The 52,290-nt window shown below is 43.7% G+C and carries 47 protein-coding genes (1 of these 47 running past the window's edge); 11 read left to right on the top strand and 36 right to left on the bottom strand.

The genetic code is table 11. The annotated features are described in order from the left end of the window. From BQ9856_RS06430 to BQ9856_RS06405, 6 genes are all read left to right on the top strand, one after another. Nucleotides 1-1,156 (top strand): TolC family protein (locus tag BQ9856_RS06430; RefSeq protein ID WP_235839164.1); only part of this gene is annotated, 1,156 nt, incomplete at its 5' end. Nucleotides 1,157-1,160: 4 nt separating this feature from the next. Next, nucleotides 1,161-2,366: a hypothetical protein gene (locus BQ9856_RS06425; RefSeq protein WP_077610299.1), complete on the top strand. Its 1,206-nt coding sequence runs from the start codon at nt 1,161-1,163 to the stop codon at nt 2,364-2,366. Between the two features lie 454 nt (nt 2,367-2,820). Then, the gene (locus BQ9856_RS06420; protein WP_077610298.1) at nt 2,821-3,492 is read left to right on the top strand and encodes a response regulator transcription factor; all 672 of its coding nucleotides are present in this window, start codon (nt 2,821-2,823) and stop codon (nt 3,490-3,492) included. After that, on the top strand, nt 3,489-4,583 hold the full coding sequence (locus tag BQ9856_RS06415) for a HAMP domain-containing sensor histidine kinase (protein ID WP_077610297.1): 1,095 nt from the start codon (nt 3,489-3,491) through the stop codon (nt 4,581-4,583). Before BQ9856_RS06420 ends, BQ9856_RS06415 begins: the two co-directional genes overlap by 4 nt. Nucleotides 4,584-4,632: 49 nt before the next feature. Continuing rightward, complete coding sequence (locus tag BQ9856_RS06410) at nt 4,633-5,172, top strand: hypothetical protein (protein WP_077610296.1); 540 nt, start codon at nt 4,633-4,635, stop codon at nt 5,170-5,172. 108 nt (nt 5,173-5,280) lie between these two features. Next, nucleotides 5,281-6,996, top strand: coding sequence for an ATP-dependent metallopeptidase FtsH/Yme1/Tma family protein (locus BQ9856_RS06405; RefSeq protein WP_077610295.1), 1,716 nt, complete (start codon nt 5,281-5,283; stop codon nt 6,994-6,996). 149 nt (nt 6,997-7,145) lie between these two features. On the opposite strand, the gene BQ9856_RS06400 is transcribed toward BQ9856_RS06405, so the two are convergent. Both BQ9856_RS06400 and BQ9856_RS06395 read right to left on the bottom strand, forming a co-directional pair. Next, a complete protein-coding gene (locus BQ9856_RS06400; protein WP_235839163.1) occupies nt 7,146-7,928 on the bottom strand; it encodes an IclR family transcriptional regulator in 783 nt (260 codons plus the stop codon). 140 nt (nt 7,929-8,068) lie between these two features. Next, nucleotides 8,069-9,370 (bottom strand): ABC transporter substrate-binding protein, encoded by a 1,302-nt coding sequence (locus tag BQ9856_RS06395; protein ID WP_077610293.1) that lies wholly within the window; start codon nt 9,368-9,370, stop codon nt 8,069-8,071. Between the two features lie 166 nt (nt 9,371-9,536). On the opposite strand from BQ9856_RS06395, the gene BQ9856_RS06390 reads away from it, so the two are divergent. Next, complete coding sequence (locus BQ9856_RS06390) at nt 9,537-9,722, top strand: hypothetical protein (protein ID WP_077610294.1); 186 nt, start codon at nt 9,537-9,539, stop codon at nt 9,720-9,722. A 149-nt stretch (nt 9,723-9,871) separates the two neighbouring features. On the opposite strand, the gene BQ9856_RS06385 is transcribed toward BQ9856_RS06390, so the two are convergent. The 6 genes from BQ9856_RS06385 to BQ9856_RS06360 form a co-directional block, all read right to left on the bottom strand. Continuing rightward, nucleotides 9,872-10,654 carry an IclR family transcriptional regulator gene (locus tag BQ9856_RS06385; RefSeq protein ID WP_235839163.1) on the bottom strand — a complete coding sequence of 261 codons (783 nt, stop codon included), beginning with the start codon at nt 10,652-10,654 and terminating at the stop codon, nt 9,872-9,874. Between the two features lie 140 nt (nt 10,655-10,794). Continuing rightward, nucleotides 10,795-12,096: an ABC transporter substrate-binding protein gene (locus BQ9856_RS06380; RefSeq protein WP_077610293.1), complete on the bottom strand. Its 1,302-nt coding sequence runs from the start codon at nt 12,094-12,096 to the stop codon at nt 10,795-10,797. Nucleotides 12,097-12,138: 42 nt separating this feature from the next. Next, entirely contained in the window at nt 12,139-13,245 is a 1,107-nt protein-coding gene (locus BQ9856_RS06375) for a glycoside hydrolase family 172 protein (RefSeq protein ID WP_077610292.1), read from the bottom strand. A 28-nt stretch (nt 13,246-13,273) separates the two neighbouring features. Continuing rightward, the gene (locus BQ9856_RS06370) at nt 13,274-14,134 is read right to left on the bottom strand and encodes a carbohydrate ABC transporter permease (protein WP_442855495.1); all 861 of its coding nucleotides are present in this window, start codon (nt 14,132-14,134) and stop codon (nt 13,274-13,276) included. Between the two features lie 12 nt (nt 14,135-14,146). Further along, nucleotides 14,147-15,022 carry a carbohydrate ABC transporter permease gene (locus tag BQ9856_RS06365; RefSeq protein ID WP_077610291.1) on the bottom strand — a complete coding sequence of 292 codons (876 nt, stop codon included), beginning with the start codon at nt 15,020-15,022 and terminating at the stop codon, nt 14,147-14,149. A gap of 59 nt (nt 15,023-15,081) precedes the next feature. After that, on the bottom strand, nt 15,082-16,392 hold the full coding sequence (locus BQ9856_RS06360) for an extracellular solute-binding protein (protein WP_077610290.1): 1,311 nt from the start codon (nt 16,390-16,392) through the stop codon (nt 15,082-15,084). A gap of 191 nt (nt 16,393-16,583) precedes the next feature. Here BQ9856_RS06360 and BQ9856_RS06355 point away from each other — a divergent pair, with 191 nt between their 5' ends. Beyond that, nucleotides 16,584-18,395 carry a sensor histidine kinase gene (locus BQ9856_RS06355; RefSeq protein ID WP_235839162.1) on the top strand — a complete coding sequence of 604 codons (1,812 nt, stop codon included), beginning with the start codon at nt 16,584-16,586 and terminating at the stop codon, nt 18,393-18,395. Further along, nucleotides 18,392-19,990: a response regulator transcription factor gene (locus BQ9856_RS06350; protein WP_077610289.1), complete on the top strand. Its 1,599-nt coding sequence runs from the start codon at nt 18,392-18,394 to the stop codon at nt 19,988-19,990. The genes BQ9856_RS06355 and BQ9856_RS06350 overlap by 4 nt, the downstream gene beginning before the upstream one ends. A gap of 93 nt (nt 19,991-20,083) precedes the next feature. Here the strand turns inward: BQ9856_RS06350 and BQ9856_RS06345 are convergent, their stop codons facing one another. The 6 genes from BQ9856_RS06345 to BQ9856_RS06320 form a co-directional block, all read right to left on the bottom strand. Next, nucleotides 20,084-21,439 (bottom strand): NosD domain-containing protein, encoded by a 1,356-nt coding sequence (locus tag BQ9856_RS06345; RefSeq protein WP_077610288.1) that lies wholly within the window; start codon nt 21,437-21,439, stop codon nt 20,084-20,086. Nucleotides 21,440-21,483: 44 nt separating this feature from the next. Next, nucleotides 21,484-22,458 (bottom strand): carbohydrate kinase family protein, encoded by a 975-nt coding sequence (locus BQ9856_RS06340; RefSeq protein ID WP_077610287.1) that lies wholly within the window; start codon nt 22,456-22,458, stop codon nt 21,484-21,486. 26 nt (nt 22,459-22,484) lie between these two features. Further along, nucleotides 22,485-23,960, bottom strand: coding sequence for a glycoside hydrolase family 32 protein (locus tag BQ9856_RS06335; RefSeq protein WP_077610286.1), 1,476 nt, complete (start codon nt 23,958-23,960; stop codon nt 22,485-22,487). 18 nt (nt 23,961-23,978) lie between these two features. Beyond that, nucleotides 23,979-24,809: a carbohydrate ABC transporter permease gene (locus tag BQ9856_RS06330; RefSeq protein ID WP_077610285.1), complete on the bottom strand. Its 831-nt coding sequence runs from the start codon at nt 24,807-24,809 to the stop codon at nt 23,979-23,981. A 32-nt stretch (nt 24,810-24,841) separates the two neighbouring features. Further along, nucleotides 24,842-25,723: a carbohydrate ABC transporter permease gene (locus tag BQ9856_RS06325; RefSeq protein ID WP_077613269.1), complete on the bottom strand. Its 882-nt coding sequence runs from the start codon at nt 25,721-25,723 to the stop codon at nt 24,842-24,844. Between the two features lie 108 nt (nt 25,724-25,831). Beyond that, nucleotides 25,832-27,115 (bottom strand): ABC transporter substrate-binding protein, encoded by a 1,284-nt coding sequence (locus BQ9856_RS06320; protein WP_235839161.1) that lies wholly within the window; start codon nt 27,113-27,115, stop codon nt 25,832-25,834. Between the two features lie 347 nt (nt 27,116-27,462). Between BQ9856_RS06320 and BQ9856_RS06315 the strand changes: the two genes are divergently transcribed. Continuing rightward, the gene (locus tag BQ9856_RS06315) at nt 27,463-28,446 is read left to right on the top strand and encodes a LacI family DNA-binding transcriptional regulator (RefSeq protein ID WP_077610283.1); all 984 of its coding nucleotides are present in this window, start codon (nt 27,463-27,465) and stop codon (nt 28,444-28,446) included. A 99-nt stretch (nt 28,447-28,545) separates the two neighbouring features. On the opposite strand, the gene BQ9856_RS06310 is transcribed toward BQ9856_RS06315, so the two are convergent. The 7 genes from BQ9856_RS06310 to BQ9856_RS06280 all read right to left on the bottom strand — a co-directional run bounded on the left by BQ9856_RS06310 (nt 28,546) and on the right by BQ9856_RS06280 (nt 37,371). Next, a complete protein-coding gene (locus BQ9856_RS06310) occupies nt 28,546-29,520 on the bottom strand; it encodes a carbohydrate kinase family protein (protein WP_077610282.1) in 975 nt (324 codons plus the stop codon). Between the two features lie 31 nt (nt 29,521-29,551). After that, nucleotides 29,552-31,036, bottom strand: coding sequence for a glycoside hydrolase family 32 protein (locus tag BQ9856_RS06305; RefSeq protein ID WP_077610281.1), 1,485 nt, complete (start codon nt 31,034-31,036; stop codon nt 29,552-29,554). Between the two features lie 16 nt (nt 31,037-31,052). Then, a complete protein-coding gene (locus tag BQ9856_RS06300; RefSeq protein WP_077610280.1) occupies nt 31,053-32,399 on the bottom strand; it encodes a DUF2961 domain-containing protein in 1,347 nt (448 codons plus the stop codon). Nucleotides 32,400-32,511: 112 nt separating this feature from the next. After that, nucleotides 32,512-33,708 carry a group II intron reverse transcriptase/maturase gene (ltrA, locus tag BQ9856_RS06295; protein WP_077610279.1) on the bottom strand — a complete coding sequence of 399 codons (1,197 nt, stop codon included), beginning with the start codon at nt 33,706-33,708 and terminating at the stop codon, nt 32,512-32,514. A gap of 58 nt (nt 33,709-33,766) precedes the next feature. After that, a complete protein-coding gene (gene ltrA, locus BQ9856_RS06290) occupies nt 33,767-35,065 on the bottom strand; it encodes a group II intron reverse transcriptase/maturase (RefSeq protein ID WP_077609315.1) in 1,299 nt (432 codons plus the stop codon). 499 nt (nt 35,066-35,564) lie between these two features. Beyond that, the gene (locus tag BQ9856_RS06285) at nt 35,565-36,497 is read right to left on the bottom strand and encodes a carbohydrate ABC transporter permease (protein ID WP_442855494.1); all 933 of its coding nucleotides are present in this window, start codon (nt 36,495-36,497) and stop codon (nt 35,565-35,567) included. Further along, entirely contained in the window at nt 36,478-37,371 is an 894-nt protein-coding gene (locus tag BQ9856_RS06280; RefSeq protein WP_442855493.1) for an ABC transporter permease, read from the bottom strand. The genes BQ9856_RS06285 and BQ9856_RS06280 overlap by 20 nt, the downstream gene beginning before the upstream one ends. A 306-nt stretch (nt 37,372-37,677) precedes the next feature. Between BQ9856_RS06280 and BQ9856_RS06275 the strand changes: the two genes are divergently transcribed. Continuing rightward, nucleotides 37,678-38,709, top strand: a complete 1,032-nt coding sequence (locus tag BQ9856_RS06275; protein ID WP_077610277.1) for a substrate-binding domain-containing protein — start codon at nt 37,678-37,680, stop codon at nt 38,707-38,709. 67 nt (nt 38,710-38,776) lie between these two features. Here the strand turns inward: BQ9856_RS06275 and BQ9856_RS06270 are convergent, their stop codons facing one another. From BQ9856_RS06270 to BQ9856_RS06210, 15 genes are all read right to left on the bottom strand, one after another. Next, a complete protein-coding gene (locus tag BQ9856_RS06270) occupies nt 38,777-39,760 on the bottom strand; it encodes a glycoside hydrolase family 172 protein (protein WP_077610276.1) in 984 nt (327 codons plus the stop codon). A gap of 59 nt (nt 39,761-39,819) precedes the next feature. After that, nucleotides 39,820-40,872, bottom strand: coding sequence for a HAMP domain-containing sensor histidine kinase (locus BQ9856_RS06265; RefSeq protein ID WP_077610275.1), 1,053 nt, complete (start codon nt 40,870-40,872; stop codon nt 39,820-39,822). Beyond that, nucleotides 40,869-41,540 carry a response regulator transcription factor gene (locus tag BQ9856_RS06260; RefSeq protein WP_077610274.1) on the bottom strand — a complete coding sequence of 224 codons (672 nt, stop codon included), beginning with the start codon at nt 41,538-41,540 and terminating at the stop codon, nt 40,869-40,871. Before BQ9856_RS06260 ends, BQ9856_RS06265 begins: the two co-directional genes overlap by 4 nt. 53 nt (nt 41,541-41,593) lie before the next feature. Beyond that, the gene (locus BQ9856_RS06255; protein ID WP_077610273.1) at nt 41,594-42,421 is read right to left on the bottom strand and encodes an SDR family NAD(P)-dependent oxidoreductase; all 828 of its coding nucleotides are present in this window, start codon (nt 42,419-42,421) and stop codon (nt 41,594-41,596) included. A gap of 59 nt (nt 42,422-42,480) precedes the next feature. After that, nucleotides 42,481-43,278, bottom strand: a complete 798-nt coding sequence (locus tag BQ9856_RS06250; RefSeq protein ID WP_077610272.1) for an SDR family NAD(P)-dependent oxidoreductase — start codon at nt 43,276-43,278, stop codon at nt 42,481-42,483. A 155-nt stretch (nt 43,279-43,433) separates the two neighbouring features. Further along, a complete protein-coding gene (locus tag BQ9856_RS25425; RefSeq protein ID WP_268875585.1) occupies nt 43,434-43,565 on the bottom strand; it encodes a hypothetical protein in 132 nt (43 codons plus the stop codon). A gap of 349 nt (nt 43,566-43,914) precedes the next feature. Further along, entirely contained in the window at nt 43,915-44,964 is a 1,050-nt protein-coding gene (locus BQ9856_RS06245) for a LacI family DNA-binding transcriptional regulator (protein ID WP_139348667.1), read from the bottom strand. A gap of 99 nt (nt 44,965-45,063) precedes the next feature. Next, nucleotides 45,064-45,636 carry a glycerate kinase gene (locus BQ9856_RS06240; protein WP_442855492.1) on the bottom strand — a complete coding sequence of 191 codons (573 nt, stop codon included), beginning with the start codon at nt 45,634-45,636 and terminating at the stop codon, nt 45,064-45,066. Further along, nucleotides 45,624-45,893 (bottom strand): glycerate kinase, encoded by a 270-nt coding sequence (locus BQ9856_RS25670; RefSeq protein ID WP_442855491.1) that lies wholly within the window; start codon nt 45,891-45,893, stop codon nt 45,624-45,626. Before BQ9856_RS25670 ends, BQ9856_RS06240 begins: the two co-directional genes overlap by 13 nt. Before the next feature lie 113 nt (nt 45,894-46,006). Then, nucleotides 46,007-48,016, bottom strand: coding sequence for an alpha-amylase family protein (locus tag BQ9856_RS06235; protein ID WP_077610270.1), 2,010 nt, complete (start codon nt 48,014-48,016; stop codon nt 46,007-46,009). A 22-nt stretch (nt 48,017-48,038) separates the two neighbouring features. Continuing rightward, on the bottom strand, nt 48,039-48,992 hold the full coding sequence (locus BQ9856_RS06230; protein WP_077610269.1) for an ABC transporter ATP-binding protein: 954 nt from the start codon (nt 48,990-48,992) through the stop codon (nt 48,039-48,041). Nucleotides 48,993-48,995: 3 nt separating this feature from the next. Beyond that, complete coding sequence (locus BQ9856_RS06225; protein WP_077610268.1) at nt 48,996-49,973, bottom strand: ABC transporter ATP-binding protein; 978 nt, start codon at nt 49,971-49,973, stop codon at nt 48,996-48,998. A gap of 16 nt (nt 49,974-49,989) precedes the next feature. Then, nucleotides 49,990-50,862 (bottom strand): ABC transporter permease, encoded by an 873-nt coding sequence (locus BQ9856_RS06220; RefSeq protein WP_139348666.1) that lies wholly within the window; start codon nt 50,860-50,862, stop codon nt 49,990-49,992. 17 nt (nt 50,863-50,879) lie between these two features. Then, nucleotides 50,880-51,803, bottom strand: coding sequence for an ABC transporter permease (locus BQ9856_RS06215; RefSeq protein ID WP_077610267.1), 924 nt, complete (start codon nt 51,801-51,803; stop codon nt 50,880-50,882). An 86-nt stretch (nt 51,804-51,889) separates the two neighbouring features. After that, a protein-coding gene (locus BQ9856_RS06210; protein ID WP_077610266.1) for an ABC transporter substrate-binding protein crosses the window boundary here: on the bottom strand, nt 51,890-52,290 show its end. Its footprint extends 1,231 nt past the window's final position; 401 of the gene's 1,632 nt are visible here — the last part of the coding sequence; its start codon lies beyond the right edge, outside the window; it ends in the stop codon at nt 51,890-51,892.

Here is a 52,290-nt window from a genome sequence, read left to right as displayed (position 1 = left end):
ATTCAGGATGAGAAAATGGAAACAGATCAGCGCATGCTGTCTTGCGGCAGTGCTCACTGTTTCCGGACCGGCGGCCACAGCCTGGGCCGGCAGTCCGGAATTTGCCAGGACCCCGGAGGAATGGGCGAAGCTTAAAGATAATGTGATGGAGTATGATGAACTGTCAGGTCTGATTCATGAATACAATGTGACGGTCCAGAAAAACCAGCTTGATATCAATGACAAGAAAAAGGATGACCGGATCACCAGCGACGATTATGCCCAAAAGTACCGGGATGCGGCCAGCGATTACCGGAGTTCTATAAGTGGAGATGATCCGGCTTCAGACGCCCAGAATGCGGTCAATGCCGCAACGGCTGATGAGCAGGCAGACAAAAACGTAGAGGATCTTACTGTATACCAGCTCACTTATGATCAGGAAGAAGCAAATCTGGTGGCAACAGCCCAGTCTTCCATGATTTCCTATTTTCAGCAGACATATGAGCTGGAAAGCGCAGAGGACAGTTTAGTGCTTCAGCAGGCGGTATACCAGTCCACACTGGCAAAGCAGAGCGCAGGTATGGCAACCCAGACCGACGTGCTGACAGCCCAGGAGAGCATACAAAATACCCAGACCTCCATTGAAAAACTTCGTGGATCAATCGAAGAGACAAGGCAGAAGCTCTGTATTATGCTGGGCTGGAAGTATAACGATGCTCCCGAAATAAAGGATATTCCGGCCGTGGATATGGAACGCATTGCGTCCATGAACCCGGAAACGGATAAGGAAACCGCCCTTCAGAATAATTACACCTTGAAAATCAATAAACGGAAATTGGAAAATGCAATGGCGGACATCACCAAGAATACATTGAAACGAACGATTTCCAGTAACGAACAGAACATAAACACGGAACTTGTTAAGAGCTATCAGGCAGTTCTGCAGGCCAAGGCATCCTATGAACAGGCGGCTGCGGAATACGATCTGGAAAGCAAAAACATGGATACGGCCGAGCGGAAACATCAGGTCGGCATGATGAGCCAGCTGGATTACCAAAAGCAGAAAAATGCGTATAACACAAAGAGCATTGCCGTAAAGACGGCTGAGCTTACTTTGTTCCAGGCAGTTCAGACTTATGATAACGCAGTAAATGGGCTGGCTTCGGCGGGAGGCTGATGAGATGAGAAGAAGATGTTTTCAATCGTTCTGCCTGGCAGCTTTGCTCACTGCAGCTGCGGTCATGCCATCTTACGGGGCAGTCGGTCCCGGTCAGGCAGAAGAACCCATTCCTGATGGGGTAACAGAGGAGCAATGGAGCAAACTGAACGATCAGGCCATTGAATTTGATGAGTTGCCGGATCTGGTCCGGTATTTTAATCCCAGTATGTTAAATACTGTAGATACCATCAATAATTCCATAGGCAATTTACAGTACATCCACGATGAGATGAGAAGCTACATCTCTGACCTTAAAGATGATGCAGATCAATTAAAGGATTCAGGTGCCACAAGCACCCCGGAAGGAATGGAGCAATACATGACCCTGGAAGGGATGGTAAAGGGAATGAAAACCTCGGCGGAAGGCATGGGAAGGTCCTTAGAGTATATGAGCCGTCCCAATTCCTCGGTAAATTCCAATATCAACCAAGTCGCGAAAAACTATACTTATTATGCCAATCAGGTAATGATCGGCTATAACAGCGCCGTAGCCAACCGGTCTATGCTACAGAAAGTGGCGGAGATCAGTTCCGCGGCTTTGGAAGCCAAGAAGTTAAGCCATCAGCTTGGAATGGCGACGGAAGCAGATTTGCTGTCCGCCAATAAGGAAGTGCTGTCCGCCCAGTCCTCTCTTCTGAACATAAGCAATACCATTGACAGTTTGCGGCGGTCCCTGTGTTTTATGACCGGTTATTCTACGGATGCAGCGCTAACGATCGGCGGGATTCCGGAACTGGATATGGGAGCCATATCTGCCATTGATTTAGAGGCTGACACGGCAAAAGCCATAGGAAATAACTATAACCTCATCTCCGAACGTCATGGGAAATCCAATCAGACCACGACCGGGATGAAGAACAAAGAGGCCAGGGTTTCCGATGGAGAGCAGAATGTTGCCGTAACCATGCAGTCCCTTTATCAGGCGGTGATACAGGCAAAATCCGCATATGATGCTTCCTGCACCTCTTACGAAAAAGCGGTATTGGAAAAGGGAAAGGCGGACCGGTCCTTCCAGCTTGGCATGTTAAGCAAGATCAGTAATCTGCAGGCCCAGATGGCATTTTTACAGGCGGAAAGCGCAAAGCAGAGCGCCTATAACACCCTGTATCAGGCTTATGATACCTATCAGTGGGCGGTTGACGGAATTATTATGACTTCGGCACAGTAGGCCTGGGACAATGCTTCGTTTCTTAAAGCGCAGGTATGGACCCGCTTGTTTCCGTAGGAGTAAAAGCTCCTGCGGAAATACCACGAATTGGTAATAAGGTTATGCCCGGTGAAGCGGGCACACTGTGAGCAAGCAGCGAAGCGAATTGCGAATATCCGCTTTGACTGCACTCAAATCGATAATTCTTCCTCCATTGCTTAACACCGGACCTAAGCTTCTATTTCCGCTAAATAGAAGCCGGCACCGGTCTTATCTATTTTCTCATTAACAATTCTTAAACAATTCAGCAACAAAAACGAAATATAAAAAAAGTAATATGCAATTAAAAAAGGATCCTATTTTACTATTGCATTCAATCTGGTATGATATTAATATCATTAAGTCTCATTCAATAAGATGCTGCAAATAAAATAACTGAATGCTTCCATAGTAAAACGATCCAGGAGGAAACAGCATGATACATATTCTAGTAGTCGAGGACGATGCAAAGCTGAATCAAATTGTATGTGCATATTTAAATGACAGCGGGTACAAGGCCAAAGGATGCTCAAATCCCCACGAGGCGTATAATTTAATGTATAACAATCTATACGATCTCATCGTTTCAGATATCATGATGCCGGAAATCGACGGGTTTGAATTCGCCAAAACAGTGCGCCAGCTAAACAGGACCATCCCAATTTTATTTATGTCAGCTAAGGATGACATCATCTCGAAGCAAAGGGGCTTTCAGATCGGCATTGATGATTATATGGTCAAGCCCATCAATATGGATGAGCTTGTCATGCGGGTAGGCGCCCTGCTGCGGCGCACCAATATTATGGAAGAACGGAAAATGACGGTAGGGAACCTCTTCATGGATGCAGATGCAATGACCGTGGCAATTAACGATGAGGAGGTCCTCCTTACCCTTCGGGAATTTAATATTCTGTATAAGCTCCTCTCCTATCCGAAAAAAACATTTACCCGTGCCCAGCTCATGGACGAATTCTGGGGAGTCGACAGCGAAACCAGCCTTCGGGCTGTAGATGTCTATGTAACGAAGCTGAGGGATAAGCTTTCCACATGTGACGGTTTTCAAATTGTGACCGTCCGGGGGCTTGGATACAAGGCGGTGCTGCTATGACCAAAAAACAGAAATCCTCTGATCCAAGAGTAAAGGCGAAAGTGTTTCCTCTGTCCAGCTTTATAATCTCTTTCATCGCGCTTTGGGGGCTGACTACCAGCCAAATGCTGATTCTTCGGAATTATCTGGATTATGATAAGCTTCTTACGGGGTATATAGTAGTAGCATTCCATGTCTACTGGATATTCATTGCTTCCGCATTCACCCTGTTCACCCGGTTTCAGTTCAACCGCCACTATCAGAAACCAATGGAAGAGTTTGCCAAAGCCACACGAAAGGTGGCGGAAGGCGATTTTTCCGTCTATGTACCGCCGAGGCACCTGCCGGACAAGATGGACTATCTGGATGCTATTTTTATGGATTTTAATACCATGGTCGAAGAACTGGGAAGCATAGAGACTTTAAAAACTGATTTCTTTTCCAATGTATCCCACGAGATCAAAACGCCATTGGCCATCATCCAGAATTATGCACAGGCACTTAAAAATGAAAAACTGACCTCCTCCCAAAGAGAGCATTATATTAATACGATACTGGAATCCTCCTTACGCCTGACGGATCTGATCACCAACCTCTTAAAGCTCAACAAGCTGGAAAAACAAAATCTGCAGCCGGTATCCGAGCCATATGATCTATGCTCCCAACTGTGCGAATGCGCCCTGCGTTTTGAGGATTTATGGACGAAAAAAGAAATCAATTTTGTGGCGGATATTGAGGAACGTGCCATCATTCAGGCTGACTTTAGCCTATTGGATATGGTGTGGAACAACTTAATCTCCAATGCAATCAAATTTACCAAGCCAGGCGGAACCGTCACTTTACGGCAGCGCTCCATACAGGATGAGGTGATTATCTCTGTATCCGATACCGGATGCGGAATGAGTGAAGAATCCATGAAGCACATTTTTGAAAAGTTTTATCAGGGAGATACTTCCCATTCCACCGAAGGGAATGGGCTGGGACTTGCACTTGTATTGCGGATCCTGCAGCTAATAAACGGCACCATTACAGTCACCAGCGAATTGGGGGAAGGAACTGTATTTACGGTCCGCATCCCCGTCATATCCAAAGCCATACATACGAATGAATGATTTACAGACATTTCACAAATAAACAGGAAAAACACAAGGAGGGGGTTAAATGAGCGAGATCACAAGGGGAGGCAGTAATTTTATCGGATATGAATATAAGGAGGTAATCTCCAGCAATGAACGGGCATCCATGTATCTGGATGGCTACATGAATTTTGGCTGGCTTCCGGACGAAAACATACAGCCATCCAATGCCATGGGGAAAGTAACATTTAAGTTAAAGCGGGATCGCAAAATACTTAACAAAACGGAGCTGACACGTCTTCAGCGCCATTTTGAAGCCTGTATGAACGAAATCGATGCAATGGAAAAATCAATCACTTCGAATGCAGCCATGCTGGCTATAAACACCGGCATACTTGGAACAGCATTTATAGCAGGCTCTGTCTTTGCAGTTACCAACGACCCTCCCCTTATACCATTATGTATCCTGCTGGCAATCCCAGGATTTACCGGCTGGGTGCTCCCCTACTTCGTCTATCACGCTATCGTGAGGAAAAGAACGGATAAGCTTAAGCCGTTAATCGAGCAAAAATACGATGAGATTTATGAAATCTGTGAAAAAGGAAATAAGCTGCTGATAAACTGATTTTCTGCATATTCCATTCCTGCCAGAAATTGTACATGGAAAGACATACAATAAAAGAGGTACAATGAATACAGCAATTTTGAATTTAAATGATATGGGAGGTATTTTATGAAACGAATCTATTTGATTATTCTGTCGTTTCTGATCCTGCTTAGTATCGGGCTAACCGGATTTTATGTTACAAAAAAACCCGTTCCCGGGATGTCCTACCCTTCTTTTCTGGATGCAGTGGAAAAAAATCAGGTTAATACGGTAATATTCTCCGAAAACAGCAACGCTTTTCAAGCAGAAATCAAATCCGATCCAGACAATTACTATAAAGTTCCAAATCCAAAAACGGAAGATTTTATCGAATTTTTATTAATTCATGATATTAAAGTGGTTTATGGCCAGAATGACGCGGTATCAAACGGGCTTCGCATTTTATTGATAGCAGGAATTGCAGTTGGAATCATATGGTTCGTTCGACGCGGAGGCAATTACACCATGATTTCCGATGCCAGTAAAAAACAAAACCAGGACTCTTTCATTACTCTTGATCAGGTGGCCGGCAATACGGAAGCCAAATCCATGGTTAAGGAGATGATCGATTTTATGAAAGAACCGGAGAAATACTCTGAAATAGGCGCAAGAATGCCTAAGGGCCTGCTTTTATATGGCCCGCCCGGTACGGGTAAAACGCTTATGGCCAGAGCCATTGCCGGAGAAGCGAATGTACCTTTTTTCGCCATGAGCGGTTCTGATTTTGAACAGATGTACGTCGGTGTGGGGGCAAGCCGGATCCGGAATTTATTCAATAAAGCAAAGAAAAGTAAAAAGGCCGTCATTTTTATTGATGAAATTGATGCCATAGGCAAGAAAAGAGCAAGAAATGCTTCTGCCAGCAATGACGAACGCGATCAGACTTTAAACGCTCTTCTTACCGAAATGTCCGGATTTCATGAGAATACAGGGATTGTGGTAATCGGCGCTACCAACAGACTGGATACGCTGGATGAAGCACTTTTACGTCCGGGCCGGTTCGACAGACAGATTGAGATAGGTCTTCCTGATGTTAATTCCAGAAAAAAAATCTTAACTTTACATGGAAAGAACAAACCTTTATCCGAGGAGGTGGATCTGGAAGCACTTTCGAAATCCACCGTATATTTCAGCGGCGCCATGCTTGAAAATCTTTTAAATGAAGCTGCGATTTCTGCTGCAAATGAAAACAGTCAATTAATCCGCCAGATACATATCGATCAGGCATTTTATACTGTGATTGCAGGCGCACCAAAAACAGACCGCAGCTATATAACCCCTCAGGAAAGAAAAATAACCGCATACCACGAAGCCGGCCACGCCCTTGTAACTTCCTTGCTGCTGCCGGAACATTACATTTCCAAAGTGACGATCATACCAAGTGTACGGGGGGCCGGAGGTTTTAATTTAAGCATTCCAAAGGATACCATGTTCCAGACCCAGAGACAGATATCCGCCAATATTCAGGTTCTGCTGGCCGGCAGAGCGGCAGAGGAACTGATCTTTGGCGAAAATGAAATCACTACCGGAGCAGGCAATGATATCCAGAAAGCTTCTTCCTTAATCGTGGATTATATCAATAAATTTGGTATGGATCCGGAGATGGGAATGTTCAGCATGGATGTCCTGGAATCCCGCCATGACGAAGAGTTAATAAACAAATGCCGCAATCTGATGAATCAATTATACGATAATACCAGGGATCTGTTGAAAACCAACCTCGACAAGCTTGGCCGAATCGCAGAAGAACTGCTGGAAAGAGAATCCCTTAACGGGAAAGATATTGAGCGTATCTGTGCCTGAGATTTCTTTAAAAGTCAATTTTATTATGAATCGGGGATATATTCGTTCCTTACTTCACAAAGTTTAAGCCGGATACATACAAGCTATCCGGCCTGGACTCTGAAGTCTACGGAATACCTGCAGCAATGCCCGGGACTTAGCTCATCACTCTAAATAATTCCTGTTAAAGTATTGTTAATCTCTTTTATAATATCCTGAATACGTTCAATATTGGAACGAATATTTTCTACACAAAGAGGGTTGACTGGTCCGCTCACACTAATCCCGGCTATCATTTTGCCTGCCGAATTATATAACGGAAATGCCACACAGCTATTTCCCACTTCACATTCTTCGTCATCAAAAGCATACCCTCTTTTTCTGATCGTATTTAATTCTTTCAATAATTTTGTTTTGGTAGTCAGAGTTTTTTCTGTATACTTTGTAAGCCCTTTCTCCCGGATCAGACTATCCAATTTTTCTTCGCTATAATCCAAAAGGAACAGTTTGCCGATGCCTGTACAATGCATCGGTGCAATTTTACCAATGCGTTTCATGGTATGAAGCATATTTCTTCTGCCTTCGATGGTTTCAATGTATACAATCTGGCCATCCTGCTCAACTGCCAGACATACCAGTTCCCCGCATAAGGCGGCGATCTCTTTCATATACGGATGTACAAAATTCCGCAGATCAAAACGCGAACACACCTGATGTCCTAATACGCATATTTTATAAGTCAGATAATAACGTGATGTTTCTTCTTCCTGTTTTGCATATCCTTTTTCAACCAAAGCCGTAAGGAAACGCAGCAATGTACTTACATTAATGTTTAAAGCCTTAGATATATCCAGTAATCTGACAGGTTCGGACTGCTCAGCCATATATTCTAATATTGTAAGCATTTTCCCTGCTGAGTGATTCGATTTTACTCCTACTCTTGTCTGTTCCAAACGACAATCCTCCTAAACATTTTCAAATCAAATTCTATATGATTCCATAAAAATAGTCAAGGATTCTTTTATTTGACTTGAAAATCATTGTTCCTCACTTCCGCCATGGCAACAGCGAAAGCAAGGCATCTGATTCCCAATTAATTCATATTCTCATCCACCAGCTCCTGCATCATTTTACAGAACTCATCCAGATCCATTTCCCCGGCTGCATATCTCTGAAACAGGATTCCTACATCCGTGATATACTCCATCGAATTTTCCGGCATTGGCCTGGCCTGAAGGCTGGTTGTTTTCAGATAATTCCGCATCTCCTCATAGCCTGTAATATCGAAATCCTCATCCCAGATGACATCCTCCCTTGCAGGCAGCCGGTTCATCTTATTTGCATAGCTTTTACTGCCCTCCCGGCCCGCTGCATACGCCATGAATTTCCGAGCCCCTTCCTTATGCAGGGAAGCCTTATTCAGTACATATTGCCACGTCGCAATATACGTGGTATGGCCGCCGAAATCAGGCAATTGGGATAAGTGGATCTCTTTTCCATAAACACCTGCATCTACAAAGGTATTCATGGCTCCGCCATATAGAAATACAAGTCCATATTTCCCATCAATAAATTTCTGTTCCAGCTGCTCATACTGATCTAAAAGCTGATCCATTGGCGAATAGCCCTGTTCCACACAGCCCTTTAAAAATTTCATGGCTTCCCTGGTTTTCGGGCTGCTCCAGTCATAATAATCCCCACCGAACAGATTGATGAATTCCCCGATTTCATTATAAACATACGTCTTTTCCCATGCTCCGCCATAGGCATAACGTCCTTCTCCATAATCCCAGGCCAAAAACCGTTTAAAGCGTTCCGGTGTACTCACATCCGGAATTCCTGCTTCCTTCAGATAAGCATCATTGATCCACAACATCAAAATATCCATCATATAGGGGACCGAATATATCTGATCACCCTCCATTGCCATCTCCTTTAAATAATCCTGCGGAAAATGAGAGGCGGTTTCTTCATTCATCACATCGTCCTGAAGCGGTTCCAGATAACCGGCATGCTTGAACTCGCTGATCATCTCGTCATTTACGCTGATTACATCCACCGATGTATCCCCCGATGCCAGCAGGGAAGAAATCCTGGCATGCCTGGAATCTGCATTTATAGGGCATTCCACCACATGGATCCGCATATTTAACGTCTTTTCTGCCTCTGAAATGAACGCTTCAAACTCCTTTTTTCCAGCATCCACATGCATGATGGTAATTTCATCTGCATAATCATCCGTTCCCGCCCCGCCGTTTGCAGACTGTATCTCCCCTGGATTCTTTTCCGGTTTTACCCACCCACAGGCTGCGCAGAAACAGGCTGCCAGAATGGCAGCCATAAAAAGCATAATAAAGTGGTACTGATGCTGTTTTCCACAATTCTGAGATTTCATAACCTCTCCCCGCCTTCATTTCTGTAAAACCACAAATCCTGATTATCTGGGCCACCGGTCTTCTTTCTTCATCAGCGCCGGAAACGGCTGGTGAGGTAAGGTCTGATACCAGTAAGCAACGCTTGCCACGTCATCCTGCCGCTCAAAATTTCCCTTANTGTTCAGCATGGATGTCCTGGAATCCCGCCATGACGAAGAGTTAATAAACAAATGCCGCAATCTGATGAATCAATTATACGATAATACCAGGGATCTGTTGAAAACCAACCTCGACAAGCTTGGCCGAATCGCAGAAGAACTGCTGGAAAGAGAATCCCTTAACGGGAAAGATATTGAGCGTATCTGTGCCTGAGATTTCTTTAAAAGTCAATTTTATTATGAATCGGGGATATATTCGTTCCTTACTTCACAAAGTTTAAGCCGGATACATACAAGCTATCCGGCCTGGACTCTGAAGTCTACGGAATACCTGCAGCAATGCCCGGGACTTAGCTCATCACTCTAAATAATTCCTGTTAAAGTATTGTTAATCTCTTTTATAATATCCTGAATACGTTCAATATTGGAACGAATATTTTCTACACAAAGAGGGTTGACTGGTCCGCTCACACTAATCCCGGCTATCATTTTGCCTGCCGAATTATATAACGGAAATGCCACACAGCTATTTCCCACTTCACATTCTTCGTCATCAAAAGCATACCCTCTTTTTCTGATCGTATTTAATTCTTTCAATAATTTTGTTTTGGTAGTCAGAGTTTTTTCTGTATACTTTGTAAGCCCTTTCTCCCGGATCAGACTATCCAATTTTTCTTCGCTATAATCCAAAAGGAACAGTTTGCCGATGCCTGTACAATGCATCGGTGCAATTTTACCAATGCGTTTCATGGTATGAAGCATATTTCTTCTGCCTTCGATGGTTTCAATGTATACAATCTGGCCATCCTGCTCAACTGCCAGACATACCAGTTCCCCGCATAAGGCGGCGATCTCTTTCATATACGGATGTACAAAATTCCGCAGATCAAAACGCGAACACACCTGATGTCCTAATACGCATATTTTATAAGTCAGATAATAACGTGATGTTTCTTCTTCCTGTTTTGCATATCCTTTTTCAACCAAAGCCGTAAGGAAACGCAGCAATGTACTTACATTAATGTTTAAAGCCTTAGATATATCCAGTAATCTGACAGGTTCGGACTGCTCAGCCATATATTCTAATATTGTAAGCATTTTCCCTGCTGAGTGATTCGATTTTACTCCTACTCTTGTCTGTTCCAAACGACAATCCTCCTAAACATTTTCAAATCAAATTCTATATGATTCCATAAAAATAGTCAAGGATTCTTTTATTTGACTTGAAAATCATTGTTCCTCACTTCCGCCATGGCAACAGCGAAAGCAAGGCATCTGATTCCCAATTAATTCATATTCTCATCCACCAGCTCCTGCATCATTTTACAGAACTCATCCAGATCCATTTCCCCGGCTGCATATCTCTGAAACAGGATTCCTACATCCGTGATATACTCCATCGAATTTTCCGGCATTGGCCTGGCCTGAAGGCTGGTTGTTTTCAGATAATTCCGCATCTCCTCATAGCCTGTAATATCGAAATCCTCATCCCAGATGACATCCTCCCTTGCAGGCAGCCGGTTCATCTTATTTGCATAGCTTTTACTGCCCTCCCGGCCCGCTGCATACGCCATGAATTTCCGAGCCCCTTCCTTATGCAGGGAAGCCTTATTCAGTACATATTGCCACGTCGCAATATACGTGGTATGGCCGCCGAAATCAGGCAATTGGGATAAGTGGATCTCTTTTCCATAAACACCTGCATCTACAAAGGTATTCATGGCTCCGCCATATAGAAATACAAGTCCATATTTCCCATCAATAAATTTCTGTTCCAGCTGCTCATACTGATCTAAAAGCTGATCCATTGGCGAATAGCCCTGTTCCACACAGCCCTTTAAAAATTTCATGGCTTCCCTGGTTTTCGGGCTGCTCCAGTCATAATAATCCCCACCGAACAGATTGATGAATTCCCCGATTTCATTATAAACATACGTCTTTTCCCATGCTCCGCCATAGGCATAACGTCCTTCTCCATAATCCCAGGCCAAAAACCGTTTAAAGCGTTCCGGTGTACTCACATCCGGAATTCCTGCTTCCTTCAGATAAGCATCATTGATCCACAACATCAAAATATCCATCATATAGGGGACCGAATATATCTGATCACCCTCCATTGCCATCTCCTTTAAATAATCCTGCGGAAAATGAGAGGCGGTTTCTTCATTCATCACATCGTCCTGAAGCGGTTCCAGATAACCGGCATGCTTGAACTCGCTGATCATCTCGTCATTTACGCTGATTACATCCACCGATGTATCCCCCGATGCCAGCAGGGAAGAAATCCTGGCATGCCTGGAATCTGCATTTATAGGGCATTCCACCACATGGATCCGCATATTTAACGTCTTTTCTGCCTCTGAAATGAACGCTTCAAACTCCTTTTTTCCAGCATCCACATGCATGATGGTAATTTCATCTGCATAATCATCCGTTCCCGCCCCGCCGTTTGCAGACTGTATCTCCCCTGGATTCTTTTCCGGTTTTACCCACCCACAGGCTGCGCAGAAACAGGCTGCCAGAATGGCAGCCATAAAAAGCATAATAAAGTGGTACTGATGCTGTTTTCCACAATTCTGAGATTTCATAACCTCTCCCCGCCTTCATTTCTGTAAAACCACAAATCCTGATTATCTGGGCCACCGGTCTTCTTTCTTCATCAGCGCCGGAAACGGCTGGTGAGGTAAGGTCTGATACCAGTAAGCAACGCTTGCCACGTCATCCTGCCGCTCAAAATTTCCCTTATGACAGGTTCCGATCTGCTGAACGGTTACCCGAAGATCTTCTTCAAACAATACCGGGTCCATGATGTGCCACCGGTAAAATCCCCTCTGCGGCATCGTATCATCATTATGATAATGATTGTGTACATCCCTGTCATGGCTGGAATAATAAGGATACCCCATAAATGGTGTACAATACGTATTTTCTACCGTTTTTCCATCTGCCTGGGACGCATAGCTCCACGCTCCGCCAAAATAATCTTCGGTCCCGGTTCCGCAGATGGTAGGGTATTCCTCATCTCCATCCAGGTAAAACTTCACTTCTCCCTCGCCCCACCAGTAACGCTCCAATGCCGTCAATGCCATATACGTACCTACATAATGCCCTTTTCCCTTTACGTTGTCAAGAATGGTATAATCCTTCTGCTTCCGGGTCAGGCGTTCCCTTCTCCATTGAGCGTGGAAGTACAGGGCATCCTCCGGCAGCTCATCCACCAGGCAATAATCCACCTGATAAAAGAAGGCCGGTACCTCTGCCCCATGCTGATTTTCGATGGTGATCGCCGCCTTTTTACGAAAGGGCATGGGAAAATAGCAGTTCATGCCTCTGGTAGGATTGACTATGACCGGCAGGGAATTGACCGGACAGCCTCTGGCAAACCCGCAGCAAAAGAAGTCTCCCAAAGGGGTTTCGACCGAGGGAGTTTTCTCTCCATCCCAGTACATGCGAAGTACCAGGTCCCGCAGCACATAATAATCCAGTTCTGTCCGGTCTGTAACCGTAATCCAGATATGCTGGATTATACCGGGCCCTTCCATCTCGGCCAGGGTCGTCACACTTCCCGGTGCAAGCCCCCGGATGCAGGGAGACCCTTTCCTGGAAGGTCCTAAGGGGCTGGCAGTCATACCGCCCCTTCCTTTTTCTCCATAAGGATTTTCCGCATTGATTGCGCGGCTCCTCCCATACTTAGCTAACGGAAGCATACCAAAGCCCCCGAAAAATGATTGTATCATGGTATTCTCCTTTCTGACCCGGCTGGTCTCACGCCTTTACGCCGCCTGCCATAATTCCATCCATAATCTGTTTTTCAAAGACAGCTACGAAAAGAATGATTGGAAGCAGGATGATCCACCCCATAGCGCTGACCAGATCCCACGGCACTCCATACATGTTATCCCGCAGCGGAAGCTGTACGATCGCAACGCTCAGCACCTGAATCCCGTTGGAATAATACAGCGGTGTAAAGAAATTGTTTAAGCAGGTAATAAAATTAATGATACATACCGTTACTATGGCAGGCTTCATCAGCGGGAGCACTACGTAAAACAGTCTCTGCAGGAAGCTTGCGCCGTCTATGGAAGCAGCCTCTTCTAAGGATACGGGTATCTCTCCCACAAAATTCTTAAGTATCAGGACCGTGAATGGGATGATGGAGCTTACATACAGCAGGATCAATCCCTGATACGTATCAAATAAGCGTACCTTCTGCATGAACTCATACAGAGGCCTGGCTGTAACCACCTCCGGAATCAGCATGGTAGCAACGATAAATGCGAAAGCCAGGCTGATTCCTCTGGAATGGAACCGGGCAAAAGCATAAGCGCCCATCGCACAGAACAGCGTCCCGATCACCAGAGTAGCTCCAACGATTATGACCGTATTGCCAATCTTGGAGAGAAGCCCTACATTATCAATCAGAAACCGATAGCTGTCCAGGGTCGGATGATCCGGCAGATAATCAATGGGCGTCTTGAACAGTTCTCCCGGCGGAGTTATGGAGGAGATGAAGATCCAGTATACCGGGAACAGGATCAAAAATGCCACGATTGCGAACAGACCCCATCTGCCTGCAGCCACTCCCCCCCTGTATACCTTATATTTTGTATCAGAATCCATTTTCATATCCTTCCCCTCCTAGTCCTCATACCGTTTCATAAACTTTAAGTTCATAAAGCTGAATGCCGCCATAACGAGGAAAAGCAGGACGGCCAGCGCTGACGCGTATCCGACGTTTAAGTTGGTAAATGCTTCCATGGTAATCCGGTATGCGATCAGAGACGTATCTTCTCCCGGTCCGCCTGAAGTCATGGAATAGACCAGATCAAAGGTCGTCAGCCTCCATAGGGTAAAGGGAATGCAAAGCGTCAGCACATTCTTCATAATAAGAGGAAGCGTGATGTATAAAAAGGACTGGACCCCGCTTGCACCGTCCACCCTGGACGCTTCATAGATATCGCCGGAGATGAATTGCAGCCCCGATAAGACCAGAATCCCAAAGAACGGCAGATCCTTCCATAAGTCCATGGCAATGACCGCGGCCCTGGCTGTCTCCGTATTGATGAGCCAGTTCATCCGGAAGCCCGGCACAAACCAGCGGATAAAATCGTTGACCAGGCCGTAATCGTTGTTAAAGGCCCATTTGGCAGCCATGCCAATTACAACGGCAGGCATCGCCCAGGGTATCAGGACGATGGTCCGCAAAAAACGGCGGCCCTTAAAATTCATATTCAGAATCATGGCCAGCGCCACGCCGAGTATGACGTGAAGGACCATGGAGATGAGGACGAACATCACCGTAAATTGCAGGGTCGTAATGACTTTTTCATCTTTGAATATATTAAAATAATTTCTAAATCCTGTAAATTCATTGACTCCTCTCAACACACGGATATCAAAAAAACTGTTGACAAATGTTCTTATAATCGGGTAGATGGTAGTGAATCCGCGGATAGCGAGTACCGGAAGTATCAGCACCCAGGCGATACACTGATGAGATTTCCTGGAAGTCATGAAGACTGCCTCCTTTCACTGTTTCTAAAACATGCCGCGCAAAAAACACGCTGTACCGCTTACTTATTGTACGTTTCAACATATTCCTGAGCTTTTTTGCAGAATTCATCCACTGTGATCTCATCCTTCATGCAGGACTGAAAGATGGTTCCCATAGCCGAGATGAATTCCATGGTCTGCGGAAGCATGGGACGCCCTTTTACCTCACATTCTCCGGCGTATCTGGAATACATCTCTTTCGCCGCATCCGTATCCGGAACAACCTTTTCTGCCACATCTTTTCTTGCCGGATACCGGTCAAAAGCTTCATAGGATGCCTTCATCCCTTCTTCACCGGCCATATACTGAAGGAATTTGACGGCTGCGTCCTTATTCTTTGAAGACTTATTTAGCACATAGCTCCAGGAGTCGGTAAAAATATATCGCTGATCGGAAAACTTCGGCACCATAGCCATGTGGAGCTTATCCGGGCCCAGCATGCCGGCCTTTTCATAATCGGTTCCAAGGCCCCACATAAACAGGCAGCCATATTTGCCATCGTTGAATTTCGGATTCATCTGCTCGTATTTATCCGCAATCTGGTCGACCGGAGTATATCCATCCTTTACCATATCCTTCATGAACTGGATGGCCTCCTTATTGGCCGGATTGGTCCAGTCCAGGTAATCTCCGCCGAACATGTTGACGAACTGGGCGATCTCGTTAAAAACATACGTCTTCTCCCAGGAACCGCCGTAGCCGTATGTGCCGTTACCGGACGCCGCCTTCATGTAGGCCATGAAATCCTCTTTCGTATCCAGAGCGGTGATTCCAGCCTTATCCATGATCTCCTGATTCACCCAGAAGGCCAGATAACCGGAATAACCGGGTACGCCGATGATCTGTCCGTTCTTATCGGTGATCATGTCTTCTACATACCCCTGTGGGAACTCATCCCGGATGTCTTCGGTCATAACCGTATCATTTAACCCCTCAAGCCACCCGGAATTCTTAAAAGATGCACTCATCTCATCGTTTATTTCCAGGATATCCACGCTGGCATCGCCGGTGGAAAGGATGGTCGTAATCTTCTGCTGCCTCGTATCCGAATCTGTGGGAGCAGCGATAGCGTTGATCTTAAGCCCTGTGGCTGCTTCCACATTGGCCAGCCAGTTTGGAAAATCCGCGTCTGTCGTGTTGATGGTGTAGAGAGTCAGATCGTATTCCCCAGACTTCTTATCCCCGGCCGCATTGCCTGCTGCCTCTGTTTTTCCGCCCTTGGGACTGCCGGAAGCTTCCGTTCCTCCACTGAAACCGCCTCCGCAGCCGGACAGGAGCCCCCATACCATGGATACCGTGAGTACCAGGCTTACTAACTGTTTCTTCCTCATAATAAAATCCTCCTTCTTTTTTGTAACTTACCCTCATCGACAGCTTTAGGATACCAGATACTGCCTTACACAAAAATACAATTTATTTTGATTCGTTTATATAATTTTTTGTTCTATTGAATTGTTCTTGTGATTTCTTTATAATGAAGATCAGTCCAGGTTTCCGGAATTTGATATGAGGAGAAATATCTATGAAAAAAGTTATGAAACAGATGCGGATTGTATTATCCCATTTTCAGGCCAAGCTGCTCCTTGCCTTCCTGCTATGTACCTTCATCCCTTTAAGCGTTATCAGTTGTGTCTCCTACATTGTCTCTTATTCGATTGCACGGGATAAGATTGTGGATTCTGCCATTCTGGCCGCCGACCAGCTCCATGTCCAGTTAAACAACCGCATCCGCCAGGCGGAAAATGTAGCTGATACCATCCAGTATAATATGTACACACTGGAAAAATCCTCCGGACAGGATCTCTCCGCCTATCTGGAAGAACTTACTGCTGTGCGCAATAATATCTCCCTTTATAAATCAACCTTCAACCTTTATCATATCTGCATTTTCTTAAAGGACGGACAGTTTGGAAGCAGGGAAGGGCTGTTCTTTTATCCGGTCAGTGATATTTTAGACTATGGCCTGTCCGCAAAGGAACTGGCCAGGCTTGGTTCCTCGTCCCTTTGGCTCTACCGTCCTAAAGTAGCTCTTCCCTTTGTCTTAGCCCCTGAAGAAACAGCTTCCGGCACGGTCATCTGCTGCCGGTCCATGAACAACCAGGGCTCCAATGAATTGGAATATGCTTATTTCGTCATGATGAGTACACAAGAATTTTCTGACATGCTTACCACTTCCTTTTCAAACACAGAAATCACCAGCTTCCTGCTCACCCCGGACGGGAAACTGGCGGCAGGCTCCCAAAAGGGGATGGAAGGGCAGCATTTTGATGCCGGCGAGGTTTTTACGCTCACTCATACCGGTAACTCTTATTTTGAAAAAAACGATTCTTACTATTATGTCCTGCCTTTAGAAAATGGCTGGCATCAGGTCACTGTGATCCCGCAATCCTATATCGCCGGCGGAATCGCGGGCCTTTTGCGCACGATCCTGATGACCTTACTGCTGTCCATGCCGCTAACCGTGCTGATCATCCTGTTTATCTCCAAAAACCTTTCAAAACGGATCAGCCTGCTGTCAAAGGCCATGGAGGGCTTCCGGCTCAGTGCGGATTTCCAGGCAGCAAAGCGCCCGGCCTTTCCCCGGCCTGAGGATCAGGACCTCTATGACGAGATCGACCACCTGGGCCTGACCTTTGAACAGATGCAGACCGCAATCCACCAGAATGTCCGTTCCATCTTAAATCTTTCCCTGACGGAAGAACGGTTGAAATACCAGCTGCTCCAGTCCCAGATCAACCCTCACTTTCTCTACAATATCCTGGGTTCTATAAAGACATGCCAGTCCTTGGGAAAGCTGGATACCGCCAGCCAGATGATCACGGATCTGACTCGCTTTTACCGTCTTACCTTAAGCAAATCCGGCGAACGGATCGCCATCCGGGATGAAATTGAGATAGCCACACTCTACTTAAATATGGAAAAACTCTGCCACAGCACCGGGCTTTACTGGGAAATCGACTTAGAGGAGGGGATCGAAAATTTTCTGATCTGCAAATTCACGCTCCAACCCTTCCTGGAAAACAGCATCCTCCATGGAATTTCCGATCAGACGCCCAATTTATTCATCCGCATCCAAGCCGTCTATGGAGACGATACGGTTATCATCCGGATCGAAGATAACGGTGCAGGGATACCAGGAGACAAGCTTCATGAGCTTAAGAAGGATTTAAAGAACAAAACCGTAAATTATAAAAAACATTTCGGCATTCTGAACGTCAATGCCCGCATTTCCAGTGAGCTGTATGGCTGCGGCCATATCGAAATTGACAGCCAGCCTTACCGGGGTACCCGTATCACGATCACATTTGCTCAAATAGAAGGAGAACTGGAATGAAGAAAATCATGATTGTGGATGACAACTGCTTATCCGCAGAAGGAATCGAAAAGAACATTGACTGGAAAGCTCTGGATGCCGAAGTGGTCCACATCAGATACAATGGAAAATCCGCTGTTGATGCCATGAAGGAAGAGCCTGTAGATGTGATCATCTCAGACATTGAAATGCCGGATTTAGACGGGATCTCCATGTGCAAGCTGGCTATCGGTTTCAATCCCCTCGTAAAGGTCATCTTAATCAGCGCTTATGACCGGTTTGACTATGCAAGGCGTGCCATCCGAATCGGTGTCTACGATTATATCGAAAAGCCCATCGACTATTCCTATCTGACGGAAAAAATCCAGGGCGCCTGCGCCCTCATCAGCCAGGAACAAAAGAATATGGAGCTTTTAAACCAGAGCCGGCCTCTTATGAAAGAAAAGTTCTTTCGTGACCTGATCCATTATTCCGGAACGGAGGCCGCTTACCACCTGGCTTCTTATATGGAATACTTAAATCTCGACCTGGACTATAAATTCTTTACCGTGGTTTTATTAGGCATTGAAAATGCCTCTGAGCTGAAAGCTGATATGGGCGTCGCCCAGTATGAAATCCTGCTTTATAATGTCCAGGACTCACTTAACCGGTATTGCCACATCTTCGATCTCCATTATCTGCTAAAAGACTTTAACGGCCTGACTCTGATTCTATGCCAGGACAGTTCAAATCCGGATCATTTTCTCCAGTCTGTTCACAAGATCGTATCCTTTGTCGCAGAAGAATACCAGAACACGGATATCCTGTTAAACATTGGTATCGGTAACGTGGTTTCTGATTTATGGAACATCCACTTCTCCCATGAGAGCGCCGTCCATGCCCTGGAATACCGTTTTTTCTTTCCTCAGAAAAATGTTTTTGACGCCAGGGAAGCCCTGGGCCGGAATTTGTCCCTGGAGCCGTTTTCCGATATCCGGGAAGATGAGTTGATCCGGCTCATCTGCCAAAAGGACTACCCGGCCCTTGAGCAGTGGATCAAGGAATTCTCTGCTGACCTGCTATTGAAATACCAGACAAAGAACCTGATCTTTATCCGCATCTATTCTCTGCTTGGAAGAATCTTAAAATTTCTTTACGAGCTGAATATCGATGCCGGCGACTTAGAAAGCAGCATCGTCAGAGCGTACAGCAGCCTGGATACTTTCACGACCAGCGGCCAGTTCTTCTCCTGGCTTTACAGGATCTGCACAATGGCCTGCCAAAAGCTGGACACTTCCTTAAAGGCATACCATGAGTCGCTGTGCAGCTCAGTCCTTTCCTATATCGGGGAAAACTATGAAGACAGTGACTTATGCCTTCACGACATCGCCAGATACGTCAACGTAAGCCCCGCTTACTTAAGCGCCCTGTTTAAGAAAAAGACCGGGGTGAATATAAGCGATTCCATCACCTCGGCCCGCATCGACGCTGCCTGCCAGTACCTTGAAAATTCCGGTCTCTCTTTAAAAGAGATCAGCGTAAAATGCGGGTATGCAAACCAGTATTATTTCAGCACAAGCTTTAAAAGGAAGCTTGGGATGTCACCTTCCGCTTATCGGGAAAACCTGACATCTTAACATATCGCCGGTTTAAAATCACCATATCCTTTTTCCCGTTCGACTTTAACTGTATGCCAAACTTCGCTGTATCCTCCGGATCAATTACTGCTTCTATATTCCTGGTGTTGGAGTAGCTCTGAATGCATTTACAGTCTTGTCCATAACAACCTGTACGTCACTTCCTGAGTCAAGAATCGTATTTTGAAGTGATTCTCTTTCTACCAGTACTGTTGTCACGGCAAGCGTCTCCAATTTATCGGTAGTCAGTAAAGCTCCCACTTGCGCAGAGAAACAAGAGCCAGTTTCCACGGCTTGCGCCTCCGATGCTTCGGTAGTTGCAACAATATGATTATCAGAAATATAATTTCCATTACCCGAAACAACATGTATTATTACAGGTGTTGCATCAGACGGCATGATATACTGAGTATCTATAGTTTCCGAAATGTGGTTAGCAATTACAGAATTATTATTACCGCTAATATACAGGAGGCCATACAAATCATCTAAACCATTGTCGTATGCCTGCATAGGAGGCCAGGGTTCATGGTCACGTAAAAAATGATTAGACGAAACTAAATTTTCCGAACAGTTTTCCTGGAATACCAGCATTCCCGGATAAAATGAATGGAACCTGTTACTTGTAATAGTGGAACGTACCACGCCGGCAAAATGGACACTGCTTGCACCTCGTGGAAAAATATTGTTTGCCGTAATCAAAAGTCCACCAAAGTTTTGAGCATAAATTGAATATCCTTTATAACCGGCTCCTATCAAGTTATCAGTTATTTTTGAAGCTTGTCCCGACCCCCGCAATTCTATACAGTTGCCGCATTCAGCTATGAAATTATCATGTATAGCCAGTGCATCTGCATTATAAATAGTAATTCCATGCTCTAAATACACGATCCCCATGCCTGTAATCCGGAATGAGTCTTGAGCACTTGCAATATAAATACCTGTTTTCCCGTTAGTATATGTATTTTCCGGATCTGTTTTTCCTGAACCATCGTCCAAAAAGTGTAAACCATCAATACAAAAATCTGCAAACTCCACCGAACTTATTCGTGGATCCCCACTCCTCTTAACATAAAACGCAGCTCCTGCATATTCTTTATCGTCAGCCTCCGGAGAAATATCTACAAGTATGCGGCTTCCTCCCGGCCAAACTTCGTGCCAATCTGCCCATTCGCTCTCCGGAGTATTAAAACGAATGCTTGAAGATGTAAAGCCATGTCCAGAACCGACAATTTTTAGATAGCTGATGTCTATAACTACTTGAGTGACAAGATGATAATCACCTGCTGGGATATAGATAACTGCGCCTGGTTTTCCTCCTTCATTCATATCAGAGTCCGTCTGCCTGCTTTTAATATCCGCAATGATACTATTGATTACCTCCCCAATATCCTCATAAGGATTACCAACATTCCATTCTGTTATATCATAGTAATTTTTATCTGACATTAATGAATCCTCCTATAAGATTGACACTATAAAAATTTATACTGTTATATCGTTAAATTTAATAATAATGATTCTATCTCTTCTTTTTCCGGCATTACTCTCAAAGCTCCCCGCTTCGTCGTGATTAGGGACGCCCCAGCGTTGGCGAATTGAAGCATCTGCCTGATATCTGCTTCAGTAAGCTGATCTAATCCCTTCTCCAGGACTGTATTCAGCATACACCCGGTAAATGTATCACCTGCTCCTGTTGTCTCTATAGTATTTTCCTGTATAAAAGATTTCGCTGTAACCACCATACCTTTATAATACGCTCTGCTTCCATTTTTTCCAAGAGTTACGCATACAAGCGGAATTTGATATTTCCCCTGAAGAAGAAGTGCCCCTTTATCATAATCTGTTTCTCCTGTCATAAAGGTCAGTTCATTATCTGCTATTTTCAGGATATCACAACATTCCATACCATACTCGATGGCTTTTCTCGCATTCTCCAAGTCCTCCCACAACGGTTCCCGCAGATTCGGATCAAAGGAAATCAGTATTCCCGCCTCTTTCGCACATTGAATGGCATATTCGGAAGCTTCTCTGACCCCCTCATGGGTAAAGGACAGAGTTCCAAAGTGAAATATTCTGGAAGCCCGAATCTTGTCAGAAAAAACTTCTTCCTTTCTCAGCATCATATCTGCTCCCGGATTACGGTAAAAAGAAAATGCTCTGTCACCATCCGGAGAAGTATGTACGAACGCAAGCGTTGTGTGTACCTCTTTATCTGTCACCAATCCCTCTGAATTGATTCCAACAGATATTATCGTTTTCCTCAGCATATCGCCAAACTGATCCTGCCCGACCTTTCCGATAAACGCTGTTTTTTTACCAAGTTTTCCAAGCATCGCCAATACATTACACGGGGCACCGCCCGGATTAGCTTCTAATAATACGTTGCCCTGACTGCTGATTCCATTTTCTGTAAAATCAATCAGAAGTTCTCCCAAAGCAGTTACGTCATACTCCTTATGTATCATATGACCCTCCTCCTGTCAATTCAATATCATTCTTTCAATCCATACATCTCAATATCCCTGATAATCACACTACCTCCACATGCACGAATCTTCAACTGATTCTGCGCAACTCCGGCAAATATGTTGTTGGAATGGTTATTCTGATATTGGTTCGTAAAGATTTCAACAGAACTCCGGTCAGATAAAATATGCACATCCAGTTCCATTTTTCCTTTTAGATACATCACACTTCTTGAAATACCCTTACTCCATCCGTCCGCTTCATTTCTATTTACACTCATTTCTGCCTTCTTGAAGTCAAACAAACATACTGTCTTCCTGCCCTCGCCACAGCGCAGATCTATTTCCAGCTTATCAGCATCTGTCTTTTCAAGATCTATCTTAAACTTCAGTTCAAAGCATACGCCGTCTCCGGCTGCCAGCTCTGTCTCCTTTTCCGTCACCACAAGCACATCTTTCTGTTTCGAATATTCCCGCATAGTTTCCACCTCTGCTATCGGAAGAAACTGCAATGTGCCGTCTTCCATCATACGCACTTCTCTCGGAATATTAAAAGAACCGCACCAGCCTTCCTTGTAAGTCGGTCCCCAGTCCTTCCATAACGGCATCCATTCCCATTCATTGGCCCAACCGACGATGATTCTCCTTCCGTCCGGTGCCAGGAAGGACTGCGGTGCATAATAATCAAAGCCCCAGTCAATCTCACCACTTATATAATAGTTAAACTTACCTGTCTCATAATCGAAATCACCAACCAGATACACAGAGGTATGTTCACCCGCACCCATCGGCGAAAACGTCAGGACATATTTATCACCCATGGGATAAAAGTCCGGACATTCCCACATATGGCCCCATTCTCCACGGCTCTCAGCCAGCACATTGAAAAATGTCCAATGGAACATATCCTTCGACCGGTAAAGCAACGCCTGCGCTCTATTATCACGGCTTGCACCACATACCATATAATAAGTATCCCCGTGCTTCCATACCTTCGGATCCCGGAACTGATCAGCCGGGATGCCTTCTGGTGCGGTCAGTACCGGATTTCCTTCGTATTTTTCAAAATGAATCCCATCTTCACTATATGCAATGCACTGTGTCTGCTCAAATCCTTTTCCTTCATTGGTTGTTCCCGTAAACATCAGAAACAGCTTGCCATCGTGTTCGACTGCACTTCCCGAAAAACATCCGCCGCGCTGATGATTATCATATGTTTCACTTGGAACCAACGCCAATGGCAGATACTCCCAGTGCAGCATGTCATCGCTGACCGCATGTCCCCAATGCATGCTGTCCCAGAACGCGCTATATGGATTGTGCTGGAAAAAAAAGTGATATTTTCCTCTGAAATAAATTAATCCATTGGGGTCATTCAGCCATCCGGTCTGCGGCATAAAATGATAATGCTGACGCATCCTTCCATTTTTTACAATGTTTTTTTTGCAATCTATCTCACACTGAGCCTTTTCAATATTCTGTTGCATTAATTCTTTAGACATAAGATTCCTCCATCGTTACTACCCCTTTACAGCCCCGGCAGTCATACCTTGTACAATATATCTCTGAGCTGCAAGTGATATAATCATTACTGGGAAGCTAAACAAAAATGCTCCTGCACACATAGGTCCCAGATCCAAATTGTATGCTGACAAAAATCCTGCCAATCCTACCGTAAATGTTTTCGCTCTTGTACTTGTAAGCAGCAGGGAAACAAGGAAATCATTCCAGGCTAAGAACAGGGTAAATATAAATGCCGTTGCAAGACCGGGCTTACATATCGGTAAGATTATTTTTTTAAATGTCTGAAAGCTTGTTGCCCCATCCACATATGCCGCTTCATCCAATGTAGTCGGTATCCCCTCATAGAAACTGAGCATCGTCCATATTACAAACGGCATGTTGATAGCCGCATAAACAATAATCAATGCAATCCTGGTATCGTATAATCCAATATTACAGATCAACTCATAAATCGGAACAACAATACTTGATGTCGGAATCATCTTCAAACAAAGGACTAAAATAACCAATAATACAGATAGCTTTGCTCCTGATCTCTGAATTGCATATGCCGCCAGAGAACCAAGCACCAATGCAATAATCGTACTGCCCAGCGCTGTAATCAAACTGTTCATCAGGTAACTTACTGTATCCATTCTCTCAAACAGCCCGACAAAATTCTCTACGGAAAACGTTTTCGGGAAAAAAGCAGGCGGAACTGCTATTACTTCTGCTCCCGGCTTAAATGCACAGCAAATAACATAGATGTACGGAAACAGCCAGCATATCGTAAGAACAATCGAAAAAATAATTCCTATCTTTTTTCCGGCTTTTTTATTTTTATTCACTTTTTTGCCTCCTTATCAGACCAGTTGCCAAGTCAGGCTTTTTTCTTCGGATTCCATAAGCTCTGCATAAACACCAAAGTAAAGATTACCAATACGGCAATAAATACGACAGCCATTGCACTCGCATATCCTGTATCGTTGTATCTTGTCAGCGTTTTGTAAATAATAATACTGATTGTTTCCGAAGAACTGTCCGGACCGCCCTCTGTCATCGCCCAGATTATATCAAATGTTCTGGCTGCATCTATAATTCTCACAGATAATGCAGTTAATAAGACTGGTTTAATAACCGGAAATTTTATATAACAAATCTCTTGTAACAAACTTGCTCCATCGATTCTTGCTGCTTCAATCATGCTGTTGTCTAAGCCTTGAAGCCCTGCCAGCATCATCAGCATCATAAATGGTGTTGTTAACCAGATATCTGCAATACAACATGCAAGCAATGACCATCTTGAATCTGCCAGCCACAAAATATCACTGCTGCTTGAAAGAATTCCCACTCTGGTAAGAAGTTCATTAACAATACCAAAGCTTGAGCTCATCATCAGTTTCCATGTAAGGCCTGCAACCAACGGTGCTATCATTAAAGGTGCCATCATCAATGAACGGATGATTTTACTCCCCTTATAATTCAATTCAAAAAACAGAGCGAATAATAAGCCAACTGCTGTTTCAACACCAACTGCCACTATAATATAAACAAGTGTGTTCTTTAACTGTTTTAAAAAACCACCGGCTGTAAAAGCCTTGATATAATTAGACAATCCGATAAATGTCCTGTCTCCTGAAAGACCAACTTTATTAAAGCTATCAAATACCATTGTGAAAATAGGATATATCAGAAAGGCACCCATAAATATTGCACCAGGCAGAAAGAATAATAATAATGTTTTTCTTGAAATTAACTTCAATCTGTTTACCACCTTTTTTTTAAATAGAAGGGGATTCCTCCTGTTTTTATAACCTTTCGGAACCCCCTCTGTTCAATCACATCATCTGTTTCAAAACAATCTGATTAACTATTTGCCAATGGATTCAATTTTAGTTTTTGCTGATTCCAAAGTCGATTTCACATCAGCTCCGCCTAAGGCAGATTCAACAACACCTGTAAGTACTTCTTCAACCTGTGACCATGTGCTCACCATTGGTCTGGGCTGTGACTGAGGAGCTGCTAATGTATCAAGAACTGCTGTTGTATGCTCATTTCCTTCCACTTTTCCAGCATCTTCATATACAGAAGTTCTTCCTGCAATCTTAAGAGTCAGATCCATGTAGTCAGCATTGTGATCATACATAAATTTTGTATATTTAAGTGCCATTTCTTTATTCTTAGAGTTTTTCATTACACATTCATACCATGGGCCTGTGGTTGCTCCAATACCGACGCTTCCTCCGATCATAGGTGCGCATCCTACTTTATCTGCTCCTAAAGCCGCAACTGCTGCAGGATACTGGTGACTCCAGTTAAGCTGCATTGCAACTTTTCCATTTGTAAATAATTCCTGAGATTCTGTAGATGCTGTTGATAATGAATCAGCCGGTGTATAGTCAGCATTTGCATTTTCAACCATAAAGTTCAATGCATCTATATAAGCCTGGTCTGTAATATTTACATTTCCGTCTTTGTCATAAACAAGACCATCTGCGCCTGCCTGACATGCAAAATCAAGGAAAGAGCAAACGGCATCAGAGCCACTTCCAAAGACGGTTGTTCCATACATATCATTTGTTGTCAATTCTTGTGCAAGAGCCTGGTATTCTTTCCAGGTAGTCGGCACTTTATCTTCAGGAATAAGGTCTTTTCTGTAAATCAGCACCTTTGCGTTTACCCACATTGGATATCCAAGCAGATTTCCATTAACTGTCCCGCTGTCCTGTAAAGTTGGAAGGAAATCACTTGTGTCTGCATCATTGATTGCTTCAATCGCATCTGCAAATGCCGTCAGCCATACCACATCCATAGTCGCCACATCATGGGAAGCCTGCTTCGCCTTAATCTCTGTAGATAACTTGTCATACATTCCGGTATAAGCAACCGCATCAATAATAACCTTGCATCCAGTCTCTTCTTCAAAGGATGCTGCCGTTTTTTTCGCCAGTGCCTCTGCAGGTGAACCGCTTTCTACCAGAACTGTAATACTGTTCTTATCACCTCCCGGCTCCTTTTTGCCTTCTTTTGAGCCACATCCGGCTACCATTGTTCCCATCATTGCTGCTACAAGCATAATACTAAGAATTTTCTTCTTCATTCTTATCCTCCTCAATAAATTATTTACCCATCTCCTAATCCAGGTTCCGGTCATCTCCCAAACAGTCTTGCCTCTACCGATGGTAATTCAGGCAATTTCAGGTCCCCAATACACACATAATTCCCCTCTCCTCACGTTTTTATTTTTATGTATTCATATTACTCTTTGAAATTATTAATGTCAATCGTTTTCATAACTTTTTTTCAAAAAATTCAGTGAGGTACACATGATTGCGTGTTTGTTTGTGTATGGTGAACCATTTTACAAGCGCGAATTGCTTTATATTTGGAGCTAAAAACATTTTTCGGTTTACCTTGTATTGAAATTATTTTCATTATCTATTGAAAATTCATCAATTTGTGCTATTATTAATATAAATAATAAATAATGGAGTTATATGTATGAACAAAACAAAAATAAAAGACATTGCAGATAAAAGCGGCGTATCCCTAACTACTGTTTCCCGCTATTTTAATAAACCTGAGTTACTATCCCTCAAAACAAAAAATAAGATTCAGACTGCCATAAAAGAACTGAATTACAGTCAGGACAGTGTAGCCCGCATATTAGTAACCGGGAAGTCCAATCTGGTAGGAGTAATTTTTCCTCATTTACATCTCAGTTTCTATACTGAATTACTGAATCAGCTTATAAACTTAGGAAAACAGAAGGATTATAGCTTTATCGTATATACCTCTCATGATTCCAAAGAAGAAGAACTTCAATTAATTGATAAGTTAAAATCATACAGGGTGAAAGGGATCATTTTGTTAAGCCATACACTCGATGGAGAAGAGATAGAACAATTGGGCATTCCTGTGGTTTCCATCGAACGTCCCGGAGGTAATTTCAGGCAGATTAATAATGATAACTTTATCGGCGGCAAGTTGGCAGGAGAACAGTTTATACGAGACGGCTGTGAAGTATTTATTCATATAAATAATGGCTATCACGAGGATTGGCCGTCATTTAAAAGGATTATCGGGTTTGAGTTAGCTGTTAAGAACAAACCAAAAGAAATTTATATTGATGAAGATCTGACTGATCCATATTCGGAAAAGGCATCGAAAGCCATGCTTAACTTATTAAACAGAATATTGGAAAAATATAGAGGAAAAAAAACAGGAGTATTTTGTTCAAACGATGACATTGCTAACCTTCTGGAGAGGGAGTGTATAAAGAAAGGGGTAAGCATACCTCATGAGATTGAAATTATCGGATACGATAATTCACCAGTATCTGATTATGCAGTCTATCCAATTACATCCATTGATCAGAATATTTCTTTGATGGCCCAGATAGCTATAGAGTCTTTAGGCTCCTATATGCCGAATGAAAGTGTTGTGCCTGCAACACTAATTAGAAAAAGCACCACCCTGACATAATAACGCCATGTAAATAATGGTATTTTGAAGAACCGAAAGAGCCCTGTTATGATATTCAAATCCTATCATAACAGGGCTCTGATGGATCCCAATGCAGTTTTAACTTATTATACGTTCTGAAATCAGTTTCTCAATTTCCGCCCGTTCCGGCATGACCTTTAAGGCGCCCTTTCTTGTCGTTACAATTGCTGCGGCCCCATTAGCGAAGTTTAGCATCTCCGCAATATTGGATTTCGTCAGACCGCCCAGACCGTGAAGCAGCACATAATGCAGAACGCACGCACAAAAGGTATCACCCGCTCCTGTCGTCTCTATGGTTTCCGGCATCAGATACGGCGCAGCCTCCACAATCATATCCTCATAGTAGGCTCTGCTTCCGCATTTCCCCATGGACACTAAAATAAGAGGGATATCGTACTGGCTTCTGATTTTTTCCACTCCCCGGTCGTAATCCTCTTCTCCCGTCAGCCATTGAATTTCATTATCTGAAATTTTTAAAATCTGGCATTTTGACAGGCCATAATTGACCTGCTCTCTGGCCTCATCCATGGAATTCCATAAGGGGGGCCGTAAATTAGGATCAAAGGATATCATAGCTCCGTATCGGGCGGCCATCCCAACTGCGTATTTCGTAGCATCCCTCACATCTTCATGTGTCATGGACAAAGTCCCAAAATGGAAAATCCGCGTATTCTTTAAAATGTCCGGCTGGATTTCCTCCCGTTTCAGCATCATGTCCGCTCCCGGATTGCGGTAAAAGGAAAATTCCCGGTCTCCATCCTCTAGCGTATGCACCATGGCAAGGGTGGTATGCACCTCCGGATCCAAAATTAAGTTTCTTGCATCAATACCCTGCTGCTCCAGCGTATCCTTCAATTTTAACCCAAAGAAATCCTTTCCCACCTTGCCGATGAACGCCGTCCTGTAACCCAGTTTATTAAGCATGGACAGCACATTGCAGGGAGCACCTCCCGGGTTTGCTTCAAAGAGCTGGTTTCCCTGCCCGCTCTGGCCATTTTCCGTAAAATCAATCAACAGCTCGCCAAGCGCTATCACATCATACTGCTCTTTCATGTCTTCCCTCCTTGTATATAAGCCTCCTCATTCATCGGATAACCCGCTCCAGACCATAGGAAACGATACTGGAAAAATACGCCCTTCCTCCCAAGGCTCTGACCGTGTTTATGTTCTGGGCATCAGAAGCAAATACATTGCAGGAATGATTTGTCTGATACTGGCTGCTAAACACCTCAATCGAGCTCTGATCTGAGAAGATGTGAATATCAAGCGTCTTTTTATCCATAAGCTTTAAGGGGCTTTTCGTCTGTCCACGGCTCCAGCCGTCGCTATGGTTCCTGTCAAATGTCATCTGTCCATGTTTTAAATCCAGGCACACCACACTCTTTAAATCCCCGTCGCTTCGAAGCTCCAGCACAACCTTTTCTGCCGTCGTCCTCTCCAAATCCAGCACAAGACGGCTTTCATAAGCCACTCCGTCGCCAGCCGATATATCCACCGGTTCACTTTCTACCTCCACGTCATAACGGATTCTTTCATCCGTCCGAAGGCTTTTAAGCTCTTCCACCGGAATGAACTGCAGCGTGTTGTCCGGCATCAGGCGCACCTCTCTGGGAATGGCAAAGGAACCGCACCAATTTTCCTTATATGTGGGGCCCCAGTCCTTCCAAAACGGCATCCAGTCCCAAGCGTTGGCCCAGCCCACGATCAGGCGGCGTCCTTTCGCATCAAGAAACGACTGCGGGGCATAATAATCAAAGCCCCAGTCAATTTCTCCCATGGTGGTATGGTAGAATTTTCCGGTATTATAGTCCATATCTCCCACCAGGTACACACAGGTACGTTCATGAAGTCCCATGGGAGAGAACATCAGTACATATTTATCTCCTATCTGAAAGAAATCAGGGCATTCAAACATATAGCCAAGCTCGCCCCTGCTTTCCGCCATTACATTGACATACTCCCACTCCAGCAAATTTTGAGAGCGATACAGCATTGCCTTTGCCAGATTATCCTTCTTGGCTCCGCACACGAGATAGAACATTCCGTCATGCTTCCATACCTTTGGATCGCGGAAATTAGCCGGTTCATAGCCTTCAGGAGCGGTAATTACCGGATTTTTTTCGTATTTCTCAAAATGAATTCCATCCTCACTGTATGCCACGCACTGAGTCTGGACAAATCCATCTCCATAATTTGTGGTCCCCGTATAAATCACGAACAGTTTGCCATCATGCTCAATGGCGCTGCCTGAAAAGCAGCCGCCCTCTTTATGATCATCATAGGCTTCGCTCGGAGCCAGCGCTATAGGCAGATATTCCCAGTTAAGCAAATCATCACTTACGGCATGCCCCCAGTGCATGGCACCCCAAAAAGAATTATAGGGATTATGCTGGTAAAAGAAGTGGTATTTGCCGCGGAAAAAAATCAGGCCGTTAGGGTCGTTTAACCAGCCCTCTTCCGCCATGAAATGATATCTCTGACGCATGACGGCATTCTTCATAAGAACTTTTTTAGAGTCTATTTCTTTCTGGGCTTTTTTAATATTTTCAAGGTGAAGTGTCTTTGACATTTTTGCTCCTTCTCTATCAGCGGTAACCATCCCGCAATTTCTTTGCAAACTCCGTATTTTCTGCAGAGTCCTTTCTGCACTTGCTTTCTTTTATCCTGAACTGTTCTTCCCGCTTCGGAGCGTATTCCTCCCAGCGTTTTTCATAGGCCTCCCTGGCAGCCTTCATCTCGTCATTTAACTTCACCGCCGGCTGCTCTATTTCCGGAATGGAGGCCGTAACCGGGATTCTATTCTCCACCGGAAGTATGGTAAGGGGTTTCCGGGTGGGCATGGTCTGATACCAGTATGCCGTCGTGCTCCAATCATCCGATAAGTGGTTAGCGTGCCCGTGTTCAATCGATACTTTAATGCTCTTTTCAAACCGCACCGGATCAGTGATATGGAAACGGTAAGCAGTATGGATTCCTTCCGTATTGTCCCCTTCATGAAGGATGGTACCAAAGAATGGCGCATTGTTCCGCTGCATTCCCCAGGCGTGGTTGAAATAATCCTCGGTTCCGGTACCGTTGATGCTTGGCATCTCCTCCCCATCAATAAAGAACATATCGTCGCCTTCGCCCCACCAGCTTCCCTGGTAATGCTTCACGCTTAAATTACAGCCCACGTAATGGCCCGCCCCCTCTGCTTCCAGCACCACATAGTTTCCCTCACCATCTAAGTTGGAAACGGAATTGACTTCCGGAGAATTGGTCTGCAGATCAGGTCCCCATCCGTCACATGGACTTTCCCTGTGCCATAACGCATGGAAATAAGCGGTATCCTCAGCCATGGGCTCTTTATACATCTCATAATCTATATAATAATATAAAATAAACGGAAGCTCATTTTCATTGACAATCTCAATCTTCGCCTTCTTATTAAACGGCATGGGGAAATAACAGGAAACGGAACAGGGTGCGCCATATTTTCCAGCTTCTTCCGGCTTTAAGGATACATTAAACGGCAGGGAGGTAAAATTTCCCGGATAACTGTTGCCGATACAGAAGAAGTCTCCCAATGGTGCAAGCACACTGGGCGTATCCTGATCGTCCCAGGTAATCTTGATCAGCGCCTTTCTGTAATAAAAGGGATCATACGCATCCCATATGACCCCCAGGGCCGGATGGATTTCCATAACAGGGGCCGCTTTCGCCTGCATCTCAGGGTCCAGGAGTCCTGGTTCCTTTACCTTACGGCAGGATGAGGTCATCCAGATATGGGTGATGCAGGCCGGGCCTTCGATCTCCCCCAGAGTGATGCTCTCTCCTGCGGGAATTTCCCAGTAATCCTGATTACGTCCACTGTGGTCCCAGCTGGAAAGCCTTGCGCTCCTTGCATGTTTTACCTTTGTTAAATCTTTAAACATTCCTGATAAATGATTCATTTTCTTATCCTCCGTTTAGTAAAATCGCACCTCACAATGCGAAGTCCTTTCCAGAACCGTACGTGCGGCTTTCCCGCATACGGCTCTTCATAATAACATTTACAGATTCCCGCTACGCATAGAGATTGTAATACCTCTTGGGATATGCCAGCGGATAATAATCCAGCATCTGCTTAAATTCCTCCCAATTGTAGCTTTTCTTCTGACTCCTTCGATTCATCCAGCGGTATAACAGGCGCGTTGTGTAATAGTGATACTTCATCAGCGATGGTATGTTATACGTCACACCGTAGTATCTGTAGTGTCCAACCAGCTTACGATTAAGGATCAGCATTATCTCTTTTAATGGCTTTGTTCGATTGTTCTTCAGCCACTGCTTCATCTCCTTCAGTTTTGTCCGCATTCGTTTCCCGTTGGTTTTCGGTATCACACAGAACTTTCCCTCCTGGTTTTCTCCGCAATAGAATGTAAATCCCAAGAAATCAAAGGTCTCGGGTTTTCCCTCCCCTTTTCGCTTTCTTCTTTCTTTCGCATATCTCCCGAATTCTACAAGTCTGCTTTTACTCGTCTCTAGTTCCAACCCATATTTACACAGCCGTATCTGCATCTCTTCGTAGTATCGTTTGGCTTCCCCCTTATGTTCAAAGCCTGCCAGGTAATCATCTGCATACACTACCAGAAAACTCATTCCCGTTCCGCGTTTCTCAAAGTATGCTTTGTACCACAACACCAGCACATGGTGCATGTAGATATTTGCCAATATCGGACTGATGATATTTCCTTGGGCGGATCCCCATTCATTCGTCTGATACCTCCCTTCTTCCAGCACTCCTGCTTTCAGATACTTCTTTATCAGCCAGAGTATGTTCGGGTCTTTGATGTAGTATTCAACGAACTTCATTGTCCATTCGTGACTCATATGGTCGAAGAAACCTTTGATATCTGCATCTACAACATAGTTGATACGCTTTCGCACGATACTGATACACATTTCTTTGATTGCCATATGACAGTCGCGTTTCGGCCGGAATCCGTACATGTTCTCCTGAAACTTTGGTTCATATACCGCTTCCAATATCTTCTTTAGTCCTAATTGCACAATTTTATCTTCATAGACTGCAATACCCAGTGGACGCTTCTTTCCATTTGCTTTCGGTATATACACCCGCAGGGTCGGTTTCGGCTTATATGCCTTGTTCCTAAGTCTTTTCACCAGATTTCTGATGTTTTCTCTTAAGTTTTGGCTGTATTCCTCTTTTGTTATTCCATCGACTCCTGTTGCTTTCTTTCCNTGCGAAGTCCTTTCCAGAACCGTACGTGCGGCTTTCCCGCATACGGCTCTTCATAATAACATTTACAGATTCCCGCTACGCATAGAGATTGTAATACCTCTTGGGATATGCCAGCGGATAATAATCCAGCATCTGCTTAAATTCCTCCCAATTGTAGCTTTTCTTCTGACTCCTTCGATTCATCCAGCGGTATAACAGGCGCGTTGTGTAATAGTGATACTTCATCAGCGATGGTATGTTATACGTCACACCGTAGTATCTGTAGTGTCCAACCAGCTTACGATTAAGGATCAGCATTATCTCTTTTAATGGCTTTGTTCGATTGTTCTTCAGCCACTGTTTCATCTCCTTCAGTTTTGTCCGCATTCGTTTCCCGTTGGTTTTCGGTATCACACAGAACTTTCCCTCCTGGTTTTCTCCGCAATAGAATGTAAATCCCAAGAAATCAAAGGTCTCGGGTTTTCCCTCCCCTTTTCGCTTTCTTCTTTCTTTCGCATATCTCCCGAATTCTACAAGTCTGCTTTTACTCGTCTCTAGTTCCAACCCATATTTACACAGCCGTATCTGCATCTCTTCGTAGTATCGTTTGGCTTCCCCCTTATGTTCAAAGCCTGCCAGGTAATCATCTGCATACACTACCAGAAAACTCATTCCCGTTCCGCGTTTCTCAAAGTATGCTTTGTACCACAACACCAGCACATGGTGCATGTAGATATTTGCCAATATCGGACTGATGATATTTCCTTGGGCGGATCCCCATTCATTCGTCTGATACCTCCCTTCTTCCAGCACTCCTGCTTTCAGATACTTCTTTATCAGCCAGAGTATGTTCGGGTCTTTGATGTAGTATTCAACGAACTTCATTGTCCATTCGTGACTCATATGGTCGAAGAAACCTTTGATATCTGCATCTACAACATAGTTGATACGCTTTCGCACGATACTGATACACATTTCTTTGATTGCCATATGACAGTCGCGTTTCGGCCGGAATCCGTACATGTTCTCCTGAAACTTTGGTTCATATACCGCTTCCAATATCTTCTTTAGTCCTAATTGCACAATTTTATCTTCATAGACTGCAATACCCAGTGGACGCTTCTTTCCATTTGCTTTCGGTATATACACCCGCAGGGTCGGTTTCGGCTTATATGCCTTGTTCCTAAGTCTTTTCACCAGATTTCTGATGTTTTCTCTTAAGTTTTGGCTGTATTCCTCTTTTGTTATTCCATCGACTCCTGTTGCTTTCTTTCCGTCTAATTCTTTATGGCATTGAAGCAATAGTTCCTCATTCAGCAAGTGATACAGTGATGTAAATACCGGTCGGCTTTCATGAGCCGATTTGTCTGCTATTCTTTCTAATTTCGTTTGCATTTATCCTCCCGCCCCTGAGTGCGGTAAATGTGCCCTCAGAAAGAGTGTTATTATGCACTCCCCTTCCCTCCGCCATCATTACTGGCTTCTTTGGTACTATGAGAGTGTCCGACTGCCTGTGACTCCTTTGATTTCCTCCTTGTCATCGTTGTACGTCATACCTGCATGCAGCAGTTATCTGCTTTGCAGGAAATCACAGGCTCTCTCCAGTTGACTGATTAGTCATTGTAAAACATGATTGGCCCTTGGACTCCGTCAAAGCCATAACAAACTCGCTTAACGCTTGTTATGATGTTGCCTTCCGCATGGATAAACTGCGTCGGCCTTTAAGACTTTGTAAAATTTCGAAGCTCGATAGCATTGCAACCCTGTTTCCTGACTGTCTACGCTTAGCCTTGCCTGTTACCAGACAACACCCAAGACTCGCTAACGGTGGCTCGCTACGCCTTGCCGTATGGGATTTCCACCCACTAAACCAATCGCCCTTTTCTGGACGCGCTTATCCTTTTATCGAACCTACCATCACTCCACTGTCAAAATATTTCTGGAAGAATGGATACATGATCAACAGCGGCAAACTGGAAACTACGATGGTCGCATATTTAAGCAGCTCCGCTATCTTTGCCATCTCAGCCGTACTTTGAATATCGGCAATCATGCCCGGCTGCGGTGTATTTTGAACCAGTATAGAACGAAGGACAAGCTGTAACGGCTGCAGCTTTGCATCATTCAAGTAAATCATTGCGTCGAAATAACTGTTCCACATTCCTACAAATGACCACAACGCCAAAACTGCGATAATCGGTTTACACAACGGCATCATGATTTTAAAGAAATGCTGTATTTCGCCGGCTCCGTCAAGCTGAGAAGCCTCTCTCAATTCTTTAGGAATTGACTGGTAATAGGTTCTTGCAAGAATCATATTCCATACGTTAAATGCATTTGGAAGAAGAACCGCCCATATGGTATTTACCATATGGAGCTGATTAATCAGAATAAAAGCCGGAATCAGCCCGCCGTTAAAGAACATGGTAATAATGAATATGGTATTGATAAAGCCTCTTCCCACTAATTCCTTTTTTGACATCGGATAGGCCGCCAGTAATGTAATAAAAACAGATATTACGGTAAATGCACAGGAATATAACAGGGAATTTACAAACCCCCGCCAAATCATTCCATTTTCCAATACCCGCCTATATGCATCTAACGTCCAGTCACGAAGCCGAAAACTAAGTCCTTGATTATTTAGTACGTTAGGATCCATAAATGATGCGGTCACTACATATGCGAGTGGTATAAAAATTGCAGCCGCAAATAGGCCAAGCAGTATATATCCACTGCCTAAAAGAAGTCTATCTGATGTTCTGAGCCGTGTTTTTCTTAGATTGTTCATATATTTCTCTCCCATCTTATAATCCTTCACCGTCATTCAGCCGCTTCACAACGCCGTTAACCAATAGCAGCAGTACTACATTAACAGCAGAATTAAATAGTCCTACAGCCGTTGAATATCCATAATCACCATTTAAAAGACCAATTCGATATACATAGGTAGATAATATTTCAGAAGCAGGGAGATTCATATCTGTCTGTAATGCATATGCTTTTTCAAATCCAATACTCATAATATTACCTGCCTGCAAAATAAATTGGATAACTATAATGTTTTTGATCGCAGGAAGTTCTACATACCATATCTGCTGAAGAATATTTGCACCATCTACCAGGGCCGCCTCCTCCAGATCCTTGCTGGCATTTGAAAGCGCTGCCGTATACATGATGGAAGCCCACCCTGCTCCCTGCCAGATTCCGCTGGCTATGTAAATTGTCCGAAATGCTTCCGGCATGGTCATCCAGTTAGTATTCGTACCGAGTACCTGATTGATCGGTCCAATTGGAGATAAAAACATGCGTACCATACCACAGAGAACAATGACAGAGATGAAATTAGGTGCGTAGATCAGCAGCTGTATTTTCTTTTTTATTCCGTCTTTACGGATTCTGTTCAATAACAGGGCAAGAAGTATGGGAACCGGGAATCCCCACAAAAGCCCATATGCACTCAGCTTCAATGTATTCATCAAATACTTCATAAAATCAGGAGAGGATAAAAACCGCTTAAAATACTCCAGTCCGACCCATGGACTCCCCAGAACTCCGGCAATTACATTAAAATCTTCAAATGCAATCAGCACTCCTCCCATAGGAATGTATTTAAAAATAATGGTAAGCGCAAGGGCCGGTAACAGAAAAATTACATATAACTGCCAGTTTTTCTCTATATAGCGTACTTTCTGTTTCATGGACCTTTTCATTTTTAAAGGCTTGGTATAACTTGATTTTACTCCCATTTTTTCCCCTTTCTCGTTGTATCTTTCCAGTAACCGGTAAAGTAACCGGTTACTTTATGTCTATATTGTAAGCCGGACTCCATGAAACGTCAATCTCTAAAATATTTTTTAGAGGATATTCATGTTTTTACAATCTATTTTTTGTACAATTTCCACAAAACCGGTTACATAACCGATAACTTTCGCAATTGCTTTTTCTATGATTTTTTGCTATGATTTAATATATTATTGAATTTAGCAAGGACTGGAGATGAATCTATGAAAAAAAAGAATATTACCTTTGAAGATATTGCAAAATATACGAACTTTTCCAAAACTACTATCTCCCGCTACTTTAATAATCCCGATTCCCTGACATTAGAAAATCAGGAAATCATCGCAAAAGCACTGATTGATCTGGATTATAAGGAAAATAAAGTTGCAAAGATCCTGGCCAGCGGCAAAACAGAATTTGTTGGAATTATTATTCCCAATCTATATCTCCACTATTACTCTGAAATGCTAAACCAGATTTTGTCTACTTATAAAACATATGGCTACAAATTTCTTGTTTTTACAGGAAGCTCTAATGGAGACATTGAGCACCAATATATCCAGGAGCTTTTAGCTTATAAAATTGAAGGAATGATCGTTTTAAGCCACACCATTTCATCAAAAGAACTGGCCTCTTATAACATTCCGATCGTAACAATTGAACGTGAAGATAAATATACATGCAGTGTAAACACCGACAATTATATGGGGGGAGTTCAGGCAGCCAGTCTTTTATATAAAAATAACTGTGACATATTAATTCATGTTAATGTAGACGTCCCCCCTGAAATTCCTGCCTACGGACGCATCAAAGGGTTTCTTGACATATGCAGGGAGCATCAATTACCTCATGAACTGTTACTGAAAGACCTGGGAGATACCTATCGGGATAATTTAAATTGCATCAGAGAGATTGCTGAATATCTGGATCAAAACTATAGCGGCAAAAAAAAGGGGGTTTTTCTTGCGAATGATACTTATGCGAATATGATGGTCAACAGCTTGATCCGGAAACACGGCTCCCTGCCCGATGATTACCGCATTATAGGATTTGATAATTCTCCCATATCCGGGGAAGCAGTCATACCAACCAGCACAGTAGGCCAGCAGATCGATAAAATAGCCAATGCTGCCATGGAGCTTCTTGTTGCCCAGATGAATGAGAGAAAGAAAAGAAAACCCATACCCTTGGAGACGGTAATTCATAAAGTTATTCCTCCGGTTCTGATTTCAAGAGAAACATCGGACCCTTTCTGATTTCATCCCCATGATTTTTCATGTTCATCCCCGTTTATCCGGACCGGCTGATACCTTAAAACGCTGGTCATCTTGGCCAGCGTTCTTTGCGTTCCATAAAGGGGCCGAAAGGATTGTGAGGCTCTGCCTGGTACCAGTACGCCACGGTAGCCACATCATCCTGCCTTTCAAATAATCCCCCGTGACAGACCCCGATCTGCTGAATTGTAACCTTTAAGTCTTCTTCGAATATAACCGGGTCCATTACATGCCAGCGGTAGAAGCTTCTCTGCGGCATCTGATCATCATTATGGTAATCGTTATGAAGCAATGTATCATGATGGGAATAATAAGGATATCCCATATAAGGAGTACAATAGGTACTTTCAACGGTTCTGCCGTTTTCCTGGGTTGCAAAACTCCATGCACCGCCAAAATAATCTTCCGTTCCTGTTCCGCAGATCGTAGGATATTTCACGTCTCCATCCAGATAGAACTTCACTTCCCCTTCTCCGTACCAGTAACGTTCCAAAGTAGTCAGTGCCATATAGGTTCCCACATACTGTCCTTTCCCCTTTACCCCATCTAAAATCATATAATCCAAACCTTTTTCCGTAAAACGCTGCCTTCTCCACTGTGCATGGAAATAACCGGTATTTGACGGAAGTTCCTCATACAGGCAATAATCGACCTGATAGAAAAAAGCCGGAATGTCTTCATCATTCTGGTTCTCAATGGTAATCTTTGCTTTCATTCCAAATGGCATCGGGAAATAGCTGTTAAAGCCTCTGGTGGGATTTACGGCAACAGGAATCGAATTGACAGGATAAGAAACACCAAAACCGCAGCAGAAAAAGTCTCCTAAGGGGCTCTCCACGGAAGGAGTTTCCTCCCCATCCCAGTACATACGTAACACCAGATCTCTTAAGACATATCGGTTACTGTCACTGGTCCGGTCAGTAACGGTGATCCAGATATGCTGGATTACACCGGGTCCGGTCATCTCAGCCAGGGTTATCGTCTCGCCGGCTGAATCCAGCCTTTCCCAGGGACAGTGGCAGCTGCTTTCCATCGAACGGGGAACCAATGAACAGCTTATCGCACAGAAGGGGGAATATTATCAGCTATATGTCAAAGACTCAAACAAACCGTAAAGGCCGAGCCAACGCCTGGTGTGCTGTCAACAGCTATCTTACCTCCAAGCATGGTGACGATTTGTTGTACCATAGCCAGTCCCAATCCATTCCCCTGCATGGCATGCGATGTATCCGCCTGATAAAATTTTTCAAATATATGGCGTATTGAACCGGCGTCAATTCCACAGCCGGTGTCTTTCACCGTGACAACCGCCTGACCATTTTCTGCTTTCGCCGTTATGCGGACATTCCCGCCCTGTTCAGTAAATTTCAAGGCGTTGGAAAGAAGGTTGTTCCACACGATGCTTAATAATTCCTCATCACTATTTATAAGAATATTCTGATCCATCTCAGTATCCAGCGAAATGTCTTTTTCATCCCATAGCTGTTCAAACTCGAGCGCGCAGCGGCAGAGCTGTTCACTTAAGTTGAAAGTCTTTGTCTGTATGGGGATTTTTTGGTTTTCCAACCGACTGATTTGCAGGATGTTTGTTACAAGCACAGTGAGCCGTTTTGCCGCTTCTCCAATTCTTTGGGCGTACTCCTGCCTTTCTGCTTCCGACAGCTTTTCGCTCTGCAGAATAGTGGAATAATTCTGGATAACAGAAAGGGGCGTTTTCAGCTCATGGGATACATTGGATATGAAGTCTTTTTTAAGCACTTCCGTGCTCGCAAGTTCTGCTGTCATAGCATTAAAGTCTTCGAACAATACTTCAAATTCATCCTTTTTCCCGTCCCTTCCCTGGGGAGGGATCCGCACCGAAAAATCTCCCTGCGCCACCTTGCGGGCAGCGTCATTTAACAGGTTAATCGGATGCAGAAAGAAATTCTTGCGGTAAAAGGCAAACAGAAACATCAGCAGAAGGCTAAGAAAAAAAATATAGGTAAGCATGGAAAGCACCACATAAATTGTTTCCATTTCTTTATTCTGCTGCTGCATAAAATGAATCGCGGTATGGCTGCCGCAAAGGAGAACGATTGAGCAGTAGAGAGTAAAATATTTTCTGAATCCCATACTGTTTGCGTTGATACGAGGATCCTTTTTCATTGAATCACCGCCTTATAGCCAAGTCCACGCACGGTAACGATTTTAAATGAGTCACAGTGGGCAAACTTTGAACGCAGGTTTGTAATATATACATCTACCGTCCGTAAGCCGCTTTCATTTTCTATACTGGTAAATTCGTCCAGCAGTTGGCTTCGGGTAAAGGTTCGCTTGGGGTATGACAACATCTTAAAGAGAATCTGAAATTCCCTTAGAGTAAGAGGTACATCTTCGCCATCCACTGACGCACTGACATCATCTTCATCCAGTAACAGGTTTCCAATTTGCAGCTTTTTCGCCGCCGCAATATTGGCCCGCCGCAGCAGTGCCTCAATGTGCAGAATCAGTTCGTTCAAATCAATGGGCTTAACCAGATAATCATCTATGCCCAAATGATAGCCTCTTTTCTTTGCTGTAAAATCGTCCCGTGCTGTCATAAAAAGAATAGGAATATCTTGATCTTGCTGCCGTACGGTTTCTGCGAGTTCAAATCCATCAATCCCTGGCATCATGATATCCGAGATAATCAAGTCAAAATGCTCTGCATATAAGCGATCATATGCCTCTGAAGGATTCAGGCATCCAATGACCTGATAATGATGGCTATTCAAATGCCTGCAAACTGTCTGATTCAAATCTTTATCATCTTCTACAACCAGAATGTATATCAGAGTTTAATCCCTCCTTGTTTCCGTATAGACTTTAATTTTATTACCAGCTTCGATTATTTGTTTCTCATAAGTGGATTAACCCCGGATGCCACAAGTCCGCCATCGCACAATATATCAACCCCTGTTAAATAACCGGCATCAGGGCTTGCACAATAAGCAAATAAACTTGCAATTTCCTCCACTCGGCCAAAACGTTTGATTGCACAAAATTTTGTATATAAATCCGCTTCTTCTTTTTCTAATTCTCCCATGGGGGTTTCAAAATTTCCCGGAGAAACTGAAACTACCCTGATACCCTTTTGCCCAAATCTTGCAGCATCCTGTTTAGCAAACCAGATGACAAAATGTTTGGATATTCCATAGGACACTCCAGACCTTTCTTTTTTAGGAAACATATTCACTCTTTTTAAAACTTTTTTTACAAATAGTTCCGGATCCTTAAGACTATACTTATATAATCCTACGGGCATAATTATTTTTGGTATCAAATAAGCTGACATAGAAGACACATCTATAATACAAGATCCCTCTTCCATTACTTTATAAAATGAATTATTAATATGAATTGTTCCCAAAGCATTCACTTCCATTATCGTCTTTGCATCTCCCATATGAGGAGACATTCCTGCTGCATGTATTACTGCTGTAACCTTTCCCATTTTTTTTGCATGAATTGCCAGCTCTTCTACACTTTTATAGTCAGACACATCACAAGCAAACGCTTCTGCCTCAATGCCATCTTCCTTTAACTCCTGTACTGCTCCCTCTAATTTTTTTACACTTCTCCCACATATAATAATATAATGTTCCTTTCCCATTAATTTGGCAGTAGCTAATCCCATTCCACTGCCGCCACCAGTTATAACACATACATTTTTCATTGCTTCATCTCCCGCTATCTTTAATAGATTATATGGTTGGAAATTATACTTCCTCCAATTTAATGTTCATTCGACTTCATAACTTTATTAATTAAATTCATTGCTAAACGGGGACTGATTTTGTAAAAAGTATTCAAAACCTTACAGTCTTTGCCAATATAACTACGTAACTTCTTTTTTTCCATTGTATGAATGATTAATTCTGCCGCTTTGGCAGGTGTTAATACCATCTTGGATTTACTGCTTTCAGCGGATACATTATATTTAATATCAGAATTCTTTTTTATATCTGTTGCAATTCCACCAGGGATTACAACGGAAACCTTTACATTAGTATCTGTTAATTCAGAGGAAAGACCCTCTGTAAGCAGTTTAACCGCCGCTTTCGATGCCCCATAAATACTTTGCCCGGGTACCGGTAAGAAACCTCCCATACTTGAGACATTAACAATATGTGCTTCAGGTCTCTTCAACAGGTATGGTAAAAATGCCTTTACCATATAAAGAGTTCCATAGAAATTAATATTCATTACCCTCTCAATGCGATCCATTTCAAGTTCATTTAGATTTATAAAGGGCTGAATAATACCTGCATTGTTGATAATTCCATCTACTTTTCCATGTTCTTCCGCTACTTTCTGTGCAAATGCAAAAACATCCGGTTTTTTTGAAATATCTGTTACATAAGTAAATAATCTTTTATTGTTTCCGGATTTCTTAACTGTCTCTTTTAAAGCTTCTTCATTAATATCAACTGCAACTACATCAGCTCCTTTTCTAAGAAGCTGTAATACTAACTCTCTGCCTACTCCATTTCCTCCACCAGTTACTACGATAATTTTTCCTTGTACTTTCATAATCTGCTCTCCTTCAAATAATACAATTTAATTTGTAATTGATAATTCTATCTACCACGATCATTCTAAAATGAATTTAATATCTATATTGTAGTCAACTAATATTTAAAAATGTTTATATTTTGTTAGAATTTTATTAATTTGTATTTTATTATTTATAACTTGGTACTGAAAACAAAACGTAGCTTTACCATCTGGACTAATGCCATCCTGCCGGCCTCTGTCTCAATTTCGCATACCTTCTGCCTGTCATGGATTTCATGAATGGAACTATAGTATGGCATCACTGACCGCGGACCGCCCATAATAATCGCCGCCTGAAATGGTTTTGCATCTTACTCATTGTTTTCTTCCATATGAAACTCTCCTTTCTTTAAATACAAACCTGTATTACTAAAGTAGTTTGCTTATTTTTTCATAATTATACTTAACAGATACTAATGGTTTGTCAGAGAAATATTTATGAAATGTTAAAGCAGCATAACAAAATAACCAGTGCCTTTTAGACTCCTCCAAATCTAAAAGGCACTGGCTGTTGATTACTGCTGCGGTTCATTACCCAATTATAAAATTTTATTTGACAGCACATTAAGCAAAAAAACTCCCCGGCTCAGTACTTTTGAGCCAGGGAAGTTATCATACAATATTATTATAAGCCGGTGCTGCTCCCAGCGAACCTCGAAGAATAAATTTATGGTCAACCTCTATATTCCTCAAGGGAAGTGCCGGATCTTTGATCCTTTCTGTAATCATATCATATGCTGTCATTAGAATGTCCGTTTCCCTGATGTCAACAGAAGCCAATTTAGGATAACAGCAAAGCCCGGCATCATAGTTTCCATATCCAATGACAGAGACATCCTCTGGAATACGGTATCCCCGTTTCTGGAAGCGGTCAATCATCCCCACTGCCAAATAATCATACATACATAAAAATGCAGTTGGCAGCTGCCGCCCGGAAGAAAGCCAGTCATCAACAACCTTTCCTCCTGCCTCCATCGTATCATCATGGACAACTGCAATATCCTGTTCTTCTAAAGCAAGACCTACCTCTTCTAACTTTTTACGGAAGGTATCCAAACGGCGTGTTCTGATATTCGGCGTGCCGTCATTCATTGTTAAATCAGATGTAACTGCACCGATATGAAGATGATTATACCTCCTAAGCTGTTCCGCAATATCCTGAAATGCATGATCCGCACTTACCGATATGTTCTCATAGCTCTCATCAAAACGTTTGACAGCAACACAGGGTATCCCATTCTCTTCCAGTATTTTAATGTGTTCCGTACGTCCTTCAATAAAATCTGAATAAACCACCGCTCCGTCTACCCGGTAACGGATAAAACGGCTGATCACATCCGTTTCCTCTTCCACATTCATATCCGTAGATGCCATAATAACCATATAGCCATGCTTTGCGGCTATTCTGACAAATTCATTGACTGCGATTCCCCGGTGACCTGCATTTAAGTACGAAACCATAAGTCCCAGCAGATGTGTCTGAGATGTTACTAAAGCACTGGCCAGCTGATTTGGAAAATAATTCAGCTGACTGGCTATGGTTAAAATCCGCTTACATGTTTCAGGAGCCACTTTTTCCGGCCGTTTAAACGCATTTGACACTGTACCTATAGAAACATTTGCCATCCTTGCAACATCACGAATGTCACTGATCGCGATCACCCCCTACTGATTATAAAATTTACAATACATATCGACAAATGGTCAATAAGATTATACTTATTTTTTATTTTAATGTCAAATACGGCTTCCATAATATTCCTATTTCAATTGCATACCAACTAATATCATGCGGAATGCCCGTTCTGCTGCTCCTTTTAATAGTTCTTCAGCTCTTTCCATTGCTTCGTCAATTTCCATTGCCCGATTAATTGCAGGCATAATACTTTCAATTCCAAACTCAAAGATCCTTTCAGCCCCATTTCCCATACCACCTGCAATGGCGATAGCAGGGATCCCATGCTTTTTACAGCGCTGCCCGATTCCGCTCGGCACTTTGCCGAAAGCAGACTGCCAATCGAGCCGCCCTTCTCCTGTAACAACCAGATCAACTCCTTCCAGTCTTTTATCAAATTCAATGAAGTCCAAAACAGTTTCAATGCCAGATTTCATATTTGCATGCAGAAAAACCTTTAAAGCCGCTCCCAAACCGCCTGCTGCGCCTGTTCCTGGTATGCTGTTTATGTCTGTTCCGGCAATTCCGGATAGTAAAACCGCATATTTTTCCATATCTGCTTCCATTCTCTTCCGGATTTCAGGACTTACTCCTTTCTGTCCGCCAAATGTAAAAGTTGCTCCTTCCGGGCCTGTTAAAGGATTGGTTACATCACACATAACTGTAAATTCTGCTTCTGAAACAGCAGGATGAATGCCGCTTCCTCCATCAGAGGTCCATGAACTTTTACCTTTCTAACGCTGCCTCCGGTAGCCGATACGACAGCAGGAACCGTTCCTTCTCCTCCATCCGCTACCGGCACACCGCCGCACTCACAGCCGGGAAACGTTTTTTGGGCCGCCTCCGTAAGCAGGCGAATGATCTCCTCTGAGGATAAGGACCCTTTAAATGAATCTGGTGCAAATAATAATTTCATTTTTATACCCATTCCCTTCCCTTTTTATGCCACCTTAAATATTAGTACTGTTTAACAAACTTCCCCGGCTCATCACATCTAAGCCGGGGAAGTTGATATGGGGCTGTTCCATATTACCTTTCAAACATAATTTTAATGCATTCCATCTCTTCCAGAGTATCCACTGTCACATATAAATTACCCTCATTCCACCGGAAGGGAACTTCCTCCCCTTTCACAAGCTGGCAGACTTTTGACGGACACCTGTCCATCGGAAGTTTTAATTTGATACCGTTTACTGCAACCGGTTCAAAGAAAGAGGTTCCAAAGTGTCCTGTTCCATTCACGAGATGCACCATTGCATATTTCTTATCTTTTTCCCAGCCGAGTGTTACCTCTACCATTGGGGAAAATGGCTCATCCTCCACACAATTCAGCCCGGCAACAGACCCTAACACGTCTTTCATGAATAAGAAAGTATTCTGATAACCATCTCTGGCGTATACAAGACCCGGTTTCCAGGGAATCTGCACTGCCTTGCCTTCTCCATAACGATGAACCGTAAATCCCGGCAGATCCGTAACCTTTGTATAATAGCAGCGTTCCGGCGGTCCATAGGGATGCGGCGGGATCAGATGTAAATACGTTTCTACCTGATCCTTATACTCTGCAAATAAGTAATCATCTCCAAAATAAATAACATCTATATCCGTAAAGGATGGCAGCAGCAGCTTATCGCTCTTTTGCAGCTCAAACATAGCTGATACCATATCATTCCGATGATAAAGGACCCTGTTTGCCCCGATACTTTCAAATGGCATATTTGTCCGTTCGTTTCCATTTTCATCATATTTTCCAGTCTCTCCGGTTATAATCAGGCAGCCGCCCTTATTTACATAATCATCCAGTTTCTGAGCTGTTTCCTCTGGTATTGTATGAATATCTGCGACGATAATCGCTTTGTAATGTGATAAATCTGTTTCCGCCTTTACAAATTCCGGCTCCGTCTCTTCCAGCATAATATGACTTTCCGTAAACGCACGAACCCAGCCGCAGCTTTCTCCTGTCACGTGATATCCGCCTTGACGGATCAGGAGCGCATCTGCCTTTAAAGCCATACCTCTGTAATCTTCTTCATGAGCAGCCATATAGGCAAACGCTTTTTTTACCTTCTCAAAGCCGGATCTGTCTTTATGATTATCCAGCCTTCCGATCATATAATAGTCCAGCACACCAAAGTTTGCCACATCCTGCCACATCCGCAAAGACTGCATAGCCGGGCTCACAGCAACATGGCGGTAAAAATATCCAATAAAATCGACTGCTGCATTGCTGCAGATGTATCCCGGTCTTAACGACTGCACACCGCGGACTGTGGATGAGGAACCATACTGCCACTGAGGTCCTACCCGCTTATATTCTGTATTGGATTCAATCCTTGCAAAATCCACACCGTCGATTGCAATTTCAGGATTTATGCTACGCAGCATATCCTTCATTCGGTTTTTATAATCTGAAATCACCCTTTTCTGGAATAATTTGTATTTACGAAATACAACATCATCCATAGATTCACTTTCCGGAAGCTCCAGGCCAAATTGCTCTTTGAATTTTCTTTTACAATTATCGCAATGGCATAACCCGTAATGACGGTAACTATAATCTTTTTCCTGGAATCCGCCCATGTTGATAAATACACCGTCAATCGGCAATGTCTCAGCGGCTTCCTTCATAATTTCAAAAGATTTTTCCTGTTGGAATCCCCCGCAGATACACATATGTACATCACCGTTAAAGTCCACAATCTCCCCAGCCTGAGTCCGATAGGCCCAGTCCGGGTGCTTTTCATAAACCTCTCTCCTCACTTTTGAAAAATCCATCCGGGCGATGACCCGGATGCCTTCTTTTTTGCACGCTTCCATTATCTGTTTTAAGGAATCTCCTGCAAGGTATTCGCTGACGGTATGATCTTCTATCCCCGTCCTGTAACTGGCCATGATTCCTCCGGTATTAATCATGGCTACTGTCGCACCAAATTCCTTTAATTTGCTGACGTAACGTTCTGAATCAATATCCTCCATATCAATCTGACGCATATTTGTCTGTATCAGCCGCCACGGCTCTTCATTCCACCAATGTCCCATGTTGTCGTCCTCTCTTATCTCTTTAACTGTTATGCGCTAATACACACCGAACGTAATGTCCCCCGCCGCAATCCTTCAGTTCCTGCGGTTCCTTACACTTTTCACAAACATACTTACATCTGGAAGCAAAACGGCACCCCGGCTCCGGATTGATCGGATTTCCAACCTCACCTTCCAGCAGATGACGTTCCCGGTTTCTTCTTGATATATCGGTAGTCGGAATTGCAGACAGCAGAGCTTTGGTATACGGATGAAGCTGATGGGTAAACAGCTCATTCTTTGGTGCATACTCAACAACCTGCCCCAGATACATAACTGCAATATAATTGCTGATATGCCGTACCACGCACAAATCATGGGTTATGAACATATAAGCCAGTTTTCTCTGTTCCTGCAAATCCATGAGCAAATTTAAGATCTGTGCCTGAATGGACACATCAAGAGCAGAAACCGGTTCATCGCAGACAATAAAATCCGGATTTAAAGCCAATGCACGGGCCAGCCCCACCCTCTGTCTTCTTCCCCCATCCAATTCATGGGGATATGTATTATAATACCGCTCCGGCAGTCCGCACAGTTCCATCGTTTCATAGATTTTCCTGCGCATTTCCTGTTTATTATGACCAGTCTTCATAACTCTCATGGGATCAGCTATAATGTCTCCAACAGAAAGCCTCGGATTTAAGGATGTAAACGGATCCTGAAAAATCATCTGCATATGGTTACGGATGGCCTTCATACGGCGTTTATCATAACTAAGTATATTTTCACCCCTATAGCAGATTTCACCGTCTGTTGCCTCCAGAAGCCGGAGAATGGTTCTGCCAAGAGTTGATTTTCCGCAGCCGGATTCTCCTACAACTCCCAGTGTCTCTCCTTCATTAATTTGAATGGAAACATCATCAACTGCATGGAGCAATCCTCTCGGTGTATCAAAATACTTCTTTAAGTTCTTTGTTTCTATCAATGCTGCCATCTTCTAGACCTCCTCCCCTTTATATCGGAAACAGCGGATTTTGTGAGAGCCGGTGCCATACAGATCCGGTTTCTTCTCTTTGCAGGCATTCTCACAATGCTCACAGCGCTGTGCAAACTTGCAGCCTTTTGGTAAGTCCATAGGGTCTGCCATGAAGCCCGGTATGGGCACCAGGCGTACCGCATCCGATGTGAGGTCAGGTATACTGTTGAATAATCCAACCGTATAGGGATGGTTTTTCTCCTTGGAAAACAGTTCCTCCACAGTCCCCTGTTCAATGATTTCTCCCGCGTAAACCACAGCCACAGTCTCGCAGAATTCCGCTACCACTCCCAGATCATGGGTAATCATGATCATAGCGGAATTAAACTGTTCTTTTAACTCCTGCATCAGCTTCAATATCTGCGCCTGTATGGTTACATCCAGGGCTGTTGTCGGTTCATCCGCAAGGAGCAGCTCAGGCTCTGCGATCAGGGACATGGCAATTCCAATACGCTGCTTCATTCCGCCGCTGAATTGATGAGGGTAATCATTTTTTCTGCTTTTTTGTATTCCTACCAATTCCAGCATCTGGTCCACACGCTTTTCCTTTTCTCCGGAGTGCATATCCGGAAAATGGAGATCTAAAACTTCTTTAATCTGATCGCCCACTGTAATAATGGGATTCAAGCTGCTCATGGGGTCCTGAAAAATCATGGACATCTTTGCCCCGCGCAGCTGATGCATCTTTTTTTTCCCTGCTTTTAAAATATCAATCCCATCATAGGTGATACTGCCTTTGGTGATCTGTCCGACCTTGTCCGGAAGTAATTTAAGAATACTGAGTGCAAGAGTGGATTTGCCTGCTCCGGTCTCTCCCACGATTCCCATGACTTCCCCCCGTCTGAGGCTGATATCAACGCCATTCAGAGCGCAGACCACTCCATCATCCGTATTATACTGAGCATGCAGATCCGTTATATTTAGTAAAATGTCGTTCATCAGTACTTACTCCTTCTCAAGTCTTTGATCTTGGATCAATGGCATCACGAAGACCATCTCCAACAAAGTTTAAACACATGACGGAAATAATGATAAAGATACCCGGTATCATACCCAAATATGGATAATATCGGATATTGGTACGGTTTTCCGACAAAATGGTTCCCCATTCAGGCGTCGGAGATGCGACACCGATCCCCAGAAAGCCCAGAGAAGCTATGGTAAGGATGGTTCCTCCCAAGCTTAAAGTAGCATTTACGATCACAGGTCCGATCCCATTTGGAATCACATGCTTAAATATAATGCGTACAGGATTGCTGCCGTAGCACTTGGCCGCTTCCACAAACTCCTGATTCCGGATCGTCATAATCGACGCCCGGACTGTCCGGGCAAGGCCGGGAAACTGGGCGATGGAAAGAGCAATCAGCATTTTAAATGTTCCCTGCCCCAATGCAGAAACCACAGCCATTGCCAGAAGCAGTCTGGGAACTGCCATAAAAATATCACAGATACGCATTAAAATAATATCTACCTTACCGCCGAAATATCCGGAAAAACCGCCCAGCACCAAACCTATCGTCAATGCGATCGCAACAACCACCAAACCGGCTAACAAAGAGATCCGGCCTCCATACATAATCCGGGCAAATAAATCCCTGCCAAATTGATCCGTGCCAAACCAATGCCCGGACCCGGGACTTGTAAAAGCATTTATGATATTCTGCTGGTATACCCGTTTATAATCGATGTACAGGGATGAGGAAAGACAAGATACCGTCAAAATGCACAACATAACCAACCCGAACATAGCAAGTTTATTCTTGGAAAAACGGAACCATATAAGTCCCCACTGGCTTCCGTTCTTCCTCATTTTATTATTTTTACTCATAAAGTCACCTTCTCCATCTAGTATCCCAGCTTCACCCGCGGATCAATATAAGCGTACAGCAAATCAACCAGCAGATTCACGATGCCTACAAAGCAGGCAATGATCAATATGATCCCCATCACCACGGGTACATCACGGATTTTTACCGCATTGATCAGGAGCGTTGATACTCCTGGAACTGCGAATACAGATTCCGTTACGGTAGTTCCGCCTATTAATGTTGCAAAACTTACTCCCAGGTGCGTAACAACCGGAAGCATACCGTTTCTTACAACATGTTTAAAAATAACACGTTTTTCTGATGCGCCTTTGGAACGCGCTGTTCTCACATAGTCCTGTTTAATTACATCAAGCATTGCGGTTCTGGTCCCGCGCACCTGGCCTGCCAGCTGTCCGGCAGCCAACGTAATAGCCGGCAAAATGAAATATTTAAAAGATTCGGCTCCGGTAGCCGGTAAAAGCTTCCATTTCAATGCAATATACATTTGAGCCATTAAACCAAACCAGAAAATCGGCATGGATGAAAAAACCATCGCAGCTGCTAATGCCGTATAATCAACAAAACCGTTCTGCCGTACCGCCGTTAAAATACCGAGCGGTATCCCGACCAGAGAAGACAAAAGCATTGCAAGCATCCCAAGTTTCATGGTATTGGGAAGGCGTGTAAGAAATTCAGTTAAAACATTGTAGTGATTATACCAGGAGTCTCCGAAATCGCCATGCAGCACATTGATCATATAATGGATATAACGGATAATAATGGGATCCCGGAGTCCCAATTCGATACGCTTTGCTTCCAGCTGCTCCGGACTTGCATCTATCCCCAGGATCAGGGTTGCAGGATCACCCGGTGCTAAGCTCATAATCAAAAAAATAAAAAATGTAATGCCAATGACTACCGGTATCAGCAGCAAAATACGTTTTAAAATATATTTTCCCATTGTTAAAACCTTTCCCTGTCAAAAATTGAAGGGGGGTATGCAACTTAAATCCCCCCTTCCGTGAAATATCACTTAGGCACTATGGATTAATTCCAGCTCCATTCATTATAAAAATACAGCCCGGTTAACGGTCTGGGCACAACACCGTTTAAATCTGAATTATAAGCCACAATACTTAAATCATAGTACAACGGAACCTGTAATGCATTATCCGAAATCACGGTTAATATTTTCCCATAAATTTCTTTTCGCTTCGTTTCGTCTGGCTCCGTACGGCCTGCCAATAACAATTCATCAAGTTCAGGAGAGGAAATCCCTGCATTGTAACGGCCTCCTGAAGCTGCCACTTCCGTAGAAAACATACGGTATAAGCAGTCTGCATCCAGACTGGATACTGCACCTGCACGGAGCGCACCGTCAAATCCTGACCCGTCACCTTCCATATATACATTAAAGTAAGTGGGAGAATCCACTGCATTCAAGCTGC

The sequence above is a fragment of the Clostridium sp. Marseille-P2415 genome (assembly GCF_900155545.1).
GTDB lineage: Bacteria > Bacillota > Clostridia > Lachnospirales > Lachnospiraceae > Lacrimispora.
Note: the sequence above shows the minus strand (reverse complement) of the source record. Positions and strands in the feature narration are given on the sequence as shown.

Excerpts from the sequence above, each read along its gene's own strand:
- BQ9856_RS06425 (WP_077610299.1), top strand. The coding sequence starts at position 1,161 with ATGAGAAGAAGATGTTTTCAATCGTTCTGCCTGGCAGCTTTGCTCACT.
- BQ9856_RS06420 (WP_077610298.1), top strand. The coding sequence starts at position 2,821 with ATGATACATATTCTAGTAGTCGAGGACGATGCAAAGCTGAATCAAATT.
- BQ9856_RS06415 (WP_077610297.1), top strand. The coding sequence starts at position 3,489 with ATGACCAAAAAACAGAAATCCTCTGATCCAAGAGTAAAGGCGAAAGTG.
- BQ9856_RS06410 (WP_077610296.1), top strand. The coding sequence starts at position 4,633 with ATGAGCGAGATCACAAGGGGAGGCAGTAATTTTATCGGATATGAATAT.
- BQ9856_RS06405 (WP_077610295.1), top strand. The coding sequence starts at position 5,281 with ATGAAACGAATCTATTTGATTATTCTGTCGTTTCTGATCCTGCTTAGT.
- BQ9856_RS06395 (WP_077610293.1), bottom strand. The coding sequence starts at position 9,370 with ATGAAATCTCAGAATTGTGGAAAACAGCATCAGTACCACTTTATTATG.
- BQ9856_RS06390 (WP_077610294.1), top strand. The coding sequence starts at position 9,537 with ATGGATGTCCTGGAATCCCGCCATGACGAAGAGTTAATAAACAAATGC.
- BQ9856_RS06380 (WP_077610293.1), bottom strand. The coding sequence starts at position 12,096 with ATGAAATCTCAGAATTGTGGAAAACAGCATCAGTACCACTTTATTATG.
- BQ9856_RS06375 (WP_077610292.1), bottom strand. The coding sequence starts at position 13,245 with ATGATACAATCATTTTTCGGGGGCTTTGGTATGCTTCCGTTAGCTAAG.
- BQ9856_RS06370 (WP_442855495.1), bottom strand. The coding sequence starts at position 14,134 with ATGAAAATGGATTCTGATACAAAATATAAGGTATACAGGGGGGGAGTG.
- BQ9856_RS06365 (WP_077610291.1), bottom strand. The coding sequence starts at position 15,022 with ATGACTTCCAGGAAATCTCATCAGTGTATCGCCTGGGTGCTGATACTT.
- BQ9856_RS06360 (WP_077610290.1), bottom strand. The coding sequence starts at position 16,392 with ATGAGGAAGAAACAGTTAGTAAGCCTGGTACTCACGGTATCCATGGTA.
- BQ9856_RS06355 (WP_235839162.1), top strand. The coding sequence starts at position 16,584 with ATGAAAAAAGTTATGAAACAGATGCGGATTGTATTATCCCATTTTCAG.
- BQ9856_RS06350 (WP_077610289.1), top strand. The coding sequence starts at position 18,392 with ATGAAGAAAATCATGATTGTGGATGACAACTGCTTATCCGCAGAAGGA.
- BQ9856_RS06345 (WP_077610288.1), bottom strand. The coding sequence starts at position 21,439 with ATGTCAGATAAAAATTACTATGATATAACAGAATGGAATGTTGGTAAT.
- BQ9856_RS06340 (WP_077610287.1), bottom strand. The coding sequence starts at position 22,458 with ATGATACATAAGGAGTATGACGTAACTGCTTTGGGAGAACTTCTGATT.
- BQ9856_RS06335 (WP_077610286.1), bottom strand. The coding sequence starts at position 23,960 with ATGTCTAAAGAATTAATGCAACAGAATATTGAAAAGGCTCAGTGTGAG.
- BQ9856_RS06320 (WP_235839161.1), bottom strand. The coding sequence starts at position 27,115 with ATGACCGGAACCTGGATTAGGAGATGGGTAAATAATTTATTGAGGAGG.
- BQ9856_RS06315 (WP_077610283.1), top strand. The coding sequence starts at position 27,463 with ATGAACAAAACAAAAATAAAAGACATTGCAGATAAAAGCGGCGTATCC.
- BQ9856_RS06310 (WP_077610282.1), bottom strand. The coding sequence starts at position 29,520 with ATGAAAGAGCAGTATGATGTGATAGCGCTTGGCGAGCTGTTGATTGAT.
- BQ9856_RS06305 (WP_077610281.1), bottom strand. The coding sequence starts at position 31,036 with ATGTCAAAGACACTTCACCTTGAAAATATTAAAAAAGCCCAGAAAGAA.
- BQ9856_RS06300 (WP_077610280.1), bottom strand. The coding sequence starts at position 32,399 with ATGAATCATTTATCAGGAATGTTTAAAGATTTAACAAAGGTAAAACAT.
- ltrA (WP_077609315.1), bottom strand. The coding sequence starts at position 35,065 with ATGCAAACGAAATTAGAAAGAATAGCAGACAAATCGGCTCATGAAAGC.
- BQ9856_RS06285 (WP_442855494.1), bottom strand. The coding sequence starts at position 36,497 with ATGACGGTGAAGGATTATAAGATGGGAGAGAAATATATGAACAATCTA.
- BQ9856_RS06280 (WP_442855493.1), bottom strand. The coding sequence starts at position 37,371 with ATGAAACAGAAAGTACGCTATATAGAGAAAAACTGGCAGTTATATGTA.
- BQ9856_RS06275 (WP_077610277.1), top strand. The coding sequence starts at position 37,678 with ATGAAAAAAAAGAATATTACCTTTGAAGATATTGCAAAATATACGAAC.
- BQ9856_RS06270 (WP_077610276.1), bottom strand. The coding sequence starts at position 39,760 with ATGGAAAGCAGCTGCCACTGTCCCTGGGAAAGGCTGGATTCAGCCGGC.
- BQ9856_RS06265 (WP_077610275.1), bottom strand. The coding sequence starts at position 40,872 with ATGAAAAAGGATCCTCGTATCAACGCAAACAGTATGGGATTCAGAAAA.
- BQ9856_RS06255 (WP_077610273.1), bottom strand. The coding sequence starts at position 42,421 with ATGAAAAATGTATGTGTTATAACTGGTGGCGGCAGTGGAATGGGATTA.
- BQ9856_RS06250 (WP_077610272.1), bottom strand. The coding sequence starts at position 43,278 with ATGAAAGTACAAGGAAAAATTATCGTAGTAACTGGTGGAGGAAATGGA.
- BQ9856_RS06240 (WP_442855492.1), bottom strand. The coding sequence starts at position 45,636 with ATGTGTGATGTAACCAATCCTTTAACAGGCCCGGAAGGAGCAACTTTT.
- BQ9856_RS25670 (WP_442855491.1), bottom strand. The coding sequence starts at position 45,893 with ATGAAATTATTATTTGCACCAGATTCATTTAAAGGGTCCTTATCCTCA.
- BQ9856_RS06235 (WP_077610270.1), bottom strand. The coding sequence starts at position 48,016 with ATGGGACATTGGTGGAATGAAGAGCCGTGGCGGCTGATACAGACAAAT.
- BQ9856_RS06230 (WP_077610269.1), bottom strand. The coding sequence starts at position 48,992 with ATGGCAGCATTGATAGAAACAAAGAACTTAAAGAAGTATTTTGATACA.
- BQ9856_RS06225 (WP_077610268.1), bottom strand. The coding sequence starts at position 49,973 with ATGAACGACATTTTACTAAATATAACGGATCTGCATGCTCAGTATAAT.
- BQ9856_RS06220 (WP_139348666.1), bottom strand. The coding sequence starts at position 50,862 with ATGAGTAAAAATAATAAAATGAGGAAGAACGGAAGCCAGTGGGGACTT.
- BQ9856_RS06215 (WP_077610267.1), bottom strand. The coding sequence starts at position 51,803 with ATGGGAAAATATATTTTAAAACGTATTTTGCTGCTGATACCGGTAGTC.